Origin of the sequence: Vibrio sp. OY15, assembly GCF_000742455.1 — a bacterium.
Classification (GTDB): domain Bacteria; phylum Pseudomonadota; class Gammaproteobacteria; order Enterobacterales; family Vibrionaceae; genus Vibrio; species Vibrio alginolyticus.
The window spans coordinates 1-57,671 of record NZ_JPIL01000031.1 but is presented as its reverse complement, the minus strand read 5'-3'; the positions used below and the strand labels follow the sequence as shown (position 1 = coordinate 57,671).

The window sequence follows — 57,671 nt, the reverse complement described above, 5'->3', positions numbered from 1 at the left end:
AATACACATGCCGTTCATACCAGCTTGGATTGCTTCTTCGACACCGTATTCAATAAGCGGTTTGTTCACGACTGGCATCATCTCTTTTGGCATAGATTTCGTTGCCGGTAGGAAGCGTGTGCCATAGCCTGCAGCAGGGAACAGACATTTTTTTATCATTGGGGGAATATCCTATCTCGTTTTTATCAAGAATCTGCGCATAACTTTAACACGAGAGGTAGCAATGAATCATGAATAAAGTAGGAAAAAATGTGAGACTCGGTGCGGAAAAAAGATGAGCGACTCGTCATTTCAGTTATCAGAGCCGCTCACATTGCATCACGACATTAAGTTTTGGTCTGCCCAGGCGATTGCCTGTACTCGGTTCTTTACGGATAGCTTTTTGAATATCTGATACAAGTGCGATTTGATGGTGAATTCACTGACGAATAACTCTTCGGCCATCTGACTGTTCGAGGCGCCAGCTTGTAGGCAACGCAGTACTTGTAGCTCACGAATGGTTAGGTCTACCGTAGCTGGTGCAGTATGAGTATTAATGACATTGCGGTAATAGTGTAAAAGTTGACTGGTTACATTACGCGGCAGCCAGTTTTGACCGTTAACAATGCCTTTTAACCCTTCTCCAATTTGCTCTAGCGTATCTTCAGAATAAAACACACCTTTTAATTGACCAAATGAAAGAAGTTCATCCGTGGTTAGTCTTTTAGGCACGTTGAAGACAACGGTTTCAAAGTTTTTCCATACAAGAGGCAAGTTTTTGATCGATTGAACAAGTGATTTATGTTCACTGAAGTCTATCAGTAGAATTTTATTACGGTGTTGTGGCTTGGCTTCCATGAGTGCTTCGGTTGAAATCACCGGGATGCTCATATCAATGTACTTTTCGAGTGCCGCCACTTTTTTTTGCGCATTATCTTCCATACTGATCAGAAATAGCTTTCTTGCGTAAGCCGACTTTCTCACGTGTTCCAATCTCCCTGGGTTCAATAGAAGCCATAAACTGGCATTAAAGAGAGGCCATAACCATCGCTTTACTGAATAAATGCGTTCGAATTCAAAGCTTCACGAAACGATGTCTGCAACGCGAATCAAAAATGCTACACACGTAAGTTGAAATACGATTTGGGTTCTAGAGGGTGACTCAATAGATCACAATGGTATTAGACTTTAATCAAAACATTAAAGCGTGCTATTCTAATGCGCTAAAATTTTATATATCCAGAGTGAAACGGAGCACATCATGGCCAGCCGTGGAATTAACAAAGTTATTTTGGTGGGGAATCTAGGTAACGACCCTGAAATTCGTTACATGCCGAATGGCGGTGCAGTAGCAAACATTACTATTGCGACTTCTGATTCATGGCGTGATAAAGCGACTGGCGAACAGCGCGAAAAAACGGAATGGCACCGTGTTGTGTTGTTCGGCAAACTTGCGGAAGTAGCAGGTGAGTACTTGCGTAAAGGCTCTCAAGTCTACATTGAAGGGCAACTGCAAACTCGCAAATGGCAAGATCAAAGTGGTCAAGATCGCTACTCAACTGAAGTCGTTGTTCAAGGCTTCAATGGTGTGATGCAAATGCTTGGCGGTCGTGCTCAAGGTGGCGGCGCACCTATGGGCGGTCAACAGCAGCAACAAGGTGGATGGGGTCAGCCTCAACAGCCAGCTCAGCAGCAGTACAATGCGCCTCAGCAACAGCAACCACAACAACAGGCTCCGCAGCAATCACAGCAGCAGTACAATGAGCCACCAATGGATTTTGACGACGATATCCCGTTCTAAATTCTGCTTATGCTTGAATCGAAAAGGCCGCGAATATCGCGGCCTTTTTTATTGTCGCAATCTAATGATCTCACAGGCTTATCTTGGCAAGGTTAGGCGTAACAATAAAACTTATCAATGAGTGTGATTTTCTTTATGCTCCAGCCTCTCACTATCAGACTAATCCGATTGTTTGATGAACTCTTATCAAGTATAAATATTTCAATAAGGTATATGATGAATAAAAAAGGAATTTGGTATTCATGAGGTATACCCCAACTCTTAAGTTAAGCACACGGCTGGTGGCCTTCGTCACCATGATCGTTATCTGCGCCATGTTTATCTTGTTTGTCGGTGGCACCCTCTCTTTTAAACGTCTTGGGCAGGAATATCTCACCCATTATTTAGAAGGGATCGTAGAGGTGGTCGACAAGGAGATGGAAGATCCTGACGCCGCTTATTCTATGCAGCGCTGGATGCCGAAAATGCTGCAGGCTTCCAATATTGTCGAAATGACGTTGTCGACCAACAACGCCGTTGTTTATCGCTTCAAAGATACTTCTCATCAAATGGAAGCGTCAGTCTTGTTTGAGGCTGAGTACCAGTTGACTCACAATCAAGATTACACGATTCACTTTAAAGCAATTCCCCCTTACTTAGGTTACAGCTACTCAATGCAGGCGCTTTGGTCGATCACGCTTGCCGTTATATTGATCATCTTCTGCTTAATGCGCGGCGTGGCATGGCTTAAGGAACAATTAGAAGGCTCCGAAATGCTCGAAGAGCGAGGCAGAATGATCCTGGCTGGTAGGGTGGAGCAGTATGCCAAAGGTGACAAAAAAGAATGGCCTTACACCGCCAGTGAAGCGCTCGATGTATTAATCGAAGAGTTACAAGATGCGCGTCAAGAGCGAAGCCGATTTGATACCTTTATTCGAACTCAAACCTTCCTTGATAAGCTAACCGGTACCGCTAACCGAGTGTTATTTGATAGCAAGTTGGAATCGGCGTTACTAGAAAGTGGGGCTCGCGGCGCCGTGTTGCTAGTTCGTATTCAAGACTGGAAACTGGTTGAAGAAGAGCAAGATAAGCAAATTACGGATGAGTTTATTGTTGAAGTTGGGAGTTTATTGTCCAATTTAGTTCAACGATACCCAGATGTTGTATTTTCCCGTTATTACGATGCTGATTTTGCGCTTTTTCTACCGCACCAAAGTGCGAAAGATGTGGCTAACCTCGCCTCGCAATGCATTCGCCAGTTAGAAAAGTTAATGCCGCCAGAGCCACTTGATCCAGACAACTGGTGCCATATTGGCATCACCACTTATAAAGAAGGTGAGCGACACAGCCAAATCATTGATGAAGCCGAGACTGCTTTGCGTAGTGCGCAACTACAAAATAACAATAATTGGAGTCGCTTCAAAAAATGGAACCACGATGAAGAAGCTCGCGGAAGTGTGAGGTGGAGAACGTTATTTGACACAGCACTTACACCTGAAAGTGTGATACTCTACGCACAATCTGTGCACCCAATAAGTGACGCGACGCATAAAAAATCATTATATGAAGAGTTAACATGTCGGATTCGCGATCCTGAGAATGGGATTGTTAAAGCGTCTCGGTTCATTTCTGCGATCAGACAGGTTGGTTATGAAGCGCAAATGGATAAGTCGGTTATTAATAAATTCTTAAGAGAGTTTAAGGATAATTTTGATAACTCAAGATCGTATGCGCTCAATTTGAATGTAACGCCATTTTCTAACCGAGAGTACTTTAAATGGTTTCGTGATGAACTCTTACAGTTGTCACGTGAGCAGAGAAAGTGTCTCAGTTTTGAGTTTGTTGAAGCACAATTTGTAAGACACTTAGACTTTATGCGACCAGTCGCTAAAATGCTGGCCGGTTTAGGGTGCCACTTAATGGTTGGGCAGGCTGGGCGTACCATCGTCAGCACTCACTATTTAAAAGAAGTGGACATTCGTTACCTTAAACTTCATCGCAGTTTAGTAGCAAAAATCGACCAACGACATGAAAACCAGCTATTTGTCCGCAGTATGCTAGGTGCGGCGGCAAACAGTAAAACTAAAATTATAGCAGTGGGAATTGAGAATCAGAACGAGCTCAACACATTAATTGAGCTCGGGGTTTATGGTGGGCAAGGGCGTTACTTTTCTGCGGAGCAGCAGTTTCTTCCTCGTCCCCAAGCGTTGCCGAATTCTCAATCAGAATCCCAAGTTAAATTGGGAAGACGAAATCGCTGGCGGAAAAAATAAAGATAATAATCATGGATTTCAAAGCACTATTCGACAAGCTTAAGCGATCATCTAGTGGTGGTCGCTCCTGCTTTTTGGTTATTCAGCCAGACGCCGTTTATTTATCATCTTCAATCAAAAGTAGTCGTCCATACCAATTTGATATTTCTGAGTCCAATTGGGAAAAAGCCGTTGAGCAAGCATTGAGCGTTGCAGCGAGTGCGTATGATTCATTAACGGTTATTCTTTCTCATAACTATTACCAGATGTACCAAATCGACAAACCGGTCATGCCGCGTCAAGAATGGCCAGCTGCATTACCGTTTTTGTTGAAAGAACTGATCTCTGAGCGTGCCATCGACATTATTGCCGATGCGGTCGAGTTACCGAATTCAACCAAAGTGCAAGCATACGTCTTATCGCGAAAAATATTGGATAAGATTGTGTTACTGGCCAGCCGAGCCCAGTTACCATTAGAAGCCATTCTTCCTGAAGACGATATTTGGGGAGAGACTGCGGGTGAACTAGGAAACTTCCTATTATTACAACGCAGTGTGCGTGGTCATTTCCGTATAAGCGCTTTTGTTGAAAATACTATTGCGTTCCACCGCTCTATTCGCAGTGTGACGCCACCGTTAACGGGGGTTCCGTCTAGCGATTTACAGATGGACAGTCTGTCGTTAGAACTGCAACGTTCGATTGATTATCTTTCATCTCAGTTACGCCACGTGCAATTACATCAATTGAAAGTGTGCTGTGATGAAGAGGATGAGAGCGAGCTTGTTCTGGCTCTGAACTACCGTTTAAGTACTAAGGTTTCACCGTTATTACCACCAGAACATGAGCTATCAGGACATGTTTTGGCTGACACTGCGGCTACTTCAAATACTCGACGCGTCAACTTATATCCCGATTACTTAAAACCGAAAAAAGAGCTCCTGACGCTAAAAAATATCGCGTTATCTTGGGGCGTTGCGGCGGCTGCAATTCTATTTTCTTACGGTTATGTCACTTGGCAGAGCAGCGGTTTGGAAGATGAGATTGCTATTGTAAAAAGTAAAGGCGATATCATGAAGTCAGAGCTTGAACGTTATCAAGTCAAGCTACGTAAACATCAACCTGACAATAATAAGCTGGCAGCTAAAGCCCGCTTAGAGCGTGAAGTCAAGGCGAAGCGAGACTCGCTTAAAGCTGTCGGGAAATACGATGACTCGCAACGCACGGGTTACTCTGGCGTGATGCAATCATTAGCGAAGCTAGGAAACCAAGAAATTTCTTTGTCCGAAATTCGAATCAATACCCATACCTTAGACCTGAAGGGGCTAGCGAAACAACCGAGCTCAGTGCCAAATTGGGTTAGCCAATTTAAAAACGAAATTAGCTTGGTTGGTCGAACGTTTGACGACGTCAAAATAGGTCGAAATGATAAGGATATTGTGACGTTTGAACTAAAAACGCGCGAGGATAAAGAGAAATGAACGAATTCTGGCTCTCATTAGAAGGGCGCTTTGGCGAAATGAGTACGCGTGAAAAAGTGCTCACCGCATTGTGCGGTTTAGTTGTCGTGATCATGTTGCTCTTTACGCTGGTATTGGAGCCAAAGCTTAACGAGATCATCAGTAATGAGAGGCAACTAAGTAATTTAAAGCAAGCAAATCAAAAGATTGAAATCGATACGCTACGTATTCAGGCGCAACTTAAGAAAGATCCAAATGCTGAGATTGATCGCGCGATATCTAATCTGTTAGCTGAGAGTCAGCATCTTTCGATGCAATTAGCGGAGATCATCGAGCATCTTATTACACCTTCGCAAATGGCTGAGCTGCTTGAAAATGTGTTGGAGCAGCAAAGTGGCATTCACCTTTTGTCTCTGCAAACCTTGCCATCTGAGCCAATAACGGAAGATAAAGAAGCATCGCAATACTCTGGTTACTACGTGCATCCTGTTCGTATGGAACTGACTGGTGACTATTTTTCTATTGCTAATTATCTGAATAAATTGGAGAGCCTTCCTGCGAGTTATTACTGGCGAAGCTTTAGTTATAAAGTCGAAGAGTACCCGAAAGCGAAGCTTGTGTTAGAAGTCTACACACTAGGATCTAGAGAGGAGTTTATTGGTGGTTAACAAACTCATCATCTCATTGCTTGTTATGGCAGCGGCAGGAACCGCTTGGGCAAACCAGGACCCAACGGCCCCACTTAGTTGGGAAAAGCCAGCGGTTGAAACGTCAGCGAAACCAAAAGTTAAACGGTATCGACTGCCTAAGCTCAACAGTATTGTGTGTAAGCCAAGTACTGATTGTATCGCGATTATGGATAACAAACTTGTCGAAAAAGGCGAGCTATTTAAGGGTTATCGCGTCGCGAGCATTAATAGTGAATTTGTAACTTTAAAGCGTGGTAACCGTCAGTGGGACCTAGAGCTTTTTGATTTAAACGTAAAACAATAATAACCAGAGCCCGATCAGATATGCGCAAATTAGTTGTAGGAATAACGATTGCTTCTTTAATGGGATGTTCAATGGGTCATCGGAATCCAGTGGAAGTTAAAGAAGCGCTCAATGAATCGATCAATCAAGCGAACAGCCGCACATTGGAAGAAATCCCTTCTTCTGTTGAGGCAGACTTGATGCCAAATTTAGACTCGAACGTTGCATCAGAGCAAGGCACCTCGAAGCGTTTTCGTATTCAAGCGAATGCGGTCGATGCAAGAAGCTTTTTCGCCTCGTTGGTGAAAGGCACAGAGTACAGCGTGGCGATTCATCCATCGGTACAAGGTAATATCACCGTCAACTTGTCAGATGTGACATTGGATGAAGTTCTGAATGTCGTACAGAATATGTATGGCTATGACGTGGTGAAGTCTGGCAAAGTTATTCAAATCTACCCAGCAGGTATGCGTACTGTGACCATTCCAGTCGATTACCTACAGTTCAAGCGTTCTGGTCGCTCGTTAACCAGCATTGTTACGGGCTCTGTAACCTCGGCTGGTACGTCTAATTCTGGTGGTAGCTCAGACAGTTCTGACTCGTCAGACTCTAACAATGGAAACAACAACGATAGCTCGACCACATCTACGGGCGGTACACGCATTGAAACCATCACTGAAAGTGATTTCTGGCCGATGCTGCAGCAAGCTGTTGCGAATCTAATTGGTTCAGGCAAAGGGCAAAGTGTGGTTGTAACGCCACAAGCGGGAGTTATTACGGTTCGAGCATTTCCAGATGATATTCGCGAAGTACGCGAGTTCTTAGGTGTATCGCAGGAGCGCATGCAGCGCCAGGTCATTCTTGAAGCTAAAATCCTAGAAGTGACGTTGAATGATGGCTACCAACAAGGCATCAACTGGTCAAACTTATCGGCGTCAATTGGTAACTCGGGTAGTATCGTAGTCAACCGCCCTGCATCGGCATTACCACCATTGGATGCGATTGGCACGCTATTGGGCGGTCAAACCAACGTGACTATCTCTGATGGTAACTTCAATGCTGTATTGAGCTTCATGTCTACGCAAGGTGACTTGAACGTCCTTTCGAGCCCTCGTATTACCGCTGCCAACAACCAAAAATCTGTCATCAAGGTCGGTACCGATGAGTACTTTGTTACAGAGCTATCGAGCAATGCAGGCAACGGTGAAAACTCAAATGCAGTTCCTGAAGTGGAACTGACGCCATTCTTCTCGGGTATTTCCCTCGATGTGACTCCGCAAATTGATAACAAAGGCAATGTGTTCCTGCATGTTCACCCCGCAGTTATTGAAGTCACGGAAGAAGTGAAGCAATTGAACTTGGGCGGAGATTTCCAAAACATCCAACTGCCATTAGCGAAAAGCTCTATTCGTGAATCAGACTCGGTTATTCGTGCTAAAGATGGCGATGTTGTGGTTATCGGCGGGTTGATGAAACAGCAAAATCGTGAGCTTGTTTCTAAAGTCCCATTTTTGGGCGATGTACCAGCACTGGGGCACTTGTTCCGCAACGTGAATAACGTAACTGAGAAAACAGAATTGGTCATCTTGCTAAAACCGACCGTAGTTGGCGTGAACTCTTGGCAGAAAGAGCTAGAGCGCTCTCGTGATCTGCTGCAAGAGTGGTTCCCAGATGCGCAATAAGCGCTGGGAAAGGTTCTGTTTTTCAATAGGTTTGTGATTCGAGTATGTACTTGTCACACTTTGGGTTCCGAGTTCAGCCTTTTTCGTTAACCCCAAATACCGAAATGTTCTTGGGGTTAGTCCCTCACTATGAGGCGATCCAAACCATCCTAGCTGCCGTGCAAATGGGAGAAGGGGTGATTAAGGTGACGGGAGAAGTCGGCACTGGAAAAACCATGGTATGCCGTAAGCTGATCGAGCAGATTGAATCTGAAGTTGAGCTTATTTACTTACCCAATCCAGTGTTGAATGGGGAACAGTTGCAGTTTGCTGTCGCCAGAGAGTTGGGTATTGAGAACGATGATCCGCTGCGCATCGTTTCCCTCATTCAAGAGCACTTGATTCAAGTACATGCCTTGGGAAAGAAAACCGTCTTGATCGTTGATGAAGCGCAAGCTCTTTCCCCACAAGCTTTAGAAACATTGCGTCTATTTGGCAACCTAGAAACGGAACAAGATAAGCTCATTCAATTGGTGTTATTCGGACAACCTGAGTTGGATGAAAGATTAGCTAACCATGAGCTAAGGCAATTTCGTCAACGCATTACGTTTAGTTGCCAGTTACGTCCTCTCTCTATCGATGAAGGCGTGGCTTACATCAATAATCGTTTAGATAAAGCAGGCAATGGGGCGCACATTTTTTCTATTGAACAGAAAAAAGCGATTTGGCGTTCATCCATGGGGATTCCGCGCTTGATAAACCAAATTAGCCACAAGTCGTTGCTTGCTGCATTTAATGAGCGTTGCACACTATTGAAAAATCATCACGTTTACGCCGCTATGCACGATACGTTTGATGCCCGTAAACCTAAGTTTAAAACACCCGTATTTTGGGGATGGAGTCAACCTTGAGTGCCATCAATAAAGCATTATCAGAACTTGCTGAAAAAACATCGCCGTCAGAGCTTACTCGTGCGGAGATTCCAAGTGTCTCACGCAGTAAACCTTGGCTTTGGCTTGTGGCCGGTTTTTCGTTAAGCCTTGCGGTCGGAAGCTGGGCGGTTTCTCGCGGTCCTGTCCCTTCAGGCGAGCTATCACAATTTCAAACCGATGCTATGCCATTGTCGTCTGTGAATGTCTCACCAATTGTTTCATCGGAGCGCACTCACTCGCCAACGAGTAAAATGACGCCCGATACAACTCAAGTGGTTTACACTAAACCAGCCACACAGCCGGTCGCGCAACAGCCTCACATGCAAGAGACTGATAGGTTCACGCCAAAATCTGAGATAAATATCGCCTCTGAAGATGAAGTTTTACTCGCGCAGTTAGCAACGATGCCGAGCGAGGAGCAATACGATCACGTAACCCGCACGACATCAGAAAACAGCTCAATGCGTATTGAGCAGGTTGAGCTTACACATCGTCAGCTTTCCCTTAAGGCTGTTAGTCGAGCGGAAAAGGCACTCGATGCTAACGATATGCAAACAGCGTTATCGGCTTATGCCGAGGCGTTGCGTTATGAGCCAATGAATGCAGACACGCGTCAAAAGTTATCAGCGTTGTACTTTGGTAAAGGTGACACGCGTAAAGCATATGAGATTATTCAAGAAGGCATCAACCTAGATACGAACAACCAAGTACTCCGCTTGGCCTTGTCTAAGTTGTTAGTGAAAGCTAATCAACCTGAAGCGGCGCTGAGCCCGCTTGTTCATTTGCCTCCAGTACCAAGTCGAGATTACTTGGCGATGCGTGCGGCATTGGCACAAAAACACAAGCAAAATGACATTGCGCTTGAGAGCTATCAACTCCTAACTCAGCGTGAGCCGGAAAACGCGCGCTGGTGGTTAGGTTTGGCTATTCAACAAGAGCGCGCCCTGGCTTTTACTGCCGCGATTCACTCTTACAACCAAGCTCTGGGTAAAGTTGGCATTTCGAATCAATCGCAAGCATTTATCCGTGACCGTTTGAGCATCTTGAAAGAGTTGGAGAGCGCACAATGAAAATTCAGTTGAGAAAACGCTTGGGCGATCTTCTGGTAGAGGAAGGTATCGTCTCTGAAGAACAAATCCAGCAAGCACTAAACGCACAACGCAGTACCGGGCAGAAGCTAGGGGATGCGTTAATTGACCTTGGTTTTATTACCGAAAAGCAGATGTTGGACTTCTTGTCTCAGCAGCTTGGCTTGCCACTGATCGATCTTGGTCGTGCGCCTGTGGATGCCGAAGCCGTGCAGATTCTACCTGAGGTACACGCACGTCGCTTACGTGCGATGGTCGTTGCTCGAAATGGGGACACACTGCGCGTTGCTATGAGTGACCCTGCGGACTTGTTCATCCAAGAATCATTGATGAACTTGTTGGGCCAATACAACCTTGAGTTCATTGTGGCTTCAGAGCGTCAGCTCATTTCAAGCTTTGACCGCTATTACCGCCGTACTAAAGAAATAGCCTCCTTTGCTGAGCAGCTGCATGAGGAGCATAAAGATGTACAAAGCTTTGATTACGGTATTGATGAAGCCGATAGTGAAGAGGTTACCGTTGTAAAGCTGGTTAATTCCATGTTTGAAGATGCGGTACAGGTTGGAGCTTCGGATATTCATATTGAGCCAGACGATCAAGTATTGCGTTTGCGCCAGCGTATTGATGGCGTATTGCATGAAACGCTCTTAAATGAAGTGAATATTGCATCGGCTTTGGTTCTTCGACTGAAGTTGATGGCACACCTAGATATTTCTGAAAAGCGCTTGCCACAAGATGGCCGATTCAATATCAAAGTTCGTGGCCAATCAATTGATATTCGTATGTCGACGTTACCAACGCAGTACGGAGAATCTGTGGTAATGCGTCTGCTTAACCAGTCCGCTGGTTTGCGTCCGTTAGAAGAGTCGGGCTTGCCGCCAGACTTGCTTGCTCGCTTGCGTCGACAGTTGGCGCGTCCGCACGGCATGATTTTGGTTACCGGGCCGACAGGTTCCGGTAAAACCACCACGCTTTACGGCGCATTGAGTGAGCTCAACGAACCTGGGAAAAAGATCATTACAGCAGAGGACCCGGTTGAATATCGTCTGCCTCGCATCACTCAGGTACAGGTTAACAGCAAGATCGATCTAACTTTCTCGCGTGTTCTTAGAACCTTTTTACGTCAAGACCCAGACATCATTCTTGTTGGTGAGATGCGTGACCAAGAGACGGTAGAAATTGGTCTGCGAGCTGCACTAACGGGTCACTTAGTATTGAGTACTCTCCACACCAACGATGCTGTCGACAGTGCGTTACGTATGATCGACATGGGTGCGCCGGGTTACTTGGTTGCTAGTGCAGTCAGAGCTGTGGTGGCGCAGCGTCTTGTGCGCCGAGTTTGCCCCGATTGTAAAACAGAAGACCACTTAGATGAGTCTCGCCAGCAGTGGTTAGCTGGGCGTTTCCCAAATCAAGTTAGCACCATTTTTTATAAAGGCGCAGGTTGCCAAAACTGTAATTTGACTGGTTATCGAGGCCGAATCGGTGTGTTTGAAATGCTCGAACTTGAGCAAGAGATGATGGATAAATTGCGCGCCAATGATGCGGTTGGCTTTGCGCAAGCCGCGCGCCGCTCAGAAAACTATAAGCCACTGCTTGCTTCTGCAATGGAACTGGCGCTACAAGGCACCGTCAGTTTGGACGAAGTGATGACCCTAGGTGAGGGCGATGCTTCTGGTAAGACTGATCCCATTTTCATATAGGTAAGTGAATGCCAACTTTTCGTTATCAAGGCCGCACGCTAGACGGCTCATCCACTAACGGCAAAATCGAAGCAGTGAACTCAGAAGCTGCGGCGGAAGCATTGATGAACAAAGGGGTCATCCCGCTCAATGTACGGTTAGAGAAAGAGTCGGCAAAAAGCCAAGTGAGCTTGTCTAAGCTGTTTGTGCCTGCTATTCCGTTGGAAGTAATTATTCTTTTCTCTCGCCAGTTGTTTAGTTTGACTAAAGCTGGCGTACCTTTGTTGCGCTCTATGCGTGGCTTGTTGCAAAATTGCGAAAACAAACAGCTCAAAGAGGCGCTAGAAGATGTCGTTTCTGAACTGAGTAATGGCCGAGGTTTGTCTTCTGCGATGCAGCAACACAGTAAAGTATTCAGCCCACTGTTCGTTTCTATGATCAACGTCGGTGAGAATACGGGTCGGCTTGACCAAGCGCTATTGCAACTGGCGAATTACTACGAACAGGAACTTGAGACTCGCAAACGCATTAAAGCGGCGATGCGTTATCCGACGTTTGTCATTATCTTTATCACCATCGCCATGTTTGTATTGAATATCTTGGTGATCCCTGAGTTTGCATCGATGTTCACGCGCTTTGGGGTTGAGCTACCACTGCCGACGCGTATTTTGATCGCGACTTCTAATTTCTTTGTTAATTATTGGGTGTTGCTGGTTGTGGCAATGATTGGCGCGTTTACGGTGTTCAGAGCGTGGGTGGCGACGGCTGATGGTCGGGAGAAGTTCGATAAGTTTCGGCTTCGGCTGCCAATTGTAGGCGATATCGTTAATCGTGCGCAGCTTTCTCGTTTTGCCAGAACCTTTTCGTTGATGCTGAAATCAGGTGTGCCACTTAACCAGTCTTTGGCTTTGGCCGGGGAAGCCTTAGGGAACCGTTTTTTAGAAAACCGAATTCTTGAGATGAAGTCCGCAATTGAAGCGGGTAGCACCATTTCAGTGACGGCCATCAACAGTAAAATATTCACCCCATTGGTGATTCAGATGATTGCAGTAGGTGAAGAAACTGGTCGTATTGATGAGTTGTTGCTGGAGGTGTCGGACTTTTACGATCGAGAAGTCGATTACGATCTAAAAACGCTGACCGCAAGAATAGAACCATTACTTTTGGTGATTGTCGCAGGCATGGTCATGGTGCTGGCATTGGGTATCTTCCTACCAATGTGGGGAATGCTCGACATCATCAAAGGCGGCTAATAGGTGGTTGAAAATCAAAGCCGAGCAACGCTTATTGTGTTTGGGGTTATTGCTACGATTATGGCGGTGGGTTTGGCGGTCAAATTACGTCCTGTCACCGAGCAAGCACAAGTAACTGGGGCTAAGTTGGCGAGAGTTTGGATGCAAGATAGTGTTCAGCGTTATCGTCAAGCTTGGCTAGTACAAGGCGAGCCAGAACATATGCTGATGGATGGTTTTAACCTTACTATGACTGAGGACGGGTTAGTGTCTCCCTTTACTCAGCAAGGTGTATTAGATTGTGGTTATTGGCTAGCGGTGCATTACCCCCAACGTAAAATAATGACCAACAAGTTAATAGATATCAATGGAGCCATCAAAACTGATCGTTATGTCTGTCACTACACTTATGAAAATGGTCAGTCGATTGTAGTTATCTTAACTGCTAATCAACTGAAAATAGACGTCGAAATGTCGGCGGAGTGAATTTTTTGACACCTAATCACTATAATTGGTAATGAAAGTCGGTATAATGCAATCATTACCATAAGTAACAGGCTGTAATAGTGGGTAAACAATAATGTGTTTTTCTCATTGCAGCATGAACCGAATAATGGCGAATCGTCATTCTGCTCAAGCGGTAGATACAGTATCCACTTCACGGTCAGTTTTAGTGAACGTTGCTGCCCCAAACCGTTTTGACAATATCCAAAATGGTCGCGTGACCTAAACAAAACTTTGCAGTTGTACTGCATGCTTACATAGAGAGAGTAAACAATGAAAAGACAAGGTGGTTTCACCCTTATCGAATTGGTAGTGGTAATTGTAATCCTAGGTATTCTAGCGGTCACTGCAGCACCACGTTTCCTTAACCTGCAAGATGATGCTCGTGAGTCTGCTCTTCAAGGCCTGAAAGGTGCCATTGATGGTGGTTCTGGTATTGCTTTTGGAAAAGCTGCAATTGAGAGTCAGGATGGTCCAACTGGTTCTATCAGTGCTGCCGGCAAAACTTTGAACCTTGTTTATGGTTACCCTAAAGCAACTAAAGATGATTTAGAATTAGTGGTTGATGGTCTGGATACTGATTGGGCTAAGAAAGCTTCAAGTGGCGCTGATACGGGTGTTCTATTCGGTATTAAAGGTTTTTCTGATAGCTGTGTGCTTTACACACAAGCTACAGAAAACGTCCCAGCGAAAACCTCTATTGTTGAAGGCTCTGCTAGCTGTACAGACGAGTAATTTCTTTAATATAAAGGCCAGCTAGTCTGGCCTTTATCTCTTTATTTTGATGAATATCGGAATAGCTCATATGCGTAAATCATCGGGTCTTAGTGCGATAGAGTTTGTGGTTGTGCTGATTATCTTAGGTGTGATCGGTTATGTGGTATTACCAAGATTTATCAGCTTCGAGCCAGAAACTTACGAAGCGAAGTGGGAGCAAACCAAGCAGACCGCCGAGCACGTTTCTGAAACGCTGAGCAATAAAGAAACTTACGATCGAATTGAAGAAGAGATTGGTCGTTCAAAAGGGCAAAATAACTAGACATTGGTTATTTGTTCGTCTGTTCACACTTTGAATCGAAAAATTATAAACCTATCATTAATCTCATAATTTCATCGTATACTTATCTCGCTTGTTCTAAGCCTAAGGTTGGGTTATGAAAATTCGCAGCTCTGCATTAGGGTTCACGTTAATGGAGTTAATCCTCGTGATTGTTCTCCTCTCCATCCTTTCACTTTTTGCAGCCAGCCGTTTTATGGACTCTGGCAGTTTTTCTGCATATGCATTACAAGAACGTGTGATTTCTGTGATTCGCCAAGTGCAAGTGAATCGTATGCAGTCGAATGCTACAAGTCCTGATAACAACTTTCGTTTACAAGTTTCTAGCTCATGTGTTGGTTCGGTTGCTGCCTGTGCACTAACAGGCAGTGCACGAGATGCTCGTAGTGACGTGGTTATCGATAAGTCCGCAAATTTTTCTGTTATCAGCGGTGCCGCAAATACAGTTAATTTTAACCTTCTCGGCAATCCTGTAAGCGGTGCTGTAAACATCTTAATTGAAGATAAACATGGTCGAAGCCGCTGCCAAGTTGAAATTAATTCTCAAGGTTATGTTTCTAAAGGTACATGCTCATGAAGAAATCTAGTGGCATGACTTTAATAGAAATGATCATCGCGATTGTTTTGATGGGTATTGCGATGGTGGCGTTTACTTCTTTTCTTGTCCCTCAGATTCGAGATTCCGCCATCCCTCATTATCAAACCCGCGCTGCCGCATTAGGCCAAGGTTTTATGTCTCAGATATTGGCGCGAGGCTTCGATGAAAACAGCGACTTTGATGGTGGCACCGTTCGGTGTGGTGAGAATGGAGTGAGCTGCACTGACGTAAATAAATTAGGTGCGGATAAAAAACTAGACGGTTCCTTGGAAACAACGCCTAGTGATTTCAATGATGTCGATGACTATATCGGGTGTTGGAGCACATCTACAACGGCTTCTCAGTGTGATGGTATCCCTAGAGGGAATATTAGTGATGTACTTGGTGCGGACAGTACTGAGCAGTACAAAAACTTTAGATTAGAAATTAGCGTTGCCTATGATGATCTGACGGATAAAGCTCCCGATGAAATAACCGAATACAAAAAAGTAACATTAAGGATTTTTGCGGGGAACACGCAGCCCCTTACTTTAACAGCTATTAAGGGGAACTACTGATGAAAGATCGTGGTTTCACCTTAATGGAAATGATAGTTACGATTGTGGTCGGCAGCTTCATCATGTTGGGGATAGCTGGGTATGTCCAGTTAGGAATGAAAGGTTACGCTGATACTATCGATCGCCAACGAATACAAACGCAGGCTCAGTTTGTTTTAGAAAAGATGACGCGTGAAATCCGCCATGCTGTACCTAATAGTTTCCATATACCAAAGGATGCTTCCCATTGCTTAGAATTTGTTCCGATTGAGTATTCTGGTTTTTACACTTTTAAGAATAATGATTTAGAGTTTTTGCTAGGTAATGACTCAACGCTTAATCCTATTCCTTCGAATCGCAGGATGGTGATAAATCCGAGCCGATATGAAGATTTAAAATCAACTTCTTCGCAAAATATAGCCATTGGTGGTTTAGCAAAAACAGATAACGTTTTTGTCGTTAGTGGGGCGGCAAATACGGTTGTGGGCAACTCAGTTTCTAGTCGTCTTTATATTTATCAAGAGAAGTCAGAGATTCGCTACTGTTTTGATACCAAGCGAGTTACGCGAAATGATATTACGGTTGCAGATAGTGTCGATACGTCCGTAAGTGGTATGCGTTATCTAGAGCCTACTCTGCAACGAGGTGGTTTAGTTCATATCAATTTAGAGTTTGAGCAGGATGGTGAACGTAGTGTGTATCAACAAGATGTGCAGGTGCTCAATGTCCCATAGAAGAAACTCCAGCGGAAATGTACTAATCATCGTGTTATTCGTAATTATTGTAATGGGATATTTGGCTTCCTCTTTAATGAAGGTGACATGGTCGAACCAAAGCGGATTAACAAGAGAGTTTTTGGGAACAAAAGCTTGGTTTGTTGCTCAGTCTGCAAATGAGTGGGCTCTGACCAAGATGTATCCGTTAAATACAAGTACAACAGATATCGCGACCGTATGCAGTGGGGAGGTTAGCGGTGCCGTTCCGCCGGTAGCTGTGGGAAGTGGGTGCAAGGTTAATGCGATGGCATGTACAGATATAGGTACTTTCAATGAGGGTACCCCTGACGCTGAATCTCTTTTTAAGGTGCAGGCCACGGCAACGTGTGGTTCTGGGGTTATACAGGTACAGCGTCAGCAAGAGGTTTGGGTAAAGGATTAGAATAATGAAAAAGACCATACTATTTTTAATTTCGCTATCACTGTCTGCCTTTTCATACGCGGATACCTGGCAAGCTACGGAGTCTTGTTCGGTCCATCTAAAAGAGTCGTTTTCGGTCGAAGCTAATTACCAGGTGGCAGTGAGTGATGGCGTTATTTACTTGAAAAAGCAGGGAAAGGGCAACGTCACTCTCTATCCGCTCTGGTCCGTTGAAAACTACTCCCCCAGCTCTTACCGAGGAATATTCCATGAGCAGGACCTGGAACCCGGCCAGAAGTACGTAGTTCGTATTGAATATGATAACGTTACGAAGCACGGGCATACGTATACGGCGGATTTGGCTTATCTGCTTTATAAAGAAGGCTTGCTTATAAAAGAAGTTGCCGCTAAAGGCCAATCTTTTTCACAAGTTTCAGATAGCGCTGACGTTTTGTTTGAAATCGGTAATGGGTTATCTGATTTAGATTGTGAGCCTGGGGCAAGGCCTACTCCTCCCATCCCTCCAGCATCAAGCTTTGCTGTACCGGATCACGTGTGTCAACTTTTCCCTGAACCTGTCCAAGGCTGGCAGCAGGAAGAAAGCAAACTGATTGTGACTAATTCAACTGTCAGGGCGTTGGGCTGGTCTGACGAATATCTGGCGGACAGCCGCAACTTCTACACCTACAAACAGAACTGGGACAGCGGCAGCGAGTGGCGCAACCTGCGCGTGGGCTTTGATAGCGGTGAGCAGGCCTCACAGTTGTACAAGGACAAAACCCCTTATATCTGTAATAACGAGTTTGGCTGTTTCCCGAAAGATGGTTTGGCGGGAGATGGCAGTTTGGCGGGTGGTGATGGCCTGACAGAGCGACGCAAAGCGGAAAAACCGAGTGCTCTGAACGCAACCTTTAACGCCACTAAACAACAGGTTATTCGTACGAATCCAAGTGCAAAAAAATACTATGGCAAGGTTTGTGGTAATGGTTCAGATGTTTGTAGTTACCAAGAATTCGGCGATCGCGTTGTCATCAGCTTGAAGCGCGACCTTAAACGACTAAAGATTATTGAAAGTGCAAACAGTCAAAAGGTTGAGCTGAAGATCGCTGGTGAACGCAAAATAGAAGAGTTGGTTTACGAGTCTAAGTCCAATCTCTCACTATATTTGGCCGATAACACCAACCTGACAGTGAAAACTTTCAAAAATATAGGCGCCAAGCCGAAGCTGATTTTTGGTAGCAACGTTACCTGGAATGTGGTGGGTACGAATCAGACGCCCGGCTCGTATACCGGCAACAATGCTGATTTTAAACTCGAAGATGCCTATTTTGATTACCGTACCACACAAAGTGATTTGGTATTGCCGGTGATCTATGGGCCACAGGCGAGTGTGCATTTCAAAACCGCCACGTCACAACAGTTTAAAGGCTTTATTCTTGCCAAGAGCCTGGTGCTGGATACCGGCGAACAAATTTATGGTGCAGTCACAAGCCGTTGGCTTGATATGCGAGGCTCAACTCAAGTTGTCAAACCGGACTATCCGCAGCCGTGCTGGACGCCTCCTCAGCCTAAGCAGTGTAAGCCATTACCACCCGAAAACTTCGATAACGGCAGCCTGGCCAACTGGTCAGTGATGGGCTTTGAAAGCAGTACCCAGCCGCAGACGAACAATGGGCGTTTCAGGCTGAATGAAAGTATACGTCGTCAGGCCACGGCGTCGGCCTACAATTATGTCTTTCCATCGGCACAAAACTATTTGCAGATTGAGTTTGATCATTACGCCTTTGGTGGTGATGGTGCTGATGGTATAGCTCTGGTGCTGTCGGATGCCAATGTGCTGCCGAAAACCGGTGCCTTTGGCGGCCCGCTGGGCTACGGGATGAAGCTGCAGAAAAACCACAGCGAAGAAGTGACTAAAGACATTGAAGGCTTTGCTGGAGGTTGGCTAGGAATCGGTCTTGATGAATACGGTAACTATTACCGTACTGGTGGAGAGGTTGTTGATAAATATTCACCACGAAAACAGAACTTGATAGGTGTTCGTGGTCCCGGCTCCACGGACTCAAATGGTCAGTGGCTTAAGGGCTATAAATACATTAAGGGCTATGAACCTAGTCGAAAAGATCTGCCAGTTGAAGATATTGATGGTCCCCGCAGTGGCTTACATAAATACAGAATCGTGCTCAACTCACGTGAGTCAGGTAAATATTATCTCACGGTCGAAAGAAAAATAGATACAGGAGAATGGAAAACACTAATCGAGAAGTTTGATGTACTTCAGCAGGGCAGCTTTAATACGGTGCCAGAGAACTTCCGCCTTTCTGTCACCGCATCAACCGGTTGGTCGACCAATACTCATGAGATTGATAACTTCCAGGTATGTGCCGATGAGGCCATCCCACTGACCGAAGGCATCCACCACTTTGAGTTTGATTATTCGGGCTCAGGCAGCACTTGTCAGGCCTCTCAAGTGGAGCTGCGAGCGTGCATGAATGCGGACTGTAGCAAGCGCTATCCGCGCGACGCATACAATAACGGGATGCTTAAGCCACTCAATGTGACGCTGACGCCTTCGGCGGGGCATGACATTGCTAACTGGGTCGGTGGTACACAGGTAACTGTTCAAAACCAGAAGGAATTAGCGCTACAGGCTTCGGAATCTGGCACTATTACCATGGGCGTGGCCAGCAGCTCGGTACCGCAGTTTGGTTTTGAAGGTGCACGCTGTCGTATTAATGGCGGCGAGCTCTTGGCAGAGAACTGTGAGGTGACTTTCGTTAAGAATGTTTTAGCGGTCAACGTGGCCGATGTGGTGGCCAACCGCCAGAGCCAGGGTGAGGATCACTTGTCGTTCTGTTCTGCTCAGGCAGATGCGGACGGTGAGTCGCGCAACGTGAGAATGTCGATGGCGTATGAAGTTGCACCGGTTGATAAAACTCAGCCGGTGTCGATCTGGTACAAGAGAAAGGTCGGCAACAACACGGTCGACTGGACAAGTGAGCCAACTTTACTTAAGACACAAAGTATAGTGTTGAAAAATGTGTATTTTGACTCGCAGGGCAAGGCGTACTTTAAAATTAAGTATCCGGAAGCAGGTAAAGTGAAGCTCAATGCGAGCGTCGATGGTGTGGGCGATTCTGCTGGCTTTGCCAGCTTTGTCAGCTTCCCTGAGTATCTGAAGCTAACAGCAACCAAAGCGGATAAAAACGGTACCTGCACCAAGGCCATTTCTGGCTGTAGCAACAGTTTTGTTGCCGCTGGTGAGTTGTTTGACCTGACCGTGACCGCCTATCAGGCGGCGGATGAAAATACAGAAAAGGTCGCCAAAAACTACCAGGAGCCGGCCATTACCATCGCCAACAGCGTGAAATACCCGGCTGAGGGGGCGTCAGCCACGCTGTTGAATACCTCATTGCCGGAGGGGAGCAAATGGGCCAATGGTAAGGTGATGCTGCCGCAGTCGGTCTCGGAAGTCGGCGCATTTGAATTTAGCGTAGCTGCACCAGTTGCGAGTGATGAAAACGGCAAACCGCTGGGTACCTCAAGCTATTTAGGTAGTAGCGCGTTCAAAATTAAGGATGCAATAGCGACAATAGGTCGCTTCTATCCGGCTTACTTTAACGTTACGGAAACCAACTGGGACTATCCGGATAACCAGGGCGAGTCGGCCTACATGGGGCAGGCTTTCGATTCGGTAAGCTTTGCTGTGACCGCCTATAATGCCAGTGGCGGCGCGACACAAAACTACGGTTTGTTTGCTAGTGGATTAAAAGCCGATTTCTATCTGTCCGGTGAACATTCGGATCGCTTGAATATCGCGAATGCGGATCTCGGCGATAAAAACTGGAGCGGCGCGGTGTGGCGTAAGCAGTGGGATAATTCGGTTCAATGGAGCAAACCAATTTTGCCCGATGGGCCGTTTAACTCGAAAGTGGTGGCGGACAAATCTACCAGTACCACGATTAGCCTATCACTGAGCAATTCTGGTGGTAAAACCAGTAGCTATGTTGACCCGACATTATTCAGGTTTAAAAGTAGCGTTAACGGCAATGAACAATTGACTACCAGCGTGGCACAAGTGTTGCTGGCACAACCGGATGTGCGCTTTGGTCGCATCGCTCTTGATGATGTTGGTGGAAATCAGGGGGCGACCTTACATATTCCTCTAAGAATCGAATACTGGAATGGTAGCCGCTTTATCGCCAACCCTAATGACAATCAAACCGATGTGAAAGGTGTCACTGCCGCTGAAAGGCATATTTGGCCAACAGGTACTGATGCTGATCCTAAAGCGGTTACACTAGGAGCTGGTGGTGAAGTGTCTTCTGGTTCTTCTCGATCTGTTACTGCAACTCAAGCTGAACCATACCGTCAGCAAACACGCGTTTGGTTAGATCTTGATGATTCAAAAAATGGCTTACCTTGGCTCAAGTACAACTGGGACAATAAGAAAGCTGGTGAAGAAAACCCATCCTCCGTCGTCACCTTTGGTATTCATCGTGGTAACGATCGCGTGATTTACCGTGGTGAGCCAGGGTTAACCGGACAGTAACAACTTAGGTTTTTGCCCTTAAGTTAGGAAACTGCAAGAAATTGAGGCTTTCTGCTCATGTTTGTGTACCAATACCTTGCTGTGACAGCGAGGCATTGGTACATTTAGAGCAATTTTTGTCTTCTATATTTTTGCAGGATGAGCGAAGAGTATGTTTAAGAAACTTCGTGGCATGTTTTCTAACGATCTATCTATCGATTTAGGTACAGCCAACACTCTAATTTACGTAAAAGGGCAAGGTATTGTCCTTGATGAACCTTCTGTAGTTGCTATTCGTCAAGATCGTGTAGGTTCTGCAAAAAGCGTTGCTGCAGTCGGTCACGCAGCAAAACAGATGCTTGGTCGTACACCTGGCAACATTTCCGCTATCCGCCCAATGAAAGACGGCGTAATCGCTGACTTCTACGTAACCGAAAAAATGCTTCAGCACTTTATCAAGCAAGTGCACGATAACAGCATCCTAAAGCCAAGCCCACGTGTTCTTGTTTGTGTTCCTTGTGGTTCTACCCAAGTTGAGCGTCGCGCAATTCGTGAATCAGCACTTGGTGCTGGTGCCCGTGAAGTTTACCTAATCGACGAGCCAATGGCGGCGGCAATTGGTGCTGGTTTACGCGTATCTGAGCCGACAGGTTCAATGGTGGTCGATATCGGTGGTGGTACAACTGAAGTTGCCGTTATCTCTCTAAACGGTGTGGTTTACTCATCGTCTGTACGTATCGGTGGTGACCGCTTTGATGAAGCTGTGATCAACTACGTACGTCGTAACTACGGCAGCTTGATTGGTGAAGCAACGGCTGAAAAGATCAAACACGAAATCGGTTCTGCTTACCCAGGTGATGAAGTTCAAGAGATTGAAGTTCGCGGTCGTAACCTTGCAGAGGGTGTGCCACGAAGCTTTAGCTTGAACTCAAACGAGATCCTAGAAGCGCTTCAAGAGCCGCTATCTGGCATCGTATCAGCAGTCATGGTTGCACTAGAACAGTGCCCACCAGAGCTTGCTTCAGACATTTCTGAAAACGGTATGGTACTAACCGGTGGTGGTGCACTACTTAAAGACCTAGACCGTCTGCTAATGGAAGAAACTGGTATTCCTGTGGTTATCGCGGAAGATCCACTAACGTGTGTGGCTCGTGGTGGCGGTAAAGCTCTAGAAATGATCGACATGCACGGTGGCGATCTGTTCTCTGAAGAATAAAGGTTTAGGTGAAGCTCATGTCGGGCTTCACCTTCATTTCTGCTCTCTCTGTAATTCAAACATGCTCCATACCTAAAAGTATTTAGTTAAGTATTTTTAGGTTGCCAAGTAAGGCTCAATAATCATGGAAGCAATCAGGTCAAAAACAAGATGAAACCGATTTTCGGCAGAGGTCCGTCTCTGCAATTACGTCTGTTTTTTGCTGTCATCGTGTCGGCGAGCTTAATGCTGGCCGATAGTCGTCTAGATACGTTTTCCAACGTTCGATACCTACTAAACAGTATGGTTGCACCGATTCAGTACGCAGCGAATTTACCTCGTAGTATGTTCGATGGAGTATTTGAACGTTTTAATTCTCATCAGGCATTGGTTGAAGGCAATCGCAGCTTAAAGCGAGAAGTGCTACGCCTGAAAAGCGAGCTTATCTTGCTCGACCAATATAAAGAAGAAAACCAACGCTTACGTAAGTTGTTAGGATCTTCATTTGTCCGTGATGAAAAGAAAGTCGTGACAGAAGTAATGGCGGTTGATACTTCACCTTATCGTCATCAAGTGGTGATCGATAAAGGCCGTATTGATGGTGTTTACGTTGGTCAGCCTGTTATCAATGAGAAAGGCATCGTTGGTCAGGTCACGTTTGTCGCAGCGCACAACGCACGTGTTCTGCTGCTAACGGACGCGAAAAATGCAATTCCTGTCCAGGTGATCCGCAATGATATCCGAGTGATCGCATCGGGCAATGGTGAAATGGATGAAATCCAACTGGAGCACATTCCAACCAGCACAGATATTCAGGTTGGTGATTTATTGGTGACATCCGGTTTAGGTGGCATTTACCCTGAGGGATACCCAGTCGCGACGGTTACCAATGTGGATCACGATACGCGTCAAGAGTTCGCTTCAATCAAGGCTGAGCCGGTTGTGGAGTTTGATCGCTTACGCTACCTACTGCTGATTTGGCCGAATGAAGACCGTCAACACAAAGTACTGCGGTCCAATGTAGATGAAGGGTTAGAGCAAGAACAAGAGGTAACCGATGGCCAATAATGTATTGAGTAGCCGAATGGTGATTGGCGTCAGTTTCTTCGTTGCGCTGGTACTGCAAACCATTCCATGGCCAGGTGTGTTAGATGTGTTACGCCCTTCATGGTTGTTCCTTGTTACGTGTTATTGGGTGTTGGCACTACCGCACCGAGTGAACGTCGGAACTGCGCTAGTGTTGGGCTTATTATGGGATATCTTGATCGGCTCAACGCTTGGAATTCGTGGCATGATGATGTCGATCGTTATCTACCTCGTGGCGCTGAATTTCCTGTTGATTCGCAACATGGCTTTGTGGCAACAGTCGATTTTAATTGCCTTTTTTACTGCGTTATTGGAAGTTTTGATATTCTGTGGGGAATATTTGAACCAGGACGTAGTATTTAATCCATTATCTCTGTGGACGGCGGCAATAAACTGTATACTTTGGCCATGGATGTTTTTATTAATGCGACGAGTTCGTCGTGCATGGCACGTAAGGTAAAGCGGTGAAGAAAAGCTTATCTCTCGTTCTCGCATCGGGTTCTCCGAGAAGAAAAGAGCTGCTTGCTCAACTGGGTTATGATTTTGAGATCGTATTGCCTGATATTGAGGAAGCCAAACAGGCTCATGAGCAAGCACGAGATTACGTGTTGCGTCTTTCTTTGGAAAAAGCTCAGGCAGGCTTAGCGTTGGCTAAGCCTGATTCCGTTGTATTGGGCTCTGATACGGTCGTAGTATGCGATGACCGTGTGCTAGAAAAACCAAAAAGTTTTGAAGATTCAAAGCGTATGCTTACTGACTTATCGGGTCGTCGCCATCAAGTGATGACTGCGGTGAGCGTTGTATCATCGGAACAACAACATTCAGTGGTCGTTACCACTGACGTGTGGTTCAAACCACTGACTCACGAAGAAATCGAACAATATTGGCAGTCAGGAGAGCCATGCGATAAAGCTGGAAGTTATGGTATTCAGGGACTCGGAGGGCGATTTGTCACCCGAATCGAAGGCAGTTATCACGCTGTAGTAGGCTTACCTTTGTTCGAAACCGATCAGCTAATTCAAGAATTTTTATAATTGTTTTGAGGTGTGCACATGAGTGCAGAATTGCTGCTTAACGTGACCCCGAGTGAAACTCGTGTGGCCATGATTGAAGGTGGAGTACTACAAGAAATACATATCGAGCGCGAATCGCGTCGCGGTATTGTGGGCAATATATACAAAGGCAAAGTAAGCCGAGTGTTACCAGGCATGCAGGCGGCTTTCGTCGACATTGGTTTAGATAAAGCGGCGTTTTTACATGCGTCAGATATTGTTCCTCATACCGAATGTGTGGCAGAAAACGAAAAACAGCAGTTTCAAGTCCGTGATATCTCTGAGCTGGTACGCCAGGGACAAGACATTGTTGTGCAAGTGGTCAAAGATCCGCTCGGCACAAAAGGTGCGCGTTTAACGACGGATATCACCTTACCTTCGCGTTATCTTGTTTTTATGCCGGGGGCCAGCCATGTCGGTGTTTCGCAGCGTATTGAAAGTGAAAAAGAGCGCGAGCGTTTGAAAAAGGTGGTGAACCATTACTGCGATGAGCACGGTGGTTTTATCATTCGTACCGCGGCAGAAGGCGCTGATGAAAAAGAGCTCTCTCAAGATGCGGCATTTCTAAAGCGTTTGTGGCTAAAAGTCATGGAGCGTCGCTCAAAATACAAAACGCGTTCAACACTTTACGGTGAACTCGGCTTAGCTCAACGCATTCTGCGTGACTTTGTTGGCACAGAGCTCGATAAGATCATGGTCGACTCCCGCCTTGAATATGAAAACCTGAAAGAATTCACTTCTGAGTATGTACCGGAGTTAACAGATAAGCTTGAGCTTTACGAAGGTGACAAGCCAATCTTTGACATGTACGACACCGAAAACGAAATTCAGCGTTCTTTAGAGCGCAAGGTCGAGCTAAAATCGGGCGGCTATTTGATCATCGATCAAACCGAAGCCATGACCACCATCGATATCAACACGGGTGCATTTGTTGGTCGTCGTAATCTCGAAGAGACTATCTTCAATACCAATATAGAGGCAACGCAAGCTATTGCGCGTCAGCTACGTTTACGTAACCTCGGCGGTATCATCATTATTGATTTTATCGATATGGCATCCGAAGAGCATCGTCAGCGAGTACTTACCTCACTGGAAACGGCGCTGGCGAAAGACCGAGTAAAAACCAACATCAACGGCTTTACCCAGCTTGGCTTAGTTGAAATGACGCGTAAGCGCACGCGAGAAAGTATTGAACATATCTTGTGTTCTGGCTGTCCTACTTGTGAAGGCCGTGGCAGCGTGAAAACGGTCGAAACCGTATGCTTTGAGATATTACGCGAGATTACTCGTGTGAACCGTGCTTACGACGCCGATAATTTTGTCGTGTACGCATCGCCGTTTGTTGCTGAAGCGCTATTGGGCGATGAGTCTCATGCGTTGGCTGAGCTCGAAGTATTTATTGGCAAGCAAGTGCGAGTTCAGGCTGAACCCCTGTACATTCAGGAACAGTTTGACGTCGTAATGATGTAATTTGGAACATTTGTGAATTCTGGTGTTAACCGTTTTGGGCGTTTTTGTGCGTGGAGTTTAGTTACTGTATTGGTGTTATTAGCCATATTAGTAACCACGCTTCGCGTCACACTGCCGCAACTTAACCATTTCCAAGATGAGATCAAAACCTGGGTCAAACAAGGCACAGGTTTTGACGTTTCTATTGCCAATGTCGCAGGGACGTGGCGCAATAATCATCCCTCAATTGCGTTACTGGGTTTAGAGGCAAATCTACCAAACGTGCAAGATGCACGCTTCGCTGTTGAAGAAGTCCAAATTGAGTTCGACCTTATTCAATCTCTTTTTCAACTTAAACCTGTAGTTGCAGACCTTACCATTCATAACCTCGCTTTAGACATTCACACGGTAGACATTCTGCCGACTTCTCATCGTCAAGATCCGAAGCCTGAAGTGGATAAGAGCGAAGTGAAACTCATTGACCAACTCGACTCACTTCTTTTACGTCAGTTCGAAGACTTCACTATTAGCGATTCACGGATTTGGTATAAGTCGGTGTCTGGTGAAACTCGCCGTTTAGATATTGAGCAGCTTCGTTGGAGCAATCAAGGGAAACGTCACGTAGCCGAAGGCACGGTTAGCATTGCCGATGTTCGCCTGAACTCATTGTTAGTAAGCGCTAACTTTAAAGATCATGGCTCGTTGCGCGATGTATCTGGTGAGTTTTACGTGAGTGCTCAAGATGTCTCGGTCACACCTTGGCTGACCACTTACATGCAAGAAGAGTCAGGAGCAGAGTCGGGTAAAGTCAGCTTAAATACTTGGCTAACGCTCAAACATAGCCAACCGCATGATGCTTATGTTGAATTGCTGCCTTCCGAGTTGGTGTGGAATGAAGATGGACATCATGAGCTGTTTATTGAGTCTGGAATTTTCAATCTTCGACCAGATAAACAAGGCTGGAAAGTAAATGGCCACTCACTTCAGATCAGAACCGATAATACCCCTTGGCCAGAGCTAGACGTCGCGTTTGATTGGCAACCAAACGGCTGGATGCTTAATCTCTCTCAACTCGACATTGAAGCACTCATTCCGCTCATTAAGCTGGCTCCAGAGTCAGAGTCGACCAGTGACCTTATTAACAAACTAGCACCGAAAGGTCGGGTCGAAGATGTCCGATTGTCAATGAACGGTGGTTTAGACACCTTACGCTACTCGGCTGAACTGGATGAACTCGCGATGACACAATGGGAGCTCCTACCCGGGTTTCATCACGTACAGGGCAGCGTATCGGGGGATGTGAATCAAGCTAAAGCAAGAGTCACCGTCATTGATGATGTCTTTCCGTACGGCGATGTATTCCAAGCTCCGCTGAATATCAAACAAGGTGAAGTCGATATTATCTGGCAGCAAGATGATGCGGGTTGGCGTTTGTGGGCGGATAAAGTGACGGCAGCAACGCCTGATCTTCAAGTCTTGGGGGCATTCCGTCTTGATTTTCCAAAAGAACAAAGCCCATTTTTATCGTTCTATGCCGAAGCGGATCTCTACAACGCGGGTGAGACATGGCGCTATCTACCGACTCTGGCACTTGGACAAGACTTGACCGACTATCTTTCGACCGCGATTCAGGGCGGTAAAGTGAACACAGCGAAATTGTTGTGGTATGGCGAGTTAGGTGATTTTCCTTACAAAGAACATAATGGCATGTTCCAAGCTTGGGTTGGATTAAAAGACGCGAAATTTAGCTTTGATACGGCATGGCCAACCATCACGGATTTGCAGCTAGACTTGCTGTTTGAAAATGATGCCATGTATTTGGATTCAAAATCAGCCACACTAAATGGCGTTCATGCCAAGCGTATCACTGGGCGAATCCCTGAGTTGGCAGAAGGTGGACACATCGAGATTGAAGCGAAAGCAAGCGCGCCGGGTAATGAAGTCCGTGACTACATGATGGCGACGCCATTAGTGGATTCAGTCGGTGCCGCATTGACAGCGCTGCAAGTGAGTGGGCCCGTTTACTCTGAGTTTCAACTCAACATACCGTTTGATTTTGAGAAAGAGTCTCGCGCTTGGGGTTATGCAGATTTAACAGAAAATCGTGTTGATATTGAAGCGCCGCCAATGACGCTTGAAAACGCCACAGGGCGCATCACCTTCGACAATGATGTGGTTACCACATCGGGTTTGTCGGCCGAATTATTACAACAGCCTATCTCTCTTGATTTCCATGGAGAGAGTGCGGAGCAAGGCTACAACGTGACAATTAATACATTAGGAGATTGGGATGTCGAGCCTCTCAAACCCTATGTCGGTGAGCGTTGGTTAAACCTTGTTTCTGGCCATGCGCCGTGGCAAATGGACATTGACTTGCAACTCAATGATGTTGGTTTCACTTATCAGCTTGAAGTGCTGGCGCAGCTAAATCGTCTGGCTAGTCAATATCCTTATCCTTTAGCGAAAAAAATTGGTGAGTCTGGGCAAGCGAAACTGCAAGCATCCGGCAACCAAGAGAGTATTTCAGCAAGACTACAGATCCCAAATGTGAAGTATCAAACTGAGATAGATATCGCTGGCGATGTCCCGGTTCTGACTGCGACTCATTTAATGGTTGGCAAAGGTGGCTTCCGGATTAGTCCTATTGTCGGGCACGATGCTTCGGTGCGTGTCGAAGAACTGAATTTAGACCAATGGGCTGAGCTTGCGCAGGTCTCTGAGAGCAAGCCTTCATCGTCTGTTTTGGCAAGCATGAAAACGCCGACCATTCCATTGCCGACACGCATTGAAGTTGAAACGCCAAACTTACAGCTCGGTGGGATTGAGTTTCATGATGTGGATTTTTCAGCAAGCAAGAAAAATTTGAGTTGGCAACTCGATGTGGACAGTCAAGAGGTTAAAGGGAAAGCTAACTATCTGAAACCCTATGATCTATCGGTCTCTCTAGAGCACTTGCATCTGTACATCCCAGGGTTTGAAGAGATGACCAAAGAGCGCAGTTCAATCTTTGCGAGTGAAGATCAAAACGCACCTTTGATTACCAATTTTGACCGCAAGTTTCACGCTGAGATGCCAAACTTAACTTTGAACATTGATGATTTTTGGCTGCAAGGCTACAAAGTGGGCAAAGTGAATGTTGATTTGCAGCGTCGCCAGAACCGCTTGGAGTGGAAAAATATCACCTTTAGTAGCGGCAAAAACCGCATTGATATGAGTGGTTGGTGGGACCTGACGAAAGAGAGTAGTCATTCCAACTTAACCATGAAAATGAAAGGTGATAACAACACCGATCTTATGGAGCGCTTTGGTATTACATCAGGCATTCAACAAGCACCATTTGAGATCAATGCCAATATGGAATGGGACGGCGCACCTTGGTCAATGAAGACACAAACCTTGCAAGGAAACGTCTCAACGGAATTTGGTAAAGGCGTGATCAGTGAAGTTAGTGGTGCGGCACGCTTGTTAGGCTTGTTTAGCTTGGATTCTATCATCCGTAAGATGCAGCTCGACTTTACCGACGTATTCGATAAAGGCATGGCATTCAACTCGATCACGGGAACGGGCAAAATCCAAGACGGTGTGTTTATCACCAATGATATCGTAATGGATGCGTTAGCAGGGGAAATGCAAATCCGCGGCATCGCTAATATGAACAGCAGAATGGTTGATGCGGAAGTGAAATTCACACCAGACATCACATCAGGCCTACCAATGCTGACCGCGTTTGCCGTTGCGCCTCAAACTGCTTTGTATGTCTTGGCCATCTCTACGGTGATATCTCCGGTGGTTGAGGTCTTCACTCAAGTCAATTATGAAGTGAAAGGCCCACTAGATTCACCAACGGTGAAAGAAATTTCGCGAAGTAAAGGTGAATATAAGCTGCCAGAAAAACTGCGTGAACAGGCCAAATAACTCACCGAATATAATGGAATAGGGAGGAAACACATGGAGCGTGTTGGCATTATTCAAATGACTTCGGGTCCGGATATTAACGCGAATTTGGACTTCATTGAAAAACAGTGTGCTTTAGCGAGCAAGCAAGGTGCCAAACTTGTTCTTACTCCTGAAAATACAGTGCTATTTTCCAGTCGCGAAGCTTATCATCAACATGCAGAGCCACTTGGCAGTGGCATGATTCAACAGCGGCTCTGTGAAATCGCTAGAAAGAACCAGTTAACGCTAATTGTCGGAAGCATGCCCATTCAAACCGCAAAAGGTGTCACCACCACAACACTTGTATTTCCGCCGCACGGTAAATGCATTGCTCACTATGACAAACTGCATATGTTTGATGTCGACGTAGCCGATGGTTATGGTAGTTATCGTGAGTCGGATACGTTTATGGCGGGTAATCAAATAGTCGTTGCGGAAACTGATATCGGCAGTGTTGGATTGAGTATTTGTTATGATTTACGTTTCCCAGAACTTTATAAAGTATTGCGTCAAGAAGGGGCGGATATCATTGTGGTGCCCGCTGCGTTTACCGCTGTGACGGGGCAAGCTCACTGGGAAGTATTATTGCGAGCTAGAGCGATTGAGACACAATGTTGGATTTTGGCAAGCGGACAAACTGGAACGCATCCATGTGGACGAAAAACATGGGGACACTCAATGGTCGTTGACCCTTGGGGACGTATCCATAAACAGCTTCAGGATGAAGTAGGTTTATTGGTGACTGAGATAGATTTGTCACAAAGCCAACAAGTAAGGCAGAATATGCCGCTGACTCAACACAGTCGCTTTCAAAATGAATTGAGACGGAAATAAAAGAGCTAACTATGAGCACAAACCAAATAGAACAGGCACTCCTTGCCCCAAATGGTCTGACAGAACAAGACATTGCTGACACGCTTGCCAGCATTGCGACGCGCCAGATCGATTATGCGGACATTTACTTTCAGTCCAGCTGGCATGAGTCTCTGGTTCTAGAAGACAGCATCATCAAAGATGGCTCTTTTAACATTGATTGTGGTGTTGGTGTCCGTGCAGTAACTGGCGAGAAAACAGGCTTTGCCTACTCTGATCAAATCCAGCCTGAAGGCCTGAAGCAGAGTGCAATGGCGGCGCGCGGTATTGCTCAGCAAGGGCAAAATGGCAAAGTCCAAGCGTTTAAACGCACCGAAAACCAAGCGTACTACGCGGCTGTGAATCCACTAGCTGAATGGGAAAAGCAGCAAAAAACAGAATTACTCAAATCTCTAGATGCTTACATCCGCACTAAAGAACCATTGATTAAAGAAGTTTCGATCAGCATCAGCGGTGTGCATGAGCAGATGCTTGTTGCGGCAACAGACGGTACTTATGCAGGCGATATTCGTCCTTTGGTGCGTTTGTCTATTAGCGTGCTCGCACAAAAAGGTGAACGACGTGAACGCGGTAGTGCTGGTGGCGGCGGCCGTTTCGGTTACGATTTCTTTTTAACGGAAAGCAATGGTGTGAAACAAGCTTTTCATTACGCAGACGAAGCGATTCGCATGGCGTTAATCAACCTTGAAGCAGAAGCAGCACCAGCTGGCATGATGCCAGTGGTATTGGGTTCTGGCTGGCCTGGCGTGTTGCTACACGAAGCGGTAGGTCATGGCCTAGAAGGTGATTTTAACCGGAAGGAATCTTCGGTTTTCTCTGGCAAAATGGGTCAACAAGTGACGTCTTCGCTGTGTACCATCGTCGATGACGGCACGTTAAAAGACCTTCGTGGTTCACTGAATGTGGATGATGAAGGGGTAAACGGTCAGTACAACACGCTTATCGAAAATGGTGTGCTGAAAGGTTACATGCAAGACAAGCTAAACGCGCGGTTAATGGGTGTGAACCCAACAGGTAACGGTCGTCGTGAGTCTTATGCACATTTACCAATGCCGCGTATGACCAACACCTACATGCTACCAGGTGAACATACGCCAGAAGAAATAATCTCGACGGTCGAGAAAGGGTTGTATGCGCCAAACTTTGGTGGCGGCCAGGTGGACATTACTTCGGGTAAGTTTGTGTTCTCTGCATCCGAAGCATACTTGATTGAAAACGGTAAAATTACGCGCCCTGTTAAAGGTGCGACGTTGATTGGCTCAGGTATCGAAGCAATGCAGCAAGTCTCTATGGTCGGTAACGACCTAAGTATCGACAAGGGCGTTGGCGTATGTGGTAAAGCAGGTCAAAGTGTGCCAGTTGGTGTTGGTCAGCCGACCTTGAAGCTGGACTCACTGACAGTGGGTGGCACTGAGTAACTCAGTCGAATCGTTATAAAAAGAGCGCTCATTAGAGCGCTCTTTTGCTTTGCGAGTCGGTGTCAATTACAGGTTTTCTTCAGCAAATTCCGCCAAGCGGCTACGAACCACGCCGTTGAGGTGAATATTTGCGCTGCCTTCAAAGTTCTTGAAGCGCTCAACCATGTACGTCAATCCTGATGTCACTGGGGTGAGGTAATGAGAGTCAATCTGCGCCAAGTTACCGGAGCAGACGATTTTGGTTCCTTCACCACAGCGGGTAATGATGGTTTTGATTTGTGATGCAGTGAGGTTTTGACACTCATCAAGCAGTACAAACGCATTTTGAATCGAACGGCCACGCATAAAGTTGATCGATTTAAATTGAATGTTGGCTTTATCGCAGATGTACTTCAATGAGCCTTCAGTGCAGTGATCGTGTTTATGTAGTGCTTCCAAGGTATCGGTCACCGCCGCTAACCACGGCATCATTTTCTCCTCTTCGGATCCGGGTAAGAAGCCGATGGATTCACCGATATCTGGCGTGTTACGTGTTACGATAATTTTATCGAACATGCTTTTTTCAATGGTTTGTTCCAATGCTGCAGCCATTGCCAGTAATGTCTTACCACTACCCGCCGCACCCGTTAGAATCACCAAGTCAATTTCTGGATCGAGTAAGGCATCTAACGCCATTCCCTGGTAGATATTTTTAGGTGTGATGTCCCAAGCCTTGCGATGCATTAGGCGTTCGCGGCTCAGGTCGAGAAGCGTTAACTTGTCTTCATTGATGGTTTCTACGCGACCAGCAAAGTCACTGTCTTCATCAATAACGTATTGGTTGATAAAGGTTGGGTCGAAGGGTTCGCGACTGAGTTTATGGTAAGTTTTTCCACCCAGTGCATAGCTTTCTACTTCCTCAATACCGCTCCAGAAATCACCTTCACGCAATTGAAAGCCCTTGGTTAGGTATTGAATGTCGTCAATCAGTTGGTCGGTTCTATAATCCTCAACAAAGCGTACACCAGCCCCTTTGGCTCGCAGACGCATGTTGATGTCTTTCGTGATCAGTACCACTTCGCGTGGTGCACGTTTATTTTGCAGATAAAGCACCGCGTTGAGAATACGGTTGTCACCGGCTTTGTCGGCGAAGGCTTTGACGGTTTCCTGCAGTTCAAAATCCGCCAAAATGGAAATAGTACCTTGGTCGGGGTTGTCTTTAGAAACAGGAATGCCTTCAGAGATTTCATCTGGCGTTGCTTCTTTAAACAAATCTTCCAAGGTGCGAATAGCCACGCGCGCATCTCTTGCAACGTCGCGCTTACTGTCTTTGATTCGGTCGAGTTCTTCCAACACGGTCATGGGGATAACGACATCGTGTTCTTGGAAAGAGAAGATGGCAAAGGGTTCATGAAGAAGAATGTTGGTATCGAGTACAAACAGTTTCCGATCGGTATCGCCCATAGCGTCTCCTTGCCGTAGTACGGCTCTGCATGCGAGTTGTTAGGTCGTTTCCAAATAGGTGTGAAGTGACCTAACTCTGATTGCTTGCAATAGAGGTTGTCGGGCTGATGTCGGCTAGTGTGCAACCGAGTAGCAAGACAACTTACTGCAAACCCGTGTTGATCCTAATCGTGTACTAACGCGCTTAAATCATATGCAATGGTTTTAAACGCCCCTCATTAGAAGTATACGTAATATTTACGTTCTACAACTTAATAATTGGCATGAGTATTTTACAATTTGATTGCATTTAGAGTTTGGGAAAAAAAGTTTCTGCTTGGTGCGGTTTCGGCGTGACCTAAATCACAGCTTCAAGTAAGATTAGCGACCTTTTTCTGCGTATAGGCTACGTCCGATTTATCATGTTGAGCTGGCTTAAAAAATACTCAGTTCATACTGAAATGACGAATGCTATCGGCATAGCAGAAGCCAGAATCAGATCTAAACTATTATCCATGCCCACGGGCATGAGTAGACCAACAAGAAATACGAATCAAGAACTAATAACGAGGTAGTCAATTCATGACATTTGCTTTGGGGCAGCGCTGGATTAGCGATACGGAAAGCGATTTAGGTTTAGGTACCGTTGTAGCAATGGATGCTCGTACTGTGACATTGATGTTTGCAGCGTCAGAGGAAAACCGAGTTTACGCACGTAACGATGCACCTGTTACCCGAGTCACCTTTAATGTTGGGGATGTCATCGATTGCCAAGAAGGTTGGTCTCTAAAAGTAGAAGAAGTACTGGAAGATGAAGGTCTTTACACCTATTTCGGTACTCGTGAAGACACGCAAGAAACCGCTGTTGTTCTGCGTGAGATTTTCCTTAGCAACCAAATTCGTTTTAACAAACCTCAAGATAAGTTGTACGCCGGTCAAATCGACCGTATGGACAACTTTGTTCTGCGTTACCGTGCGCTAACCAACCAGTTTGAGCAGCATAAGAGCCCAATGCGTGGCCTATGTGGTATGCGTGCAGGTTTGATCCCTCATCAGCTTTACATCGCGCACGAAGTTGGCCGTCGTCACGCGCCACGCGTCTTATTGGCGGATGAGGTAGGTTTGGGTAAAACCATCGAAGCGGGCATGATCATCCACCAACAAGTTCTGTCTGGTCGTGCCGAACGCATTTTGATTGTGGTGCCTGAAACACTGCAGCATCAATGGCTGGTTGAGATGATGCGTCGTTTCAATCTGCATTTCTCTATCTTTGACGAAGAGCGCTGTATCGAAGCGTTTGCGGATGCAGAAAACCCATTTGATACTCAGCAATATGTGCTGTGTTCTTTGGATTTCCTACGCAAGAGCCGCAAGCGTTTTGAACAAGCACTGGAAGGTGAATGGGACCTACTGGTTGTCGATGAAGCGCATCACCTTGAATGGAGCCAAGATAAACCGAGCCGTGAATACCAAGTGGTAGAAGGCTTGGCTGAACGTACTCCAGGTGTGTTGCTACTGACTGCAACGCCAGAGCAGCTTGGTCGTGAGAGTCACTTTGCTCGTCTGCGTTTGTTGGATCCAGACCGCTTCTATGCTTACGAAGCATTCGTTGAGGAAGAAGAGCAATACGCGCCCGTAGCAGATGCGATTACTTCACTCTTTTCCGGTGAAAAGCTACCTAATGAAGCAAAAAACCAAATTACTGAACTGCTTTCTGAGCAAGACGTAGAACCACTTTTCCGTATTATTGAAAGTGAAGCGGACGAAGAAGCTAAAGCGTCGGCACGCCAAGAGCTGATCGATAACTTGATGGATCGTCATGGTACAGGGCGTGTTTTGTTCCGTAACACGCGCGCGGCCATCAAAGGCTTCCCTACGCGTAACGTGCATCTGATGCCAATGGATATTCCACCGCAATACACTACATCAATGCGTGTTGCTGGAATGATTGGCGGTAAGATGAGTTCTGAAGCACGTGCGATGAAGAACCTTTACCCGGAAGAAATTTTCCAAGAATTTGAAGGCGATGACGCGAGCTGGTGGCAGTTTGACTCGCGTGTGAATTGGTTGCTTGAAAAAGTAAAAGAGAAGCGCAGCGAGAAAATCCTCGTGATTGCTTCTCGTGCGAGTACCGCGCTGCAATTGGAGCAAGCACTGCGTGAGCGTGAAGGTATCCGCGCCACCGTTTTCCACGAAGGTATGTCGATTCTTGAACGTGACAAAGCGGCGGCTTACTTTGCGCAAGAAGAAGGTGGAGCACAAGTTCTTATCTGTAGCGAAATCGGCTCTGAAGGTCGTAACTTCCAGTTTGCCAACCAACTTGTCATGTTCGACTTGCCATTCAACCCAGACTTGCTTGAGCAACGTATTGGTCGTTTGGACCGTATCGGTCAAAATCGCGATATCGACATTCATGTTCCTTACCTGAAAGGCACATCGCAAGCGATCTTAGCACGTTGGTTCGATGAAGGCCTGAACGCTTTTGCGGAAACCTGCCCAACAGGCCGTGCTGTTTACGATAAGTACTCCGATGATCTGATTGAAATTCTTGCCTCTGGTGATACCAGCACGCTAGATGAGATCATTGAAGCGTCAGCAAAAATGAATAAAGAGCTGAAATCCCAATTGGAGCAAGGCCGTGATCGCCTATTAGAAATGCATTCGAATGGCGGGGAAAAAGCACAACAAATCGTTGAGAAAATTGAATCAACTGACGGCGATACCAATCTGGTCACCTTCGCACTTTCTCTTTTTGACACGATTGGCCTGAATCAAGACGATAAAGGTGAAAACGCCCTGATTGTGACCCCATCTGAGCACATGATGGTGCCAAGCTACCCAGGTCTGCCATACGAAGGAGCGACGATCACGTTTGATCGTGATACAGCGTTATCTCGTGAAGATATGCACTTTATCAGTTGGGAACACCCAATGATCCAGGGTGGTATCGATCTTCTTATGAGTGAAGGGGTGGGGACGTCTGCGGTATCTCTATTGAAAAACAAAGCGTTACCAGTCGGGACTATTCTTCTTGAGTTGATTTACGCGGTAGATGCGCAAGCGCCAAAACGCAGTGGTATCGCGCGCTTCTTACCGAAAACGCCAATCCGTTTAATGATGGACTCGCGTGGTAATGATTTGTCTGCTCAAGTGGAGTTTGAAAGCTTTAACCGCCAGCTCAGCCCTGTAAACCGTCACTTAGGTAGCAAGTTGGTTACGTCGGTACAGAAAGACGTACACCGCTTAATTGAAGCTGGTGATGTTCTTATTGAAGAGAAGGTCGAAGAAGTACGCAAGCAAGCTCATCAAGATATGCAGCATAGTTTGAATGCAGAACTTGAGCGTTTGCAAGCACTGAAAGCGGTGAACCCAAATATTCGTGACGAAGAAATTGAAGCTATCGACGCACAAATTAAAGAGCTTACTGGTTATATCAACCAAGCTCAGGTTCAGCTCGACTCGCTGCGTTTGATTGTGGTGAGCCACAACTAAGTAAGTATTTATTGCTCATTAAAAAAGGTCTTCAGTTGAAGACCTTTTTCTTTATTTACGGTTTAGTTTCTTTATGCGGAATGCATTAATCACTGATAGCTATCTCATTTACATCAACCACTTCCACCAGATAAATACAGCCAAGAAGCCAAACAAGTAAATCAGGCCTGCAATCGACAACCACTTTAGTTTAGGTCCAACAGCCAAAGGCTCAGGTAACTCAGTTTTGCTCACTAAGGTGTAATTTAGCAGAGCAAAGAATGGCGTGGTCATAAAGGCGAGAATCATCGCAAAGTTCAGCATAGGCAATAACGCAGAAGCCCAGAAAACCACAATACCTAATGCAAGTAAGGAGACTACCAGCATGATCGCTGAAGTGGTTTTAGGGTTAGTGTCTGGTTGTGAGCGCAGTAGGCGTTGAGAATCCGAAATAACGCGCGAATAGCCATCAATAACGGTAATCGTGCTGCCAAAGATACAGAAAAACGCAATTACCGCGATTAAGTAACGAGACCATTCGCCAATCGTTGCCGCATATAAGCCAACCAATTGGTGGGAGAAGCCAACGCCAGAGCTTTCAAGCGCAACGCCAGAACCATAAAGCATCAAAGAGCCTAGCGATACAAAGATAATGGCAAGAAACGCCGTGCCAATATAACCGACATTAAAGTCAAATAGAGCAGAGCGGTATGTTACTTCTTGCTGGCTTGATTGGCGTTTTAGCCATGCTGAGGTTAAACAGGAGATCTCTATCGGTGCAGGCATCCACCCCATTGTCACGACGATAAAACCAATAGCCGCAATAGACCAAGGTGACGGCGGCTCGAAGTTGGCTACTTGCTCAACAGGGTTACCAAAGGCGATAGAAACAGCGAGTAAAGTCGCGATGGTTAACACCGACATGATCACCTTAGATAGCGTATCGAGCGCTTTGTAATGGCCAGCAAATAATATGATCAGGCAGGTGACAATCACAATGATGCTGAGTGATGCCATTGATAGTGAAAACGGAATGAAGTAGCCCAGCAAGCTAGCGCTAAACATCAACAAAGCGGCGGTATTGATGACGGCCGATACCACGCTCAGAAATAGAAATAGCCATAGATAAGGCCGGCCTAATTTCGCGTAGCCCTCAACCAAGGTGAGCCCTGTCCCCATGGTGTACTGTACGCCTGCTCGGAAAAAAGGGTATTTAAACAGGTTTACGAGCAGAATCAGTGCAGCCAATTGCCAACCATAAATCGCACCAGCCTTGGTTGATGCCACGAGGTGAGAGCCACCGACCGCAGCAGATGCCATTAATATGCCGGGGCCTAGCGAACGAAAAAATAAGGAAAGTTTGGATTGGGGTTTATCTATAACGGCGGAGTCCATTGCTTATTGTCCTTTTTATCTTATGTATCTTTCTAAAGAGATACATACCGCAGTACATGACAAGCTGAGCGATCGCCCTATACTGCGCAACGGTAATGTCTTTTAAATGCTGTGTTTTGGTGTATTTATTTTAAGTATTCTTTGCGAATATCATGCTGTGTGCATCTAGCACTCTATTCAGTTATGCGTCTTGTTGTCAAACTAAATTTACAACGTGCTATTTTTAGTTTTTATGCTAAAGGATTGACTTTGTTTTATTAGGTTGAACTTTTCTTCAGAATCCTGCATCTGGGTGCTATTTGGGTATATAATCGCGGCGTTTTTATTTTGTAGAGATCTCCCATGGCAATGCTTGAATATACCCCTCCCACCGACCCTTGGGTCGATATCGTTTTTGAGGATGACGACATTCTGGCAGTGAATAAGCCATCAGGGCTGCTGTCTGTCCCTGGTCGCCTTGCAGAGCATTACGACAGCATGTGGAGCCGCCTCAAAGAGTTGCATCCAGAAATTCAAGTTGTGCATCGCTTGGATATGTCGACATCAGGGTTGATGTTGCTGGCGAAAAACAAACCCGCGGAGCGAGCATTAAAAAAGCAGTTCCAATATCGCCTCACTCACAAGGTGTATTACGCACGTGTTTGGGGGCATGTTGAGCCGCAAGAAGGGAATATTGATCTTCCATTAATTTGTGATTGGCCAAATCGTCCACGACAAAAAGTATGTTTTGACGACGGCAAACCATCTCAAACTTTATTCCAAGTAGTGAAGCGTGAAGTGCACCCTGATGGCACCCATACGACCGTTGTGCGACTACTGCCCATTACTGGTCGATCGCATCAGTTACGCGTGCATTTGATGGCGATTGGTCATGCGATTATTGGTGATGAGTTTTATGCAACTGAAGAGGCGTATCAGTTTTCAGAGCGTTTAGAGTTGCACGCTGCGGAGTTAAGTTTTTATCACCCAGTCACAGAACAGTTGAGCAGTATTTTTGTACCCTGTGACTTTTCTCCTGAAGCCGAGGCGATGATCTTTAACTATTTTTCGCCAGAGCGTACATTGCCTGATTATAAAACGTTGCCACACCCTTAATGCCAATTGCACTCAACAGCGGTTCTTTCTAGTTCGCTATTTTTGGCTATTTCGTTACTGTGGTTGATGTATCCTGTCTTTCAGCCGTGAACAAGGAGTTGTTATGTCTTTGCCAAGCATCGTATTTTTAGACCGAGCGACCATCCCAGAACATATTGAGGTCCCACGACCTGGCTTTCCGCACCACTGGCGTGAGTACGACCTAACTGCGCCTGAGCAGGTAATAGAAAGGTTAGCAGATGCCGATATCGTGATTAGCAATAAAGTCCTGCTTGACCAACATGTATTAGAGCAACTACCAAAATTACGGATGATCGCGGTTGCCGCAACTGGTTTTAACAACGTCGATGTGAACTACTGTGCTAATCATGATATTGCGGTTGCTAATGTACGTGGTTACGCGACGCGTTCGGTGCCCGAGCATGTGATGTCAATGTTATTCGCTTTAAGACGGAATTTATTTGGGTACCACCAAGATATTGCCGCAGGTGAGTGGCAGCGTAACCAGCAGTTTTGTTTTTTTACGCACCCAATCGGGGATATTGGTGGTAGCACGTTAGGTGTTGTTGGTAGCGGGGCACTAGGGCAAGCGACGGCGAATCTGGCTCAAGCGTTAGGAATGACCGTGTTGTTTTCTGAGCGTAAAGGGGCGGCAGAATGTCGGCCTGGTTATGTGCCGTTTGAGGAAGTATTAAAACGCTCCGATGCGCTGACCTTGCATTGCCCGCTCAACGATCATACTCAGAATTTAATTGGTCAAGCAGAGTTGCAACAAATGAAGTCCAACTCCATTTTGATTAATACAGGGCGTGGAGGTTTGGTGGATGAGAGCGCACTGGTGGATGCCTTAAAACAGCAAGAAATTGCAGCGGCTGGTTTTGATGTTTTTACACAAGAACCGGCTGATGAGAGCAATCCGCTGATTGCCAATATGAGTTTACCTAATTTGTTACTGACACCGCATGTTGCATGGGGCAGCGACTCATCTATTCAACGTTTAGCGGAAATCTTGATTGAGAACATTAACGCTTTCGAGCGCGGAGACCGCGTTAATCGCTTAGTGTAACGCTGACTGTAAAACCAAAGATAAAAAAAGCAGACATTGACGTCTGCTTTTTGCGTTTAAATCGAATGCTCATTGCGTGAGCCCTCGAATTAAAACTCTTCTTCGTTTAGACCTTTAAGGAGCTGAAAGATTTCGCGGTACGCTTTTGCTGGTTTCCCAGATTTTTTCTCTTTCGCTGCTTGGCGAGCAAGTTGGCGTAGACGCTGACGATCCGCTTCTGGGTACATTTCCATTACGTCATCAATGGCTTTGTCACCTTCTTCCACTACGCGATCACGCAACGCTTCAAGTTTGTGGAATACCGCCGTTAATTGAGAGTGCTTATTACGAATTTTATCCAGTGCGGCTTGGATTGGCTCTGGATCTTCGTAACGCATCAATTTACCAATACGTTGTAATTGGCGACGACGCGCTTCATTTTTAAAACGTTGCGCGTCAGCAATTGCTTCTCGCAAATCTTCACTCAATGGAAACTTTTCTAGAACTGAAGGTTTGAGGCCGACAAGCTCCTCACCTAGCTTTTGCAGTTCTTCCATGTCTCGCTTCATCTCGGATTTACTTACCCAGATGATCTCTTCTTCTGGTTCCCATGGCGCTTTTTGATTCTTACGTGCCATTTCAGTTGCCTGTGTTTTGATTAATATTATGACTATTTTAACAAGAATCATGGGGAGAAAGCGAAATTCTTGTTATCCTATTGTTCATCAAAGACAAGATGTGAAAGACAATGGATATTAAACAGCAGGTTGCTGAGCAACGTACCGAGCTAGAGCAAGCCGTCGCAAGAGCCTTAAAGCTTGCATCGGCAAAATCTGACGCCGCCGAAGTCGCAATTACTAAAAGCACTGGTTTAAGTGTTTCAACTCGTATGGGTGAAGTAGAGAATGTCGAGTTCAACAGCGATGGTGCGCTGGGCATTACCGTTTACCGAGGTCAACGCAAAGGCAGTGCTTCCACGTCTGATTTAAGTGAAGCGGCAATCGAGCAAACCGTTATAGCGGCGCTAGATATTGCACATTACACATCTGAAGACCCATTTGCAGGCCCTGCAGCAAAAGAATACATGGTGCAAGAGATCCCTGAGCTTGATCTTTTCCACCCTGACGCACCCGATCCAGACTATGCTGCCAATGTGGCGATTGCAGCAGAAAAAGAGGCGCTAAGTTATGACAGTGCAATCAAGCAAAGTGATGGCGCGAGTTATGATAGTCATTACGGCGTGAAAGTGTATGGCAATAGCCATGGCTTATTAGCTAGTTATGCGTCTAGCCGCCATAGTACTAGCTGTTGTGTAATTGGCGTTGGTCAAAACGGCGAGATGGAACGTGATTACAGCTACACCGTGGCACGTCATCGTGATGACTTATGGACCCCAGAAACGGTGGGTCGTAAGGCGGCAGAGAATACGGTTAACCGCTTAGATGCGCAGCGTCTAAAAACAGGTCAATACCCAATCATGTTTGCGGCTGATGTTGCGACAGGCTTGATTGGCCATCTCGTTATGGCGATCAGCGGTGGTAACTTGTACCGAAAATCTTCTTTCTTACTTGACCATCTAGGCAAACAAGTGCTTCCTGAATGGTTCAATATCTCAGAACGTCCGCATGTATTGCGTGGTTTGGCATCAAGTCCATTCGATAGTGAAGGTGTGTACACTCAAGACCGTGAGATCATTACCGACGGTGTGCTAGCAACTTATCTGTTAACCAGTTATGCCGCACGTAAAATGAAGATGACGCCGACAGGTCACGCTGGTGGGATTCATAACTGGTACGTGAAGTCGACAGGCCAAAACTTCGAACAAATGCTTAAAGAGCTCGGTACTGGTCTTCTAGTGACAGAAGTCATGGGACAAGGTGTGAACGTGGTAACGGGTGATTACTCTCGCGGTGCCGCAGGCTTCTGGGTTGAGAATGGCGAAATCCAATACCCAGTATCAGAAATTACCATCGCAGGTAATCTAAAAGACATGTTCACCAAGATTGTGGCGGTTGGTAGTGATATTGAAACGCGCTCACAAATCCAAACGGGCTCTATCCTACTGGATAGCATGAAAGTGGCGGGTGAATAAGCTTTTCTAGCAATTCAGAATCAAAAAAGTCTGATGTGTTCATCAGGCTTTTTCGTTTTTTCTGTTAGGTAATCAGTATTGTGGCAAGCCCTAAGAAGACAGATAAACCAATCACATCCGTCACCGTTGTTAATGCCATACCACCAGCTAAAGCAGGATCGATGTTCATTTTTTTCAATAGGATTGGAATCGTTACTCCGGCAATACCTGCGACCAATAAGTTGGTCAGCATGGCGGCGGAAATGATTCCTCCGAGCATCCAGTTACCTTTCCAAGCAACAACAATACCACCAATAATCAGCGCCCACATGATACCGTTGAGTAAGCCGATCGAGGCTTCTTTCATTAACAGTTCACGTTTGTTTGAGTCACCGATATGACCAAGAGCAAGACCACGAATCACTAGTGCGACGGTTTGGTTACCAGCGACACCACCCATGGACGGAACAATCGTCATCAATACCGCAATGGCCGCCATTTGATCTAATGTGGCCTCAAACATATTAGAAACGGAAGCAGCAGCAAGGGCGGCTAATACGTTAGCGCCAAGCCAGATACTGCGTTTGCGAGCTGATTTTACAACAGGCGCGAAAGTATCTTCGTCATCGTCCATACCCGCCATACTCATCATCGAGTGTTCCGCGTCTTCACGAATAACGTCAACCACGTCATCGATGGTGATACGACCGACCAAATGCAAGTTTTCATCAACAACAGGTGCAGATACCCAATTACGGCGTTCGAACAGACTCGCAACATCTGAGTCGCTAGTATCGACGGTGATGGCCTCGTCCGCGTCTTCCATTACATCAATGATTTTTACGTCTGGCTGAGTGGTAATAAGCGTCGTGATCGGCAGTTCACCGATGAGCTTACTCTCTTCATCGATCACATACAGGGCATCTGTAGCTTCTGGAAGCTCGCCTTTCATACGTAGATAACGCAAAACTACGTCCACATCTACGTCACCACGAATTGTGATGACGTCGGTGTTCATCAGTCCACCCGCGGTGTCTTCTGGGTAGGATAGGGCGGTTTCGACCCGTAGGCGGTCAGATGAGTCCATTTGCGACAGGACTTCGCGTGACAGGTTGTCAGGCAAGCTACGCAGTACGTAAGCCACGTCATCGGTATCCATGCCTTCTGTCGCTTCTGCAAGCGCTTCTGGTGCCATTTTGGATACGAGGCTGTCTTTGACGTCTTCGTTCAGCTCGTCAAGGATTTCACCATAATCTTCAGGGTCGGTGAGTTGCCAAAGAACTTCACGGCTCTTACGTGGGGAGGCTTCTAAAAGGTGAGCGATATCCTCAGGTTCCATGTCCTGTAATTGACGACGAACATGGACGAAGCGGCCATTTTCTAGCGCTTCTGTGACTTCTTGGAGGGCTTGGTGAGCTTGGTCGAATTCAATTTGCTCTGCCATTCATTCCTCCCAATTCCTGATATTTACAATGCGTTGAATAATAACTTAATTCTAGGCGCCTTTTAATAACAACTTATGATACTAAGCAAATTTATTTATTAGGTCAGGGAAGAGAAAGATAATGGGAGGTAAGAAAAAAGCGAGTAAACTACTCGCCTTCATCAAATTTATCTTCGATCAAGTGGCAAACGGCATCCAGTGCTTCTTCCGCTTGCCCACCCGTTGCGTGGATCGTGACGTATTGTCCTTGAGCGGACTCTAGCATTAACAGGCCCATTACGCTGTCTGCTGTGGCGGTTTTGTCTTCTTCATTGTCGATGGTGATGACCGCTTCAAAGCTCTGTGCCAGTTCGACCAGTTTGACTGCTGCACGAGCATGTAAGCCAAGGCGGTTTTGAATCAATACTTTACGACTTAACTCCACGGCTATTCCTTAGCGTTTTTCTCTAGTGAGGTATGGCGAATTTGTACTTGGTGTCCTTTGTTGGCGAAGTATTCACCGATTTGCTGAGTTAAGTACACCGAGCGGTGCTTACCACCAGTACAACCGATTGCAACGGTCAGGTAGCTGCGGTTGTTTTTCTCAAGTAGAGGTAACCAATTCTCTATAAAGCTTTCAATTTGATATTTCAAACTTAACACCGATTGGTGTTGCTCTAAAAATGCGGCGATAGGAGCATCCAGACCTGTAAGCGGGCGTAGTGCTGGTTCCCAATGTGGGTTAGGTAAGAAGCGAACGTCGAATACGTAATCGGCATCGGAAGGCAGGCCGTATTTAAAACCAAAAGACTCAAATACCATCACGAGCCCTTTGCGATCTCTGCCTTCAACGCGCATACGCACAGTTTCACTCAATTCATGCAAAGACTGCCCACTACTATTTAGGACCAGATCTGCATGCGCTTTGAGTGGCGTCAAAATTTGCTTCTCACGCTCGATGGCTTGATCGAGCGAGAGGGAGGTGCCACCTAAAGATAACGGGTGAATTCGGCGTGTTTCGCTGTAGCGTTTGAGTAGCGTTTCTTTATTGGCGTCCAAGAAAAGCACGGTCACATCAAGCTCAGTTTTTAACTGTTCTAGTGTACTCGTCAGTTCTTTTAGCTTTTTAGGAATATTTCGAATATCAATGCTGACTGCAACATTCTGTTTGCTGTCAGCAACAGAATGAACAAATGCGTCCAGCAAGTTAACTGGTAGGTTATCAACACAGTAGTAACCTAAGTCTTCCAGTACACGAAGCGCAATACTTTTACCGGCACCTGAGTGCCCGCTAACAACGATTAGTCGCATGGAGTTAGTCCTGCTTATTGGTGAATCATGATGTCGTAAAGTTCTTCATCACTCTGAGCATTACGCAGTAGTTTCAATACTTGCTTATCGCTCAGACGTTCTGCCATAGAGGATAGAGTCTTGAGGTGCTCTTTGCACTGTTCTTCTGGTACAAGGAGCGCAAAAAGAAGATCGACAGGTCGATTGTCAATCGCATCAAATTCGATTGCTTCATCACATTGCAGTAAGACAGCAATGGCCTTGTCGCTTGATTGCATTCTCGCGTGAGGGATCGCAATACCGTTTCCGATACCGGTACTGCCCATTTTTTCTCTATTGAGCATGCATTCGAACAGCTCGGTAGAATCTTGGCCCGTTTGATCAGCCACGATACGGCTGATCATTTCAAGGGCGCGTTTTTTACTCGTGCAGTGGACCGCACTTTTGGTGCAGTCCAATGACAGTATTTCGCTCAGTTGCATGATTAATGACTGTTTAGTTTTTCTTTGTGCTTATTAAGTTGGCGAACCAATTTATCTACCAGCGAATCGATCGCGGCATACATATTTTCGTCATCGGCTGATGCGTGGATTTCGCCTTGATTTATGTGAAGCGTAGCTTCCGCGATTTGAGTAATTTTTTCAACTTTTAGTACAACATGCACTTGATTGATATGGTCGAAGAACCTTTCGAGCTTCTGAAACTTAGAATTTACATAGTCTTGCATTGAATCGGTAAGATCAACGTGATGGCCTTGAATATTGATTTGCATAGACTTTCCTTTTCAGTTAGTGCCTTATAATAGGCGTTTACGCTGACTTGAAGGGGCAATTCCCAAGGATTCGCGATATTTGGCTATCGTACGTCTTGCGACCTGAATCCCTTGGTCAGCCAGAAGAGCAGCAATCTTGCTATCACTCAGTGGTTTGGCAGTATTCTCTGCTGCGACCAGTTTTTTAATGAGTGCACGAATTGCTGTTGACGAACATTCTCCGCCGTTGTCAGTACTAACATGGCTAGAGAAGAAGTACTTCAATTCAAAAATACCACGTGGTGTATGCATAAATTTTTGCGTTGTTACACGAGAAATCGTGGATTCATGCATGTCCACAGCCAAAGCGACATCATTGAGTACCATTGGCTTCATGGCTTCCTCACCATACTCGAAGAAATCTTGTTGATGTTCAACAATACATCTTGCAACTTTGAGTAGCGTCTCGTTTCTACTCTCTAAGCTCTTAATTAACCATTTTGCCTCTTGCAAATTGCTGCGGATGTACTGGCTATCCGCGCTATTACCTTTGCCTAACTGAGCATATTGTTGATTTACTTTTAATTTTGGCACGCTATCCGGGTTTATAGAAACGGTCCATTTGCCATTGTCTTTAAAAACGGATACGTCTGGAATTACGTACTCGGTATCATCAGGAGTGATGCGACTACCTGGACGAGGATCTAACTGTTGGATAAGCTTTAAGACTTCACGCAGATCGGCTTCTTTCAGCTTAGTCTCTTTGATGACGAGCTTGTAGTCACGGTTGCCTAGGTGATCAATATGATCCGCAAGTATCATTTTGGCTTCAGCAAGCCATGGCGTGTCTTCTGGGAAGGTCGTCAGTTGCAGTAACAAACATTCTTGTAAGTTACGCGATGCAACGCCAAGAGGATCGAATTGTTGAATGCGTTTACGAACGGCTTCTACTTCGTCTAACTCTATCTCTTCATTATCGAAGCTCTCATGAATCTCTTCAGGCGACAAAGTTAAATAGCCGTAGTCGTCAACAGCGTCAATAATCGCTAATGCAATCGTGCGGTCGGTTTCACTGAATGGTGTTAGGTCAAGCTGCCACATGAGGTAATCATGTAATGATTCAGTGGTTTCGCCTTGGTAGACGGGCATATCATCATCAAGAGCTAAGCCAGTGCTACCAGTATTCGCGCTGTAGACGTCATCCCAAGTCGTGTCGATTTCAAGTTCAGAGCTAATTTCTGATTTCTCTATCACATCGGAGCTATCTGGAACGTCAATTTCTGTTGGTTCGCTAGCACTGTTGCTATCAGCAGCCTCGACCGCTGACTTATCTTCACCGTTTGCTAGAGGCTCGTCTTGGCCTTCTTCAACTTCCAATAATGGGTTTGAGTCCAACGCTTCTTGGATTTCTTGTTGAAGATCGAGTGTCGACAATTGCAATAAGCGAATCGCTTGCTGCAACTGTGGCGTCATGGCTAACTGCTGACCTAGCTTGAGTTGTAATGAAGGTTTCATTCAGTGTTACTTACCTTGTAATGCTCAGAATCTTACCGTTCCTAATATAATCATAGACGGAATTGTTCGCCGAGATAAACTTGTTTCACCTGTTCATTATTGAGAACTTCTGCCGGAGTTCCCGATGCAATTAGGTGCCCTTGGCTCACGATATAGGCTTTTTCACATACGTCCAGTGTTTCACGTACATTATGGTCAGTGATTAACACTCCGAGACCACGATCGCGCAGATGCTCAATGATTTTCTTGATGTCATTAACCGAAATTGGGTCAACACCAGCGAAAGGTTCATCCAATAAAATGAACTGAGGGTTGGCCGCTAAAGCTCGAGCGATTTCCACCCTGCGTCGCTCACCCCCTGATAGTGCCATACCAGCACTGGTTCTGATGTGCTGGATGTGGAATTCTTCCAACAAATCTTCCAGTTTATCTTGGCGCTCTTCCCTCGTCATTTCTTGACGAGTTTCAAGTACGGCCATGATGTTATCTTCTACTGAAAGCTTACGGAAAATCGACGCTTCTTGCGGAAGATAGCCAATGCCAAGTCGTGAACGGCTATGCATCGGCAAAATACTGATGTCATTGTCGTCAATGGTAATGGTGCCTTCATCGCGAGGTACTAAGCCGACAATCATGTAAAACGAGGTGGTTTTACCCGCACCGTTTGGACCGAGCAGCCCAACAATCTGACCAGATTCAACTTCTAAGCTAACATCAGTGACGACTTTGCGTTTTTTGTAGCTTTTCGCCAAGTTTTTCGCGCTCAGTACTGCCATATTAGTTCTCTATCTGATTGGGTTGCAAAATGGTCGTAACGCGCTCTTCCTTAGAGCTATCTGCGACTAGCTTTTGTTTACCAATTTGGTAACGAATCGAAGAACCTTTGATGGTGTTGTTGTCTTGCGCCAGCTGCGCTTGACCTTTCATGGTCAGTTCGTCTGTAGAAATACGGTAATCCAACTCCGTAGCTTGACCACTAAGTGTTTTACCATCGTCCATCAGCTGAGAAAACTTCGCAGGTTTACCAAATGCTTGAATCTGTTTAATTGCTTCGGTTTTAGGATCGCGAGTTACCACGATTCTATCAGCATCGATATTGATGCTCCCTTGCTTAAGAGATACATCGCCTTCAAAAACAACCTGGTTACTCTTCATATCCACCTGTTGGGTGTCAGAGTTTATGTAAACCGGCTGTTGAGTATCCGACTTGAGTGCCAGCGCTTGAGGCGCCGCCAATACCAGTGCCAGTAGGCTAAGGTGTAACGGTTTCATATCGACCTTGAACTTCATCTGTCAGAGTCGCAGTATGCTGTTTTAAGTTGCCTTGCATTGCGCCTCCAGTAGTTTCAAATTGTGGTCCAACCAACATCACTTGTTGGTCAGCTTTAAAATCACGATTGGTTAGATTAATGACCAATTTGTCTGTTGCCATGGTATCAAAACTCGCACCAGGCAGAAGATTTTGCATTAAGACTTTGTCATATAAAGTCAAAACTTGGTCTTCATCTAACACTGCTCTTGTGGCAGTCACCTTCCATTCAATGACGCTACCTTCACGGTAAACCATCAAAGTCGGGTTATTAAAAATAGTATCTCCACTCTTAGCATAATGGTCTAAGTTAGTGGAGCGAATGATGTAACTGCGGACACCATCTTCACCGTAGGTGATATTTTCTAATCCAGAACCACTGAACATGGGCAGTTCAGAATCTGGTGCTACTTGAATTGCGTCGTTGCCTTTAGGGGTTAGTAGGTAATAACCGCACCACGCTACAACGAAGATCAAGAGCAAATAAATAAGGCGAGTAAAACTCATATAATGAAGGCCTATCGTTTAGCTCAGTACTTCCCTGACCATTGCCTTTATTCGTCTAATAAATGGTTTAAATGTTTGTGCTGATATTACATCACGCCAGCTTTTAGTAAATCGTGCATGTTCAGTGCACCCACAATTTTTTCGTCTTTACATAAAATCAGAGCGTTAATGTTTTTATTCTGCATCAAGTTCAAACCTTCAACCGCCAGCATATCAGGGTGCGCTGTGGTTGGGTTTGTCGTCATGACCTCGCCAATTGCCGTCGTATGAATATCGATACGCTTGTCTAGGGTACGACGTAAATCACCATCGGTGAATATACCAAGCATAGCATCGTGCTCATCGACGATGGCTGTCATGCCTAACCCCTTTTCTGAAATTTCAAGCAGGGCATCGCGAATTAATGCGTCAGGAGAAACTTTAGGTAGCGCTTCTCCAAAGTGCATAATATCAGACAACTTAAGTAGCAGTTTTCTCCCCAGTGCACCACCTGGGTGAGACAGGGCAAAATCTTCGGCAGAAAAACCACGAGCTTGAAGCAGAGCTACGGCTAATGCATCTCCCATCACTAATGTGGCAGTCGTACTGCTAGTTGGCGCCAGGCCTAACGGACAAGCTTCTTGAGGTACCGTAATTTGCAGGTGTAAGTCAGACAGCTTGGCCATATTTGATTCTGGCTTACCTGTCATGCTGATGATCTTAATATTCAGGCGCTTTAATACTGGAAATAGAGACAGAATTTCGTTTGATTCACCAGAGTTAGAAATTGCCAGCACAATGTCACCAGGGCTAATCATACCCAAGTCACCATGTGCGGCTTCGCCTGGATGAACGAAAAACGCCGAAGTCCCAGTGCTTGCCAGAGTGGCGGCAATCTTGTTACCAATATGGCCTGACTTGCCAATACCCATAACGACAACTTTGCCGTTGTTGGAAAGGATAAGTTCACACGCTTTTTCAAATTGATCATCAAAGTAGGTATCTAGCTCTTGCAGAGCAGCAACTTCGATATCAAGAACTTGTTTAGCAGCAGCGCGAAAATCAAATTGATTGGACATATCAGATCTCTACTTATTGATCGTGGTAATTAAGCGGTCATGTTTGCGAATAAGTACACTTGGTAACCTAAGAAGCACACAAACAAGATGGCACCTTCAATACGGTTAATACTGCGTGATTTACCCAAACACATCGCGACAAGTAACAATGAAACGCCTAACATGACCCAGAAGTCACGTCCCATCGCGTACTCACTGAGCACCGATGGATTAATGATGCCAGGAATCCCCATTACCGCCAGAATGTTAAACACATTCGAACCGATAATGTTACCGACAGCCATGTCGTCTTCACCCTTTAAAACTCCCGCAAGTGATGCGGCTAGTTCTGGCAGGCTAGTGCCAATGGCGATAATAGTTAGACCGATAACAAGGTCGCTCATACCAAAGTGTTTAGCAATAATTACCGCGTTATCAACCAGCATGCTGGCTGCCAAAGGAAGCAGTATCAAGCCAATAACCACCCACATGATTGCTTTAGGGTTACTGACGCCTTCTGGGATCTCTGACTCTTGGTCATCAAGAAAAACATCACCTGATTTTTGCTCTTTGCGGCTGATTTGCAACATAGCAAATAAAAATGCCCCAAAGAGTACAAACAATAAGACACCCTCATAAAAACCGAGATGGCTATTCCAAAGCAGAATACCAGCGAGTACGGTTACGGCTATCATGAGTGGAAGTTCTCGGCGGATGACGGCGGAGCTAATCGACAAAGGCTTGATCAGCGCTGTAATACCTAGGATTAACGCAATGTTCGCTATGTTTGAGCCTAATACGTTACCCACCGCTGTATCTGTTTTGCCATCCCAAGCAGCGGTTGCAGATACCATCATCTCAGGGGCGGATGAGCCCATCGCGAGGATTGTCATGCCGATGACAAGCGGGGAAATACCGACGTTGCGGGCTATCGCTGCAGAGCCAAAAACAAGTTTATCTGCACTCCAAACAAGCAAAACAAGACCGACTATAAGCAACGCAACGGCTTCGAGCATGAGAATTCCTAAGTATTAAATAAGTAAAATGAATAACCGCTAATTTTGACCTTTTGCGGCCTAAAATGGAAGATAAACGAAGAATAAATTAAAGGTTAGTAACGAAAATGTATGTAAATCTCACTCATTTAAATGAGCAATTCTGGTCTAGGATTTAAACACTTCGTGCTAATTCGGTCATAAACCATGAGAAATTGCAGGGATATACTCGACTTTATTTAATTGAACAGTGCTTTAAATTCAACGCCAATGTGCTTATGATTGCAGCCTAATAAATGTACCGACGTTACTTTATTAAACGTAGAATTCAACTCCGATGAGTATCTGCTTGATGATTCCGTGAGTTGCAACGCTCCTACAGTAGAAGAGATGATATGTCGAACAACGATTTAGTCACCGTGAACAACCTCACTTTTTCACGGGGAGAACGCATGATCTTTGATGATATTGATCTGCATGTTCCTGAGGGCAAAGTGACGGCCATTATGGGACCATCGGGAATTGGTAAAACAACACTGCTGCGTTTGATTGGTGGTCAGTTGTATCCCGAGCAAGGAGAGATCTGGTTTGATGGCGACAATATTCCCTCTCTCTCGCGTAAAAAACTCTACCATGCTCGAAAGAAAATGAGCATGTTGTTCCAGTCAGGGGCTTTATTCACTGATTTGAATGTTTTTGATAATGTCGCCTTTCCATTGAGAGAGCATACCGATTTATCGGAAGATTTGATTCGCACCATGGTGTTACTCAAGCTCGAAGCTGTCGGTCTGCGCGGCGCGGCGCAATTAATGCCGAGTGAGCTTTCAGGTGGTATGGCAAGACGCGCTGCTTTGGCTCGTGCAATCGCACTTGATCCTGACCTGATCATGTACGATGAGCCGTTTGTGGGGCAAGACCCAATCACTATGGGCGTTTTGGTTGAGCTAATTAGCAATCTAAACCAAGCGTTAGGTTTGACCTCTATTGTGGTTTCTCACGACGTACCTGAAGTCATGAGTATTGCTGACTGGGTATACCTGATGGCCGATGGAAAAATCATCGCCTATGGTACGCCAGAAGAGCTGACTCAAAACTCTGATCCTCGTGTCCAGCAGTTCTTACAAGGTGATGCCGACGGTCCTGTACCGTTTCGTTTCCCTTCTCAAAGTATCGAAAAGGACTTATTTGATGGTCGATAACTTCATTCACTTTGTCGCCTCGCTGGGTCGACGCACGCTTTCTATTTGCGGAGCATTTGGTCGTGCGACTTTCATGTTGATTGGGGCGCTATTTTCTAAGCCACAACCGATCAGAAGCTTTCCTCTGCTTGTTAAGCAACTTTATTCTGTTGGTGTTCAGTCGCTGGCGATCATCGTCGTATCTGGTCTGTTCATTGGAATGGTTTTGAGTCTACAAGGCTATGTTGTGTTGGTGGATTACGGCGCAGAGGGCAGTTTGGGGCAAATGGTAGCGCTTTCGTTACTCCGTGAATTAGGACCTGTTGTTACTGCACTTTTGTTTGCTGGTCGTGCCGGTTCTGCGTTAACCGCAGAGATAGGTCTAATGAAAGCAACGGAACAACTGTCTAGCCTTGAAATGATGGCGGTAGACCCATTGAAACGAGTGATTGCACCACGGTTTTGGGCTGGGGTTATCTCAATGCCTTTACTGGCTATGATTTTCATGGCTGTGGGAATTTGGGGCGCTCAGCTTGTTGGTGTTGACTGGAAAGGCGTTGATCACGGCAGTTTTTGGTCAGCGATGCAGTCCTCTGTTGAGCTAGGGCAAGACATTGGTAACAGTATGATCAAATGTTTTGCGTTTGCAATTACGGTTACTTGGGTCGCTCTATTTAACGGTTATGATGCTATTCCAACATCGGAAGGGATCAGCCGAGCAACTACGCGCACTGTTGTGCATTCTTCTTTAGCAGTACTAGGATTAGACTTTGTACTGACCGCATTGATGTTTGGGAATTAATCATGCAACAAACACGTAAAACTGAATTATGGGTTGGCAGCTTTGTATTAGCGGGAATTTGCGCGATTCTTGTGATGATTTTTCAAGTTGCTGACGTAAAAAGCATTGGCTCTGGTGATACTTATACCCTCAAAGCCGAGTTCGATAATATTGGCAGTTTAAAAGTTCGTTCTCCCGTAAAAGTGGGGGGCGTTGTGATTGGTCGAGTAAGTAGTATTTCGCTTAACCCAGACAACTTATTGCCAGTTGTAACACTATCTATCAATAGCAAATACAATCAGTTCCCAGAAACGTCGAGCGTACAAATTTTGACATCTGGCCTGATTGGTGAGCAATACATTGGTTTAGTACCTGGCTTCGTTTTTGATGATGAAGTCATGCTGGTGGATGGTGATACCATCGAAGACACCAAATCGGCGCTTGTGCTTGAAGACTTAATTGGTCAAGTACTATACAGCGTAGGTGGTTCAGACGACTCAAGTAAGGAATAACTATGTTAGCGAGATTACTACTTTCAGTTTGTGCTGTGTTTAGCGTCTTTGGAACAACAGCAGCAGAGGTGGATAAAACTGAACCTTATAAGATGATGAAGCAGGTAGCTGAAGTCACGTTCGAAAGATTGAAAGCCGAACAGCCGAAAATCAAACAAGATCCAAATTTACTTAAAGTGATCGTTGAAGAAGAGCTAATGCCTTACGTCAACTACCGCTATGCAGGGTTAAAACTTCTTGGTCCAAACTTAAAAGGTGCTAAGCGTGAAGATGTACTTGAGTTTATCGATGCATTTCGTGCTTACCTGATTGCGTCTTATGCACAAGTGTTGACGCAATACTCTGACCAAAAAATTGAGTTTGGTCCTGAGCCTAGCATTGATGACTCTAAGCGTATTACAAGCATTAAAGTTGATATCATCGATACTCCGCGTCCAAACATCAAACTTGAGTTTAAACTGCGTAAAGACAACCAGTCTGGTGAGTGGGAAGCATTCGATATGATTGCAGAGGGCATTAGTTTGCTTTCTAGTAAACAATCCGAATGGAACAGTAAAATTCGTCAAGAAGGCATTCTATCTGTTGCTAAAGACCTAGAAAAATTGGCCGCAGAACCGATCCGCTTCGAGGCGAAGAAATAATGGCCCAGACTCCCGCTCAGTGGCAATTGGATCAAAACATTCTTAAGCTAACAGGGGCACTTGATAGAGATACAGTGCCTTCATTGTGGGCGTATGCACAGCAATGGCAACCTGCTCAATCGGAGCTGGAATGCTCGCTAAAAGAGATAGAGCGAGTCGACTCTGCAGGAATGGTGATGTTAATCCACTTATTAGAGCATGCAAAAAAGCAAAACTGTCATATAATGCTCAGTTTCGTGCCGGCGCAACTGCGCACTTTGTTTCAACTGAGCAATGTTGAATCTTTAGTGGCCAAACACGTACAGAATTATCAGGGGTAAATTGTGGATAGCGCAAAAGTACAACAGTTATTAGAAGAAGCACTAAACCTTCAAGAAGTGCATGTGAAAGGTGAAGGTAGCCACTATGAAGTGGTTGCTGTTGATGCTTGTTTCGATGGAATGAGCCGCGTTAAGAAGCAGCAGCTAATTTATGCTCCTCTGATGGAATACATCCAGCGTAACGACATTCACGCATTATCGATCAAAGCGTTCACACCAGAAGAGTGGGCTCGTGATAAGAAATTGATGTCGCTTTAAGGTTTATTGATGGAAAAGTTTCGAGTTATTGGGTCAGATAAACCACTAGTTGGTGAAGTGACCATTTCAGGTGCAAAAAACGCAGCACTGCCGATTTTATTTGCGTCTATCTTGGCGGAAGAGCCAGTAGAAGTGGCAAACGTACCACACCTTCGTGATATCGATACAACCATGGAATTGCTTAAGCGTTTAGGCGCGAAAGTAAGCCGCAATGGCTCTGTTCATGTTGACCCAAGCAGTATTACAGAATACTGCGCGCCTTATGATTTGGTGAAAACCATGCGTGCTTCTATTTGGGCTTTAGGTCCTTTGGTGGCGCGCTTTGGTCAAGGTCAGGTTTCTTTACCAGGCGGTTGTGCCATCGGTGCCCGTCCTGTGGATCTGCATATTTCTGGTTTAGAGCAGCTTGGCGCAACCATTACATTAGAAGATGGTTATGTGAAAGCAGAAGTGGATGGTCGTCTAAAAGGCGCGCACATCGTGATGGATAAAGTCAGCGTAGGCGCGACGATCACCATCATGTGTGCCGCAGCGCTGGCGGAAGGCACAACAACACTAGATAACGCTGCGCGTGAGCCTGAAATCGTCGATACCGCTGAGTTCCTAAATAAGCTTGGCGCAAAAATCTCTGGCGCTGGCACAGATACCATTACGATTGAAGGTGTTGAGCGCCTAGGCGGTTGTAAACACAACGTGGTTGCTGACCGTATTGAGACGGGAACATTCCTCGTCGCAGCAGCAGTATCTGGCGGTAAAGTCGTATGTCGCAACACTAATGCTCATTTGCTTGAAGCGGTTCTCGCCAAGCTGGAAGAAGCTGGCGCGCTTGTCGAAACGGGTGAAGATTGGATCTCTGTTGATATGACCGACCGCGAACTAAAAGCGGTAAGTGTACGTACTGCGCCACATCCTGGTTTCCCGACGGATATGCAAGCTCAATTTACGCTTCTGAACATGATGGCTAAAGGTGGCGGCGTGATCACAGAGACTATCTTTGAAAACCGCTTTATGCACGTACCAGAACTCATGCGTATGGGCGCTAAAGCTGAGATCGAAGGCAATACGGTTATCTGTGGTGATGTTGAGTCACTCAGCGGTGCGCAAGTGATGGCAACCGATCTACGAGCTTCGGCTAGTTTGGTTATTGCAGGTTGCATTGCTAAAGGCGAAACCGTCGTTGATCGTATTTACCATATCGACCGTGGTTACGACAAAATCGAAAATAAACTGGCTGCACTTGGCGCAAATATTGAGCGAGTGAGCTAGGCAAGTTAAACTGCACCGCAGGTAACTTGGATATTTGGATATCAAGAGAGCCGAAACCTGAGTTTCGGCTTTTTTATATCACTCTCATGACCATATTTTCCCTTTATGGAAAGAGAGATATTAATAGCTGTATCTGGCAAAAGCCGGTTCCTGGAGAACAAGAATGATTGCACTGTTACGTGTATTTGCTGTCGCTATCTTTGCGATTGTTATGTTTATTGGTGGTTGTGGTTACTGCCTATTAAGCCCTAGAAACCCTAAGCACGTTTTCACTTTTGGCCGTTTGTTTGCCAAGATGTCTCGTGTGTTTGGGATTAAGTTAGAGTTACGTATCCCTGAAGATGCGTATTCACGCGGCCAACATGTTTACATTGCTAACCACCAGAACAACTGGGACATGTTTACTGTTTCTGCGGCTGTGACTCCGAAAGTTGTGACAGTAGGTAAAAAGAGCTTGGCTTGGATGCCACTGTTTGGTCAGCTTTACTGGCTTACGGGTAACATTCTGATTGACCGAGCGAATCGTTCTAAAGCAAAAGGTACTATCGATCAGGTCGTGAGCAGCATGAAAGAAAGTGATGTTTCGGTGTGGATGTTCCCAGAAGGCACGCGTTCTCGTGGGCGTGGTTTGCTGCCATTCAAAACAGGTGCTTTTCATGCGGCAATTGGTGCAGGTGTGCCAATCATTCCTATCGTATGTAGCTCGACGAATAAAATTAAGCTGAACCGTTGGAACAATGGTCATGTGATTGTTGAAATGCTACCTCCAATCAGCACTGAAGGCTATGGTAAAGAGGGCATTCGCGAGTTAGCGAATATCTGTCGTGAACAGATGAAAGAGAAGCTTGAATCGTTAGATGAAGAAGTCAAACAGCGCAACGCTGCTTAAGTTTTACTGCGATATCATCACGAAAAGACAATAAAAAACGGGTAGCCTGAGCTACCCGTTTTTTTATGTTTGTCTGTGCCGTCCTAAATAAGG

At 45.7% G+C, this 57,671-nt stretch carries 54 protein-coding genes (1 of these 54 running past the window's edge); 38 read left to right on the top strand and 16 right to left on the bottom strand.

Annotated features, from left to right (window positions below):
* Both galU and IJ23_RS22735 read right to left on the bottom strand, forming a co-directional pair.
* Positions 1 to 159 carry the 5' portion of a UTP--glucose-1-phosphate uridylyltransferase GalU gene (gene galU / locus IJ23_RS22740; RefSeq protein WP_005381239.1) on the bottom strand. Its footprint begins 714 nt before the window's first position, so 159 of the gene's 873 nt are visible here — the first part of the coding sequence; the start codon lies at positions 157 to 159; its stop codon lies off the left edge, out of view.
* A 159-nt stretch (positions 160 to 318) separates the two neighbouring features.
* Positions 319 to 963 (bottom strand): LuxR C-terminal-related transcriptional regulator, encoded by a 645-nt coding sequence (locus tag IJ23_RS22735; protein ID WP_033907423.1) that lies wholly within the window; start codon positions 961 to 963, stop codon positions 319 to 321.
* 277 nt (positions 964 to 1,240) lie between these two features.
* Between IJ23_RS22735 and IJ23_RS22730 the strand changes: the two genes are divergently transcribed.
* The 26 genes from IJ23_RS22730 to tldD all read left to right on the top strand — a co-directional run bounded on the left by IJ23_RS22730 (position 1,241) and on the right by tldD (position 32,407).
* Positions 1,241 to 1,780 carry a single-stranded DNA-binding protein gene (locus IJ23_RS22730; protein ID WP_005381235.1) on the top strand — a complete coding sequence of 180 codons (540 nt, stop codon included), beginning with the start codon at positions 1,241 to 1,243 and terminating at the stop codon, positions 1,778 to 1,780.
* Positions 1,781 to 2,022: 242 nt separating this feature from the next.
* Entirely contained in the window at positions 2,023 to 4,032 is a 2,010-nt protein-coding gene (gene csrD / locus IJ23_RS22725; protein WP_005381201.1) for an RNase E specificity factor CsrD, read from the top strand.
* Positions 4,033 to 4,043: 11 nt separating this feature from the next.
* Positions 4,044 to 5,489 carry a hypothetical protein gene (locus tag IJ23_RS22720; protein ID WP_033907422.1) on the top strand — a complete coding sequence of 482 codons (1,446 nt, stop codon included), beginning with the start codon at positions 4,044 to 4,046 and terminating at the stop codon, positions 5,487 to 5,489.
* A complete protein-coding gene (gspM, locus tag IJ23_RS22715; RefSeq protein ID WP_005381197.1) occupies positions 5,486 to 6,136 on the top strand; it encodes a type II secretion system protein GspM in 651 nt (216 codons plus the stop codon). Before IJ23_RS22720 ends, gspM begins: the two co-directional genes overlap by 4 nt.
* Positions 6,129 to 6,461 (top strand): hypothetical protein, encoded by a 333-nt coding sequence (locus IJ23_RS22710; RefSeq protein ID WP_033907421.1) that lies wholly within the window; start codon positions 6,129 to 6,131, stop codon positions 6,459 to 6,461. The genes gspM and IJ23_RS22710 overlap by 8 nt, the downstream gene beginning before the upstream one ends.
* Before the next feature lie 20 nt (positions 6,462 to 6,481).
* Complete coding sequence (mshL, locus tag IJ23_RS22705; protein WP_033907420.1) at positions 6,482 to 8,122, top strand: pilus (MSHA type) biogenesis protein MshL; 1,641 nt, start codon at positions 6,482 to 6,484, stop codon at positions 8,120 to 8,122.
* 44 nt (positions 8,123 to 8,166) lie between these two features.
* Complete coding sequence (locus IJ23_RS22700) at positions 8,167 to 9,012, top strand: ExeA family protein (protein ID WP_033907419.1); 846 nt, start codon at positions 8,167 to 8,169, stop codon at positions 9,010 to 9,012.
* Positions 9,009 to 10,103: a tetratricopeptide repeat protein gene (locus tag IJ23_RS22695; RefSeq protein WP_173646021.1), complete on the top strand. Its 1,095-nt coding sequence runs from the start codon at positions 9,009 to 9,011 to the stop codon at positions 10,101 to 10,103. Before IJ23_RS22700 ends, IJ23_RS22695 begins: the two co-directional genes overlap by 4 nt.
* Complete coding sequence (locus IJ23_RS22690) at positions 10,100 to 11,824, top strand: GspE/PulE family protein (protein WP_005381188.1); 1,725 nt, start codon at positions 10,100 to 10,102, stop codon at positions 11,822 to 11,824. Before IJ23_RS22695 ends, IJ23_RS22690 begins: the two co-directional genes overlap by 4 nt.
* Before the next feature lie 8 nt (positions 11,825 to 11,832).
* Positions 11,833 to 13,056 (top strand): type II secretion system F family protein, encoded by a 1,224-nt coding sequence (locus tag IJ23_RS22685; RefSeq protein ID WP_005381186.1) that lies wholly within the window; start codon positions 11,833 to 11,835, stop codon positions 13,054 to 13,056.
* Positions 13,057 to 13,059: 3 nt separating this feature from the next.
* The gene (locus IJ23_RS22680) at positions 13,060 to 13,521 is read left to right on the top strand and encodes a hypothetical protein (RefSeq protein WP_033907417.1); all 462 of its coding nucleotides are present in this window, start codon (positions 13,060 to 13,062) and stop codon (positions 13,519 to 13,521) included.
* 291 nt (positions 13,522 to 13,812) lie between these two features.
* Positions 13,813 to 14,274, top strand: coding sequence for a type II secretion system protein (locus IJ23_RS22675; RefSeq protein ID WP_033907416.1), 462 nt, complete (start codon positions 13,813 to 13,815; stop codon positions 14,272 to 14,274).
* A 70-nt stretch (positions 14,275 to 14,344) separates the two neighbouring features.
* Positions 14,345 to 14,578: a type II secretion system protein gene (locus IJ23_RS22670; RefSeq protein ID WP_005388453.1), complete on the top strand. Its 234-nt coding sequence runs from the start codon at positions 14,345 to 14,347 to the stop codon at positions 14,576 to 14,578.
* Positions 14,579 to 14,693: 115 nt separating this feature from the next.
* Positions 14,694 to 15,173 carry a type II secretion system protein gene (locus IJ23_RS22665; RefSeq protein WP_025767602.1) on the top strand — a complete coding sequence of 160 codons (480 nt, stop codon included), beginning with the start codon at positions 14,694 to 14,696 and terminating at the stop codon, positions 15,171 to 15,173.
* On the top strand, positions 15,170 to 15,751 hold the full coding sequence (locus tag IJ23_RS22660) for a type II secretion system protein (RefSeq protein WP_025767603.1): 582 nt from the start codon (positions 15,170 to 15,172) through the stop codon (positions 15,749 to 15,751). The genes IJ23_RS22665 and IJ23_RS22660 overlap by 4 nt, the downstream gene beginning before the upstream one ends.
* A complete protein-coding gene (locus tag IJ23_RS22655; protein WP_033907415.1) occupies positions 15,751 to 16,464 on the top strand; it encodes a PilW family protein in 714 nt (237 codons plus the stop codon). Before IJ23_RS22660 ends, IJ23_RS22655 begins: the two co-directional genes overlap by 1 nt.
* The gene (locus IJ23_RS22650; protein ID WP_033907414.1) at positions 16,454 to 16,888 is read left to right on the top strand and encodes a hypothetical protein; all 435 of its coding nucleotides are present in this window, start codon (positions 16,454 to 16,456) and stop codon (positions 16,886 to 16,888) included. The genes IJ23_RS22655 and IJ23_RS22650 overlap by 11 nt, the downstream gene beginning before the upstream one ends.
* A 4-nt stretch (positions 16,889 to 16,892) precedes the next feature.
* Positions 16,893 to 21,419: a DUF6701 domain-containing protein gene (locus IJ23_RS22645; protein ID WP_033907413.1), complete on the top strand. Its 4,527-nt coding sequence runs from the start codon at positions 16,893 to 16,895 to the stop codon at positions 21,417 to 21,419.
* Between the two features lie 151 nt (positions 21,420 to 21,570).
* On the top strand, positions 21,571 to 22,614 hold the full coding sequence (locus IJ23_RS22640; RefSeq protein ID WP_005381144.1) for a rod shape-determining protein: 1,044 nt from the start codon (positions 21,571 to 21,573) through the stop codon (positions 22,612 to 22,614).
* A gap of 150 nt (positions 22,615 to 22,764) precedes the next feature.
* Complete coding sequence (gene mreC / locus IJ23_RS22635) at positions 22,765 to 23,661, top strand: rod shape-determining protein MreC (RefSeq protein WP_005381142.1); 897 nt, start codon at positions 22,765 to 22,767, stop codon at positions 23,659 to 23,661.
* Positions 23,651 to 24,139: a rod shape-determining protein MreD gene (mreD, locus tag IJ23_RS22630; protein ID WP_005381141.1), complete on the top strand. Its 489-nt coding sequence runs from the start codon at positions 23,651 to 23,653 to the stop codon at positions 24,137 to 24,139. The genes mreC and mreD overlap by 11 nt, the downstream gene beginning before the upstream one ends.
* A 4-nt stretch (positions 24,140 to 24,143) precedes the next feature.
* Positions 24,144 to 24,713: a Maf family protein gene (locus IJ23_RS22625; protein ID WP_005381139.1), complete on the top strand. Its 570-nt coding sequence runs from the start codon at positions 24,144 to 24,146 to the stop codon at positions 24,711 to 24,713.
* 18 nt (positions 24,714 to 24,731) lie between these two features.
* Positions 24,732 to 26,201, top strand: a complete 1,470-nt coding sequence (gene rng / locus IJ23_RS22620; protein WP_005381138.1) for a ribonuclease G — start codon at positions 24,732 to 24,734, stop codon at positions 26,199 to 26,201.
* Between the two features lie 12 nt (positions 26,202 to 26,213).
* On the top strand, positions 26,214 to 30,095 hold the full coding sequence (locus IJ23_RS22615; protein ID WP_033907412.1) for a YhdP family protein: 3,882 nt from the start codon (positions 26,214 to 26,216) through the stop codon (positions 30,093 to 30,095).
* A 33-nt stretch (positions 30,096 to 30,128) separates the two neighbouring features.
* On the top strand, positions 30,129 to 30,950 hold the full coding sequence (locus IJ23_RS22610; protein WP_005381136.1) for a carbon-nitrogen hydrolase family protein: 822 nt from the start codon (positions 30,129 to 30,131) through the stop codon (positions 30,948 to 30,950).
* A gap of 11 nt (positions 30,951 to 30,961) precedes the next feature.
* Positions 30,962 to 32,407, top strand: a complete 1,446-nt coding sequence (gene tldD, locus IJ23_RS22605) for a metalloprotease TldD (protein WP_005381134.1) — start codon at positions 30,962 to 30,964, stop codon at positions 32,405 to 32,407.
* A 66-nt stretch (positions 32,408 to 32,473) separates the two neighbouring features.
* On the opposite strand, the gene IJ23_RS22600 is transcribed toward tldD, so the two are convergent.
* On the bottom strand, positions 32,474 to 33,850 hold the full coding sequence (locus IJ23_RS22600) for a PhoH family protein (RefSeq protein ID WP_005381133.1): 1,377 nt from the start codon (positions 33,848 to 33,850) through the stop codon (positions 32,474 to 32,476).
* A gap of 561 nt (positions 33,851 to 34,411) precedes the next feature.
* On the opposite strand from IJ23_RS22600, the gene rapA reads away from it, so the two are divergent.
* Positions 34,412 to 37,321 (top strand): RNA polymerase-associated protein RapA, encoded by a 2,910-nt coding sequence (rapA, locus tag IJ23_RS22595; RefSeq protein ID WP_033907411.1) that lies wholly within the window; start codon positions 34,412 to 34,414, stop codon positions 37,319 to 37,321.
* Positions 37,322 to 37,429: 108 nt separating this feature from the next.
* Here the strand turns inward: rapA and IJ23_RS22590 are convergent, their stop codons facing one another.
* A complete protein-coding gene (locus tag IJ23_RS22590; protein ID WP_005381130.1) occupies positions 37,430 to 38,695 on the bottom strand; it encodes an NRAMP family divalent metal transporter in 1,266 nt (421 codons plus the stop codon).
* A gap of 342 nt (positions 38,696 to 39,037) precedes the next feature.
* Here IJ23_RS22590 and IJ23_RS22585 point away from each other — a divergent pair, with 342 nt between their 5' ends.
* Entirely contained in the window at positions 39,038 to 39,790 is a 753-nt protein-coding gene (locus tag IJ23_RS22585) for a pseudouridine synthase (protein ID WP_017821305.1), read from the top strand.
* A 103-nt stretch (positions 39,791 to 39,893) separates the two neighbouring features.
* A complete protein-coding gene (locus tag IJ23_RS22580; RefSeq protein ID WP_017636188.1) occupies positions 39,894 to 40,856 on the top strand; it encodes a D-2-hydroxyacid dehydrogenase in 963 nt (320 codons plus the stop codon).
* An 89-nt stretch (positions 40,857 to 40,945) separates the two neighbouring features.
* Here IJ23_RS22580 and yjgA read toward each other — a convergent pair whose 3' ends face one another.
* A complete protein-coding gene (gene yjgA, locus IJ23_RS22575; protein ID WP_033907410.1) occupies positions 40,946 to 41,473 on the bottom strand; it encodes a ribosome biogenesis factor YjgA in 528 nt (175 codons plus the stop codon).
* 110 nt (positions 41,474 to 41,583) lie between these two features.
* On the opposite strand from yjgA, the gene pmbA reads away from it, so the two are divergent.
* A complete protein-coding gene (gene pmbA, locus IJ23_RS22570) occupies positions 41,584 to 42,927 on the top strand; it encodes a metalloprotease PmbA (protein ID WP_033907409.1) in 1,344 nt (447 codons plus the stop codon).
* 64 nt (positions 42,928 to 42,991) lie between these two features.
* On the opposite strand, the gene mgtE is transcribed toward pmbA, so the two are convergent.
* From mgtE to IJ23_RS22515, 11 genes are all read right to left on the bottom strand, one after another.
* Positions 42,992 to 44,350 (bottom strand): magnesium transporter, encoded by a 1,359-nt coding sequence (gene mgtE, locus IJ23_RS22565; protein WP_005381121.1) that lies wholly within the window; start codon positions 44,348 to 44,350, stop codon positions 42,992 to 42,994.
* A gap of 148 nt (positions 44,351 to 44,498) precedes the next feature.
* Positions 44,499 to 44,774: an HPr family phosphocarrier protein gene (locus IJ23_RS22560; protein WP_005381120.1), complete on the bottom strand. Its 276-nt coding sequence runs from the start codon at positions 44,772 to 44,774 to the stop codon at positions 44,499 to 44,501.
* 2 nt (positions 44,775 to 44,776) lie between these two features.
* On the bottom strand, positions 44,777 to 45,640 hold the full coding sequence (rapZ, locus tag IJ23_RS22555; RefSeq protein ID WP_005381118.1) for an RNase adapter RapZ: 864 nt from the start codon (positions 45,638 to 45,640) through the stop codon (positions 44,777 to 44,779).
* Positions 45,641 to 45,654: 14 nt separating this feature from the next.
* A complete protein-coding gene (ptsN, locus tag IJ23_RS22550; RefSeq protein ID WP_005381116.1) occupies positions 45,655 to 46,101 on the bottom strand; it encodes a PTS IIA-like nitrogen regulatory protein PtsN in 447 nt (148 codons plus the stop codon).
* Between the two features lie 2 nt (positions 46,102 to 46,103).
* Positions 46,104 to 46,391 (bottom strand): ribosome hibernation promoting factor, encoded by a 288-nt coding sequence (hpf, locus tag IJ23_RS22545; RefSeq protein WP_005381114.1) that lies wholly within the window; start codon positions 46,389 to 46,391, stop codon positions 46,104 to 46,106.
* Between the two features lie 24 nt (positions 46,392 to 46,415).
* Entirely contained in the window at positions 46,416 to 47,885 is a 1,470-nt protein-coding gene (locus IJ23_RS22540) for an RNA polymerase factor sigma-54 (RefSeq protein ID WP_005381112.1), read from the bottom strand.
* Positions 47,886 to 47,935: 50 nt separating this feature from the next.
* Entirely contained in the window at positions 47,936 to 48,661 is a 726-nt protein-coding gene (gene lptB, locus IJ23_RS22535) for an LPS export ABC transporter ATP-binding protein (RefSeq protein WP_005381111.1), read from the bottom strand.
* Position 48,662: 1 nt separating this feature from the next.
* On the bottom strand, positions 48,663 to 49,157 hold the full coding sequence (lptA, locus tag IJ23_RS22530) for a lipopolysaccharide transport periplasmic protein LptA (protein ID WP_005381109.1): 495 nt from the start codon (positions 49,155 to 49,157) through the stop codon (positions 48,663 to 48,665).
* A complete protein-coding gene (lptC, locus tag IJ23_RS22525) occupies positions 49,138 to 49,701 on the bottom strand; it encodes an LPS export ABC transporter periplasmic protein LptC (protein ID WP_005381106.1) in 564 nt (187 codons plus the stop codon). The genes lptA and lptC overlap by 20 nt, the downstream gene beginning before the upstream one ends.
* An 86-nt stretch (positions 49,702 to 49,787) precedes the next feature.
* Complete coding sequence (gene kdsD, locus IJ23_RS22520; RefSeq protein WP_005381104.1) at positions 49,788 to 50,759, bottom strand: arabinose-5-phosphate isomerase KdsD; 972 nt, start codon at positions 50,757 to 50,759, stop codon at positions 49,788 to 49,790.
* Positions 50,760 to 50,788: 29 nt separating this feature from the next.
* On the bottom strand, positions 50,789 to 51,754 hold the full coding sequence (locus IJ23_RS22515) for a calcium/sodium antiporter (protein WP_005381102.1): 966 nt from the start codon (positions 51,752 to 51,754) through the stop codon (positions 50,789 to 50,791).
* Between the two features lie 374 nt (positions 51,755 to 52,128).
* Here IJ23_RS22515 and mlaF point away from each other — a divergent pair, with 374 nt between their 5' ends.
* The 8 genes from mlaF (at position 52,129) to IJ23_RS22475 (ending at position 57,578) form a co-directional block, all read left to right on the top strand.
* Positions 52,129 to 52,932 carry a phospholipid ABC transporter ATP-binding protein MlaF gene (mlaF, locus tag IJ23_RS22510; RefSeq protein WP_005388422.1) on the top strand — a complete coding sequence of 268 codons (804 nt, stop codon included), beginning with the start codon at positions 52,129 to 52,131 and terminating at the stop codon, positions 52,930 to 52,932.
* On the top strand, positions 52,922 to 53,713 hold the full coding sequence (mlaE, locus tag IJ23_RS22505) for a lipid asymmetry maintenance ABC transporter permease subunit MlaE (RefSeq protein WP_005381100.1): 792 nt from the start codon (positions 52,922 to 52,924) through the stop codon (positions 53,711 to 53,713). Before mlaF ends, mlaE begins: the two co-directional genes overlap by 11 nt.
* Positions 53,714 to 53,715: 2 nt before the next feature.
* Positions 53,716 to 54,204 carry an outer membrane lipid asymmetry maintenance protein MlaD gene (gene mlaD / locus IJ23_RS22500; RefSeq protein ID WP_005381099.1) on the top strand — a complete coding sequence of 163 codons (489 nt, stop codon included), beginning with the start codon at positions 53,716 to 53,718 and terminating at the stop codon, positions 54,202 to 54,204.
* 2 nt (positions 54,205 to 54,206) lie between these two features.
* On the top strand, positions 54,207 to 54,845 hold the full coding sequence (gene mlaC / locus IJ23_RS22495; RefSeq protein WP_033907408.1) for a phospholipid-binding protein MlaC: 639 nt from the start codon (positions 54,207 to 54,209) through the stop codon (positions 54,843 to 54,845).
* Complete coding sequence (locus IJ23_RS22490; protein WP_025767617.1) at positions 54,845 to 55,165, top strand: STAS domain-containing protein; 321 nt, start codon at positions 54,845 to 54,847, stop codon at positions 55,163 to 55,165. The genes mlaC and IJ23_RS22490 overlap by 1 nt, the downstream gene beginning before the upstream one ends.
* Before the next feature lie 3 nt (positions 55,166 to 55,168).
* Positions 55,169 to 55,423, top strand: a complete 255-nt coding sequence (gene ibaG / locus IJ23_RS22485) for a BolA family iron metabolism protein IbaG (protein ID WP_005381092.1) — start codon at positions 55,169 to 55,171, stop codon at positions 55,421 to 55,423.
* Positions 55,424 to 55,432: 9 nt separating this feature from the next.
* On the top strand, positions 55,433 to 56,689 hold the full coding sequence (gene murA, locus IJ23_RS22480; protein WP_033907407.1) for a UDP-N-acetylglucosamine 1-carboxyvinyltransferase: 1,257 nt from the start codon (positions 55,433 to 55,435) through the stop codon (positions 56,687 to 56,689).
* Positions 56,690 to 56,852: 163 nt separating this feature from the next.
* On the top strand, positions 56,853 to 57,578 hold the full coding sequence (locus IJ23_RS22475) for a 1-acylglycerol-3-phosphate O-acyltransferase (protein ID WP_005381088.1): 726 nt from the start codon (positions 56,853 to 56,855) through the stop codon (positions 57,576 to 57,578).
* The last annotated feature ends 93 nt before the right edge of the window (positions 57,579 to 57,671 follow it).

What these genes read in the sequence shown, in the direction of transcription:
- IJ23_RS22730 (WP_005381235.1), top strand. Translation starts at nt 1,241, where the DNA reads ATGGCCAGCCGTGGAATTAACAAAGTTATTTTGGTGGGGAATCTAGGT.
- csrD (WP_005381201.1), top strand. Translation starts at nt 2,023, where the DNA reads ATGAGGTATACCCCAACTCTTAAGTTAAGCACACGGCTGGTGGCCTTC.
- IJ23_RS22720 (WP_033907422.1), top strand. Translation starts at nt 4,044, where the DNA reads ATGGATTTCAAAGCACTATTCGACAAGCTTAAGCGATCATCTAGTGGT.
- gspM (WP_005381197.1), top strand. Translation starts at nt 5,486, where the DNA reads ATGAACGAATTCTGGCTCTCATTAGAAGGGCGCTTTGGCGAAATGAGT.
- mshL (WP_033907420.1), top strand. Translation starts at nt 6,482, where the DNA reads ATGCGCAAATTAGTTGTAGGAATAACGATTGCTTCTTTAATGGGATGT.
- IJ23_RS22700 (WP_033907419.1), top strand. Translation starts at nt 8,167, where the DNA reads ATGTACTTGTCACACTTTGGGTTCCGAGTTCAGCCTTTTTCGTTAACC.
- IJ23_RS22690 (WP_005381188.1), top strand. Translation starts at nt 10,100, where the DNA reads ATGAAAATTCAGTTGAGAAAACGCTTGGGCGATCTTCTGGTAGAGGAA.
- IJ23_RS22685 (WP_005381186.1), top strand. Translation starts at nt 11,833, where the DNA reads ATGCCAACTTTTCGTTATCAAGGCCGCACGCTAGACGGCTCATCCACT.
- IJ23_RS22675 (WP_033907416.1), top strand. Translation starts at nt 13,813, where the DNA reads ATGAAAAGACAAGGTGGTTTCACCCTTATCGAATTGGTAGTGGTAATT.
- IJ23_RS22670 (WP_005388453.1), top strand. Translation starts at nt 14,345, where the DNA reads ATGCGTAAATCATCGGGTCTTAGTGCGATAGAGTTTGTGGTTGTGCTG.
- IJ23_RS22665 (WP_025767602.1), top strand. Translation starts at nt 14,694, where the DNA reads ATGAAAATTCGCAGCTCTGCATTAGGGTTCACGTTAATGGAGTTAATC.
- IJ23_RS22660 (WP_025767603.1), top strand. Translation starts at nt 15,170, where the DNA reads ATGAAGAAATCTAGTGGCATGACTTTAATAGAAATGATCATCGCGATT.
- IJ23_RS22655 (WP_033907415.1), top strand. Translation starts at nt 15,751, where the DNA reads ATGAAAGATCGTGGTTTCACCTTAATGGAAATGATAGTTACGATTGTG.
- IJ23_RS22650 (WP_033907414.1), top strand. Translation starts at nt 16,454, where the DNA reads ATGTCCCATAGAAGAAACTCCAGCGGAAATGTACTAATCATCGTGTTA.
- IJ23_RS22645 (WP_033907413.1), top strand. Translation starts at nt 16,893, where the DNA reads ATGAAAAAGACCATACTATTTTTAATTTCGCTATCACTGTCTGCCTTT.
- IJ23_RS22640 (WP_005381144.1), top strand. Translation starts at nt 21,571, where the DNA reads ATGTTTAAGAAACTTCGTGGCATGTTTTCTAACGATCTATCTATCGAT.
- mreC (WP_005381142.1), top strand. Translation starts at nt 22,765, where the DNA reads ATGAAACCGATTTTCGGCAGAGGTCCGTCTCTGCAATTACGTCTGTTT.
- mreD (WP_005381141.1), top strand. Translation starts at nt 23,651, where the DNA reads ATGGCCAATAATGTATTGAGTAGCCGAATGGTGATTGGCGTCAGTTTC.
- rng (WP_005381138.1), top strand. Translation starts at nt 24,732, where the DNA reads ATGAGTGCAGAATTGCTGCTTAACGTGACCCCGAGTGAAACTCGTGTG.
- IJ23_RS22610 (WP_005381136.1), top strand. Translation starts at nt 30,129, where the DNA reads ATGGAGCGTGTTGGCATTATTCAAATGACTTCGGGTCCGGATATTAAC.
- tldD (WP_005381134.1), top strand. Translation starts at nt 30,962, where the DNA reads ATGAGCACAAACCAAATAGAACAGGCACTCCTTGCCCCAAATGGTCTG.
- IJ23_RS22600 (WP_005381133.1), bottom strand. Translation starts at nt 33,850, where the DNA reads ATGGGCGATACCGATCGGAAACTGTTTGTACTCGATACCAACATTCTT.
- rapA (WP_033907411.1), top strand. Translation starts at nt 34,412, where the DNA reads ATGACATTTGCTTTGGGGCAGCGCTGGATTAGCGATACGGAAAGCGAT.
- IJ23_RS22590 (WP_005381130.1), bottom strand. Translation starts at nt 38,695, where the DNA reads ATGGACTCCGCCGTTATAGATAAACCCCAATCCAAACTTTCCTTATTT.
- IJ23_RS22585 (WP_017821305.1), top strand. Translation starts at nt 39,038, where the DNA reads ATGGCAATGCTTGAATATACCCCTCCCACCGACCCTTGGGTCGATATC.
- IJ23_RS22580 (WP_017636188.1), top strand. Translation starts at nt 39,894, where the DNA reads ATGTCTTTGCCAAGCATCGTATTTTTAGACCGAGCGACCATCCCAGAA.
- yjgA (WP_033907410.1), bottom strand. Translation starts at nt 41,473, where the DNA reads ATGGCACGTAAGAATCAAAAAGCGCCATGGGAACCAGAAGAAGAGATC.
- pmbA (WP_033907409.1), top strand. Translation starts at nt 41,584, where the DNA reads ATGGATATTAAACAGCAGGTTGCTGAGCAACGTACCGAGCTAGAGCAA.
- mgtE (WP_005381121.1), bottom strand. Translation starts at nt 44,350, where the DNA reads ATGGCAGAGCAAATTGAATTCGACCAAGCTCACCAAGCCCTCCAAGAA.
- rapZ (WP_005381118.1), bottom strand. Translation starts at nt 45,640, where the DNA reads ATGCGACTAATCGTTGTTAGCGGGCACTCAGGTGCCGGTAAAAGTATT.
- ptsN (WP_005381116.1), bottom strand. Translation starts at nt 46,101, where the DNA reads ATGCAACTGAGCGAAATACTGTCATTGGACTGCACCAAAAGTGCGGTC.
- hpf (WP_005381114.1), bottom strand. Translation starts at nt 46,391, where the DNA reads ATGCAAATCAATATTCAAGGCCATCACGTTGATCTTACCGATTCAATG.
- IJ23_RS22540 (WP_005381112.1), bottom strand. Translation starts at nt 47,885, where the DNA reads ATGAAACCTTCATTACAACTCAAGCTAGGTCAGCAGTTAGCCATGACG.
- lptB (WP_005381111.1), bottom strand. Translation starts at nt 48,661, where the DNA reads ATGGCAGTACTGAGCGCGAAAAACTTGGCGAAAAGCTACAAAAAACGC.
- lptA (WP_005381109.1), bottom strand. Translation starts at nt 49,157, where the DNA reads ATGAAACCGTTACACCTTAGCCTACTGGCACTGGTATTGGCGGCGCCT.
- lptC (WP_005381106.1), bottom strand. Translation starts at nt 49,701, where the DNA reads ATGAGTTTTACTCGCCTTATTTATTTGCTCTTGATCTTCGTTGTAGCG.
- kdsD (WP_005381104.1), bottom strand. Translation starts at nt 50,759, where the DNA reads ATGTCCAATCAATTTGATTTTCGCGCTGCTGCTAAACAAGTTCTTGAT.
- IJ23_RS22515 (WP_005381102.1), bottom strand. Translation starts at nt 51,754, where the DNA reads ATGCTCGAAGCCGTTGCGTTGCTTATAGTCGGTCTTGTTTTGCTTGTT.
- mlaF (WP_005388422.1), top strand. Translation starts at nt 52,129, where the DNA reads ATGTCGAACAACGATTTAGTCACCGTGAACAACCTCACTTTTTCACGG.
- mlaE (WP_005381100.1), top strand. Translation starts at nt 52,922, where the DNA reads ATGGTCGATAACTTCATTCACTTTGTCGCCTCGCTGGGTCGACGCACG.
- mlaD (WP_005381099.1), top strand. Translation starts at nt 53,716, where the DNA reads ATGCAACAAACACGTAAAACTGAATTATGGGTTGGCAGCTTTGTATTA.
- mlaC (WP_033907408.1), top strand. Translation starts at nt 54,207, where the DNA reads ATGTTAGCGAGATTACTACTTTCAGTTTGTGCTGTGTTTAGCGTCTTT.
- IJ23_RS22490 (WP_025767617.1), top strand. Translation starts at nt 54,845, where the DNA reads ATGGCCCAGACTCCCGCTCAGTGGCAATTGGATCAAAACATTCTTAAG.
- murA (WP_033907407.1), top strand. Translation starts at nt 55,433, where the DNA reads ATGGAAAAGTTTCGAGTTATTGGGTCAGATAAACCACTAGTTGGTGAA.
- IJ23_RS22475 (WP_005381088.1), top strand. Translation starts at nt 56,853, where the DNA reads ATGATTGCACTGTTACGTGTATTTGCTGTCGCTATCTTTGCGATTGTT.